The organism is Variovorax sp. CCNWLW225 (genome assembly GCF_037204045.1).
Lineage (GTDB): Bacteria > Pseudomonadota > Gammaproteobacteria > Burkholderiales > Burkholderiaceae_C > Variovorax.
In genome coordinates this window covers 1-56,086 of record NZ_JBBCBV010000021.1, presented here as the reverse complement: position 1 = coordinate 56,086, position 56,086 = coordinate 1, and the positions used below count along the sequence as shown (strand labels likewise).

At 65.1% G+C, this 56,086-nt stretch carries 52 protein-coding genes, 1 tRNA gene and 1 pseudogene (1 of these 54 cut by a window edge); 28 read left to right on the top strand and 26 right to left on the bottom strand.

What is annotated here, in order from left to right:
- Positions 1–709: the 3' portion of a hemolysin family protein gene (locus V9L20_RS23910; protein ID WP_337298493.1), read on the top strand. It extends 575 nt beyond the left edge of the window; the window shows 709 of its 1,284 coding nt (coding positions 576–1,284); its start codon lies off the left edge, out of view; it ends in the stop codon at positions 707–709.
- Between the two features lie 24 nt (positions 710–733).
- On the opposite strand, the gene V9L20_RS23905 is transcribed toward V9L20_RS23910, so the two are convergent.
- Together V9L20_RS23905 and V9L20_RS23900 are read right to left on the bottom strand one after the other, a co-directional pair.
- Positions 734–1,390, bottom strand: a complete 657-nt coding sequence (locus tag V9L20_RS23905) for a lytic transglycosylase domain-containing protein (RefSeq protein WP_337298492.1) — start codon at positions 1,388–1,390, stop codon at positions 734–736.
- The gene (locus V9L20_RS23900; protein WP_337298491.1) at positions 1,387–3,132 is read right to left on the bottom strand and encodes a proline--tRNA ligase; all 1,746 of its coding nucleotides are present in this window, start codon (positions 3,130–3,132) and stop codon (positions 1,387–1,389) included. The genes V9L20_RS23905 and V9L20_RS23900 overlap by 4 nt, the downstream gene beginning before the upstream one ends.
- A 143-nt stretch (positions 3,133–3,275) precedes the next feature.
- Between V9L20_RS23900 and V9L20_RS23895 the strand changes: the two genes are divergently transcribed.
- The gene (locus V9L20_RS23895; protein WP_126747149.1) at positions 3,276–3,944 is read left to right on the top strand and encodes an RNA pyrophosphohydrolase; all 669 of its coding nucleotides are present in this window, start codon (positions 3,276–3,278) and stop codon (positions 3,942–3,944) included.
- On the top strand, positions 3,892–4,485 hold the full coding sequence (locus V9L20_RS23890; RefSeq protein WP_258502148.1) for a CNP1-like family protein: 594 nt from the start codon (positions 3,892–3,894) through the stop codon (positions 4,483–4,485). The genes V9L20_RS23895 and V9L20_RS23890 overlap by 53 nt, the downstream gene beginning before the upstream one ends.
- Positions 4,486–4,519: 34 nt before the next feature.
- Here the strand turns inward: V9L20_RS23890 and proB are convergent, their stop codons facing one another.
- From proB to rplU, 4 genes are all read right to left on the bottom strand, one after another.
- The gene (gene proB, locus V9L20_RS23885) at positions 4,520–5,659 is read right to left on the bottom strand and encodes a glutamate 5-kinase (RefSeq protein WP_337298490.1); all 1,140 of its coding nucleotides are present in this window, start codon (positions 5,657–5,659) and stop codon (positions 4,520–4,522) included.
- Between the two features lie 109 nt (positions 5,660–5,768).
- Positions 5,769–6,845 (bottom strand): Obg family GTPase CgtA, encoded by a 1,077-nt coding sequence (gene cgtA, locus V9L20_RS23880; RefSeq protein ID WP_258502151.1) that lies wholly within the window; start codon positions 6,843–6,845, stop codon positions 5,769–5,771.
- Positions 6,846–6,915: 70 nt separating this feature from the next.
- On the bottom strand, positions 6,916–7,176 hold the full coding sequence (gene rpmA / locus V9L20_RS23875; protein ID WP_028259150.1) for a 50S ribosomal protein L27: 261 nt from the start codon (positions 7,174–7,176) through the stop codon (positions 6,916–6,918).
- A gap of 21 nt (positions 7,177–7,197) precedes the next feature.
- Positions 7,198–7,509: a 50S ribosomal protein L21 gene (rplU, locus tag V9L20_RS23870; RefSeq protein WP_337298489.1), complete on the bottom strand. Its 312-nt coding sequence runs from the start codon at positions 7,507–7,509 to the stop codon at positions 7,198–7,200.
- A gap of 191 nt (positions 7,510–7,700) precedes the next feature.
- Here rplU and V9L20_RS23865 point away from each other — a divergent pair, with 191 nt between their 5' ends.
- From V9L20_RS23865 to V9L20_RS23820, 10 genes are all read left to right on the top strand, one after another.
- The gene (locus V9L20_RS23865; RefSeq protein WP_258502152.1) at positions 7,701–8,693 is read left to right on the top strand and encodes a polyprenyl synthetase family protein; all 993 of its coding nucleotides are present in this window, start codon (positions 7,701–7,703) and stop codon (positions 8,691–8,693) included.
- A gap of 49 nt (positions 8,694–8,742) precedes the next feature.
- Positions 8,743–8,819, top strand: a tRNA-Pro gene (locus tag V9L20_RS23860).
- 115 nt (positions 8,820–8,934) lie between these two features.
- Positions 8,935–10,674, top strand: coding sequence for a type IV-A pilus assembly ATPase PilB (gene pilB / locus V9L20_RS23855; protein WP_258502153.1), 1,740 nt, complete (start codon positions 8,935–8,937; stop codon positions 10,672–10,674).
- Between the two features lie 29 nt (positions 10,675–10,703).
- On the top strand, positions 10,704–11,933 hold the full coding sequence (locus V9L20_RS23850) for a type II secretion system F family protein (RefSeq protein WP_157615544.1): 1,230 nt from the start codon (positions 10,704–10,706) through the stop codon (positions 11,931–11,933).
- Positions 11,933–12,898, top strand: coding sequence for a prepilin peptidase (locus V9L20_RS23845; protein ID WP_337298488.1), 966 nt, complete (start codon positions 11,933–11,935; stop codon positions 12,896–12,898). Before V9L20_RS23850 ends, V9L20_RS23845 begins: the two co-directional genes overlap by 1 nt.
- Before the next feature lie 11 nt (positions 12,899–12,909).
- Positions 12,910–13,512 carry a dephospho-CoA kinase gene (gene coaE, locus V9L20_RS23840; RefSeq protein WP_337298505.1) on the top strand — a complete coding sequence of 201 codons (603 nt, stop codon included), beginning with the start codon at positions 12,910–12,912 and terminating at the stop codon, positions 13,510–13,512.
- 74 nt (positions 13,513–13,586) lie between these two features.
- A complete protein-coding gene (locus V9L20_RS23835; RefSeq protein WP_337298487.1) occupies positions 13,587–15,080 on the top strand; it encodes an MBOAT family O-acyltransferase in 1,494 nt (497 codons plus the stop codon).
- A 1-nt stretch (position 15,081) separates the two neighbouring features.
- On the top strand, positions 15,082–16,122 hold the full coding sequence (locus tag V9L20_RS23830) for a hypothetical protein (RefSeq protein ID WP_337298486.1): 1,041 nt from the start codon (positions 15,082–15,084) through the stop codon (positions 16,120–16,122).
- A gap of 27 nt (positions 16,123–16,149) precedes the next feature.
- Positions 16,150–16,905: a cell division protein ZapD gene (zapD, locus tag V9L20_RS23825; RefSeq protein WP_337298485.1), complete on the top strand. Its 756-nt coding sequence runs from the start codon at positions 16,150–16,152 to the stop codon at positions 16,903–16,905.
- Between the two features lie 29 nt (positions 16,906–16,934).
- The gene (locus V9L20_RS23820) at positions 16,935–17,156 is read left to right on the top strand and encodes a DNA gyrase inhibitor YacG (RefSeq protein ID WP_258502157.1); all 222 of its coding nucleotides are present in this window, start codon (positions 16,935–16,937) and stop codon (positions 17,154–17,156) included.
- Between the two features lie 21 nt (positions 17,157–17,177).
- On the opposite strand, the gene V9L20_RS23815 is transcribed toward V9L20_RS23820, so the two are convergent.
- The 5 genes from V9L20_RS23815 to secA are packed head-to-tail and all read right to left on the bottom strand — an operon-like array spanning position 17,178 to position 24,565.
- Positions 17,178–19,145, bottom strand: coding sequence for an acyltransferase family protein (locus V9L20_RS23815; protein ID WP_337298484.1), 1,968 nt, complete (start codon positions 19,143–19,145; stop codon positions 17,178–17,180).
- A 52-nt stretch (positions 19,146–19,197) separates the two neighbouring features.
- The gene (locus tag V9L20_RS23810; RefSeq protein ID WP_337298483.1) at positions 19,198–19,647 is read right to left on the bottom strand and encodes a (deoxy)nucleoside triphosphate pyrophosphohydrolase; all 450 of its coding nucleotides are present in this window, start codon (positions 19,645–19,647) and stop codon (positions 19,198–19,200) included.
- Positions 19,644–20,519 carry an ATP-binding protein gene (locus V9L20_RS23805; protein WP_337298482.1) on the bottom strand — a complete coding sequence of 292 codons (876 nt, stop codon included), beginning with the start codon at positions 20,517–20,519 and terminating at the stop codon, positions 19,644–19,646. Before V9L20_RS23805 ends, V9L20_RS23810 begins: the two co-directional genes overlap by 4 nt.
- Complete coding sequence (gene argJ / locus V9L20_RS23800; RefSeq protein WP_258502160.1) at positions 20,516–21,745, bottom strand: bifunctional glutamate N-acetyltransferase/amino-acid acetyltransferase ArgJ; 1,230 nt, start codon at positions 21,743–21,745, stop codon at positions 20,516–20,518. Before argJ ends, V9L20_RS23805 begins: the two co-directional genes overlap by 4 nt.
- A 27-nt stretch (positions 21,746–21,772) precedes the next feature.
- Positions 21,773–24,565, bottom strand: coding sequence for a preprotein translocase subunit SecA (gene secA / locus V9L20_RS23795; RefSeq protein WP_337298481.1), 2,793 nt, complete (start codon positions 24,563–24,565; stop codon positions 21,773–21,775).
- Positions 24,566–24,756: 191 nt separating this feature from the next.
- Between secA and V9L20_RS23790 the strand changes: the two genes are divergently transcribed.
- Entirely contained in the window at positions 24,757–25,065 is a 309-nt protein-coding gene (locus tag V9L20_RS23790) for a hypothetical protein (protein WP_126746989.1), read from the top strand.
- Positions 25,066–25,119: 54 nt separating this feature from the next.
- On the opposite strand, the gene V9L20_RS23785 is transcribed toward V9L20_RS23790, so the two are convergent.
- Together V9L20_RS23785 and V9L20_RS23780 are read right to left on the bottom strand one after the other, a co-directional pair.
- Positions 25,120–26,103 carry a Bug family tripartite tricarboxylate transporter substrate binding protein gene (locus V9L20_RS23785; protein ID WP_337298480.1) on the bottom strand — a complete coding sequence of 328 codons (984 nt, stop codon included), beginning with the start codon at positions 26,101–26,103 and terminating at the stop codon, positions 25,120–25,122.
- Positions 26,104–26,133: 30 nt separating this feature from the next.
- A complete protein-coding gene (locus V9L20_RS23780) occupies positions 26,134–27,345 on the bottom strand; it encodes a pyridoxal-phosphate dependent enzyme (RefSeq protein ID WP_337298479.1) in 1,212 nt (403 codons plus the stop codon).
- A 98-nt stretch (positions 27,346–27,443) separates the two neighbouring features.
- Here V9L20_RS23780 and V9L20_RS23775 point away from each other — a divergent pair, with 98 nt between their 5' ends.
- On the top strand, positions 27,444–28,364 hold the full coding sequence (locus V9L20_RS23775) for a LysR substrate-binding domain-containing protein (protein WP_337298478.1): 921 nt from the start codon (positions 27,444–27,446) through the stop codon (positions 28,362–28,364).
- A gap of 14 nt (positions 28,365–28,378) precedes the next feature.
- Here V9L20_RS23775 and V9L20_RS23770 read toward each other — a convergent pair whose 3' ends face one another.
- From V9L20_RS23770 to V9L20_RS23760, 3 genes are all read right to left on the bottom strand, one after another.
- Complete coding sequence (locus V9L20_RS23770) at positions 28,379–29,092, bottom strand: hypothetical protein (protein ID WP_337298477.1); 714 nt, start codon at positions 29,090–29,092, stop codon at positions 28,379–28,381.
- A gap of 79 nt (positions 29,093–29,171) precedes the next feature.
- Entirely contained in the window at positions 29,172–30,194 is a 1,023-nt protein-coding gene (locus V9L20_RS23765) for a response regulator transcription factor (protein WP_337298476.1), read from the bottom strand.
- A gap of 24 nt (positions 30,195–30,218) precedes the next feature.
- Positions 30,219–33,860: an ATP-binding protein gene (locus V9L20_RS23760; protein WP_337298475.1), complete on the bottom strand. Its 3,642-nt coding sequence runs from the start codon at positions 33,858–33,860 to the stop codon at positions 30,219–30,221.
- A gap of 92 nt (positions 33,861–33,952) precedes the next feature.
- Between V9L20_RS23760 and V9L20_RS23755 the strand changes: the two genes are divergently transcribed.
- From V9L20_RS23755 to V9L20_RS23705, 11 genes are all read left to right on the top strand, one after another.
- Complete coding sequence (locus V9L20_RS23755; protein WP_015867014.1) at positions 33,953–34,255, top strand: urease subunit gamma; 303 nt, start codon at positions 33,953–33,955, stop codon at positions 34,253–34,255.
- Between the two features lie 28 nt (positions 34,256–34,283).
- Positions 34,284–34,883 carry a HupE/UreJ family protein gene (locus V9L20_RS23750; RefSeq protein WP_337298474.1) on the top strand — a complete coding sequence of 200 codons (600 nt, stop codon included), beginning with the start codon at positions 34,284–34,286 and terminating at the stop codon, positions 34,881–34,883.
- Between the two features lie 19 nt (positions 34,884–34,902).
- On the top strand, positions 34,903–35,208 hold the full coding sequence (locus V9L20_RS23745; protein ID WP_157615575.1) for an urease subunit beta: 306 nt from the start codon (positions 34,903–34,905) through the stop codon (positions 35,206–35,208).
- Between the two features lie 3 nt (positions 35,209–35,211).
- A complete protein-coding gene (gene ureC, locus V9L20_RS23740) occupies positions 35,212–36,954 on the top strand; it encodes an urease subunit alpha (protein ID WP_337298473.1) in 1,743 nt (580 codons plus the stop codon).
- 109 nt (positions 36,955–37,063) lie between these two features.
- Positions 37,064–37,630 (top strand): urease accessory protein UreE, encoded by a 567-nt coding sequence (gene ureE, locus V9L20_RS23735; RefSeq protein ID WP_337298472.1) that lies wholly within the window; start codon positions 37,064–37,066, stop codon positions 37,628–37,630.
- A 296-nt stretch (positions 37,631–37,926) separates the two neighbouring features.
- Positions 37,927–38,598, top strand: coding sequence for an urease accessory protein UreF (locus V9L20_RS23730; protein ID WP_337298471.1), 672 nt, complete (start codon positions 37,927–37,929; stop codon positions 38,596–38,598).
- 18 nt (positions 38,599–38,616) lie between these two features.
- Positions 38,617–39,267 carry an urease accessory protein UreG gene (ureG, locus tag V9L20_RS23725; protein ID WP_258502171.1) on the top strand — a complete coding sequence of 217 codons (651 nt, stop codon included), beginning with the start codon at positions 38,617–38,619 and terminating at the stop codon, positions 39,265–39,267.
- A gap of 175 nt (positions 39,268–39,442) precedes the next feature.
- Positions 39,443–39,943 (top strand): pyridoxamine 5'-phosphate oxidase family protein, encoded by a 501-nt coding sequence (locus V9L20_RS23720; RefSeq protein WP_258502172.1) that lies wholly within the window; start codon positions 39,443–39,445, stop codon positions 39,941–39,943.
- 138 nt (positions 39,944–40,081) lie between these two features.
- Positions 40,082–40,528 (top strand): universal stress protein, encoded by a 447-nt coding sequence (locus V9L20_RS23715; protein WP_337298470.1) that lies wholly within the window; start codon positions 40,082–40,084, stop codon positions 40,526–40,528.
- 129 nt (positions 40,529–40,657) lie between these two features.
- Entirely contained in the window at positions 40,658–40,903 is a 246-nt protein-coding gene (locus V9L20_RS23710; protein WP_126747001.1) for a GlsB/YeaQ/YmgE family stress response membrane protein, read from the top strand.
- Between the two features lie 21 nt (positions 40,904–40,924).
- Positions 40,925–42,919, top strand: a complete 1,995-nt coding sequence (locus V9L20_RS23705; RefSeq protein ID WP_443098625.1) for an AsmA family protein — start codon at positions 40,925–40,927, stop codon at positions 42,917–42,919.
- 33 nt (positions 42,920–42,952) lie between these two features.
- On the opposite strand, the gene V9L20_RS23700 is transcribed toward V9L20_RS23705, so the two are convergent.
- On the bottom strand, positions 42,953–43,210 hold the full coding sequence (locus tag V9L20_RS23700) for a general secretion pathway protein GspL (protein WP_258502175.1): 258 nt from the start codon (positions 43,208–43,210) through the stop codon (positions 42,953–42,955).
- 268 nt (positions 43,211–43,478) lie between these two features.
- Here V9L20_RS23700 and V9L20_RS23695 point away from each other — a divergent pair, with 268 nt between their 5' ends.
- A complete protein-coding gene (locus V9L20_RS23695; protein WP_126747002.1) occupies positions 43,479–43,760 on the top strand; it encodes an HU family DNA-binding protein in 282 nt (93 codons plus the stop codon).
- Positions 43,761–43,870: 110 nt separating this feature from the next.
- Here V9L20_RS23695 and V9L20_RS23690 read toward each other — a convergent pair whose 3' ends face one another.
- The 5 genes from V9L20_RS23690 to V9L20_RS23670 all read right to left on the bottom strand — a co-directional run bounded on the left by V9L20_RS23690 (position 43,871) and on the right by V9L20_RS23670 (position 51,101).
- On the bottom strand, positions 43,871–44,401 hold the full coding sequence (locus V9L20_RS23690) for a L,D-transpeptidase (protein ID WP_337298468.1): 531 nt from the start codon (positions 44,399–44,401) through the stop codon (positions 43,871–43,873).
- A 198-nt stretch (positions 44,402–44,599) separates the two neighbouring features.
- Positions 44,600–44,959, bottom strand: a complete 360-nt coding sequence (locus V9L20_RS23685; RefSeq protein WP_258502177.1) for a hypothetical protein — start codon at positions 44,957–44,959, stop codon at positions 44,600–44,602.
- A 171-nt stretch (positions 44,960–45,130) separates the two neighbouring features.
- Positions 45,131–48,529 (bottom strand): efflux transporter outer membrane subunit, encoded by a 3,399-nt coding sequence (locus tag V9L20_RS23680; protein ID WP_337298467.1) that lies wholly within the window; start codon positions 48,527–48,529, stop codon positions 45,131–45,133.
- Positions 48,517–49,836, bottom strand: coding sequence for a hypothetical protein (locus tag V9L20_RS23675; protein WP_337298466.1), 1,320 nt, complete (start codon positions 49,834–49,836; stop codon positions 48,517–48,519). The genes V9L20_RS23680 and V9L20_RS23675 overlap by 13 nt, the downstream gene beginning before the upstream one ends.
- A 41-nt stretch (positions 49,837–49,877) precedes the next feature.
- Positions 49,878–51,101: an HlyD family efflux transporter periplasmic adaptor subunit gene (locus V9L20_RS23670; protein ID WP_337298465.1), complete on the bottom strand. Its 1,224-nt coding sequence runs from the start codon at positions 51,099–51,101 to the stop codon at positions 49,878–49,880.
- An 876-nt stretch (positions 51,102–51,977) separates the two neighbouring features.
- Here V9L20_RS23670 and V9L20_RS23665 point away from each other — a divergent pair.
- A complete protein-coding gene (locus V9L20_RS23665) occupies positions 51,978–52,382 on the top strand; it encodes a hypothetical protein (RefSeq protein WP_337298464.1) in 405 nt (134 codons plus the stop codon).
- A 30-nt stretch (positions 52,383–52,412) separates the two neighbouring features.
- Here the strand turns inward: V9L20_RS23665 and V9L20_RS23660 are convergent, their stop codons facing one another.
- The 4 genes and pseudogenes from V9L20_RS23660 to V9L20_RS23645 form a co-directional block, all read right to left on the bottom strand.
- A complete protein-coding gene (locus V9L20_RS23660) occupies positions 52,413–53,174 on the bottom strand; it encodes an enoyl-CoA hydratase (RefSeq protein WP_337298463.1) in 762 nt (253 codons plus the stop codon).
- Positions 53,171–54,352 carry a CaiB/BaiF CoA transferase family protein gene (locus V9L20_RS23655; RefSeq protein WP_337298462.1) on the bottom strand — a complete coding sequence of 394 codons (1,182 nt, stop codon included), beginning with the start codon at positions 54,350–54,352 and terminating at the stop codon, positions 53,171–53,173. Before V9L20_RS23655 ends, V9L20_RS23660 begins: the two co-directional genes overlap by 4 nt.
- 4 nt (positions 54,353–54,356) lie before the next feature.
- The gene (locus tag V9L20_RS23650; protein WP_337298504.1) at positions 54,357–55,331 is read right to left on the bottom strand and encodes a Bug family tripartite tricarboxylate transporter substrate binding protein; all 975 of its coding nucleotides are present in this window, start codon (positions 55,329–55,331) and stop codon (positions 54,357–54,359) included.
- A 138-nt stretch (positions 55,332–55,469) separates the two neighbouring features.
- Positions 55,470–56,009: pseudogene (locus V9L20_RS23645) on the bottom strand (LysR substrate-binding domain-containing protein); the annotation flags it as partial.
- Positions 56,010–56,086 lie beyond the last annotated feature (77 nt).

Here is a 56,086-nt window from a genome sequence, read left to right as displayed (position 1 = left end):
GGGCGTGCTCGCGGTGCGCGAGCAACAGGTGATCGCCAATGTGTTCGAACTGGACACGCGCCTGGTGAGCAGCGTGATGACGGTGCGCGACAACATCGCCTGGTTTCTGCACGACGACCCGGAGTCGGTGCTGCGCGCGCGCATCGTGGCCGAGCCTTTCTCGGCCTACCCGGTATGCGACGGCGACATCGACCACGTGCTCGGGTATGTCGATGCGAAGGACATGTTCCAGCGCGTGCTGAGCGGGCAGCCGCTGGCCTTCGACAAGGGGCTGCCGCTGCACAAGGCGCTGGTCATCCCCGACCGGCTGTCACTCACCGAAGTGCTCGAGCAGTTCCAGCAGGCGCATGAAGACTTCGCGATCATCGTCAATGAATACAGCCTGGTGGTGGGCGTGATCACGCTCAACGACGTGATGAGCACGGTGATGGGCGACCTGGTGTCGCTGCCGGACGAAGAGCAGATCGTGAAGCGCGACGAGAATTCGTGGCTGATCGACGGCGTGACGCCGATCCAGGACGTGCAGCGTGCCTTGCACATCGACGAGCTGCCGCATTCGGACGAATACGAAACCCTGGCGGGCTTCCTGATGGTGATGCTGCGCCGCGTGCCCAAGCGCACCGACAGCGTGAGCTGGGGCGGCTACACCTTCGAGGTGATGGACGTCGACAGCTACCGCATTGACCAGGTGATGGTCACAAAGACTTAGCTCGCCCCCAGTCTGCGCGCAGGATCAGGCGGCCGCGCGGTCTCTCTCCACGAAGGTCCAGAGGCGCTGGTTGGCAAACACGGCGTTGGGGTACGGCGACTTGCCGCGACTGCCGTTGTAGCGGCCGAGAGTCATGTACAGGTCGCCCTTCTCGCGATCGAGGTAGTGGCGCAGGATGACGCAGCCGAAGCGCAGGTTGGTCTGCATGTGGAACAGCTTGGCGGGGTCGCTGTCGCCAATCACGCGGGTCCAGAACGGCATGACCTGCATGTAGCCCCGCGCACCGGCGCTGGACACCGCGAACTTGCGGAAGTTGCTCTCGACCTGGATGAGCCCCAGCACCAGGCTCACGTCGAGGCCGGAGCGCTTGGCTTCATACCAGACGGTCTGCAGGAACTCCTTGCGCGTGGGCCAGTCGGCAATCTTCTTCTTGAGGCGCTCGCTCATTTCGCCGAGCCAGCGCAGATAGTTCAAGCGGGCTTCGGTGCTCGAAAACTCGGGAACCGGCGGCGCCTTGTTGTGAATGGCCGAACTCAGCGCGGTGCGTACCGAGTCGATCAGCGGCTCTTCGATCTGCGCGCCGGCATGGGCGGCTTGCGGCAGCGACAGCGCCGCCAGGGCGCCCGCCGCCGCGGCGGCGCCCAGGCACTGGCGTCGCGAGAGTCCGCCCTCCACGCTCATTTCGCGAGCTTGCCGGTGATGAACTCGGCGATGCCGGCGGCCGGCACCTTGGTGGCCGCGGTGTCGCGTCGATGCTGGTATTCCAGCTGGCCTTCCTTGAGGCCGCGGTCGGAAATGACCACGCGGTGCGGCACGCCGATCAGCTCCCAGTCGGCGAACATCGCGCCCGGGCGTTCGCCCCGGTCGTCAAGCAGCACGTCGACACCGGCTGCGAGCAGTTGCTCGTAGAGCGCCTCGGCGGCCACCTTGACCTCGGGGCTGCGGTCCATGCCGATGGGGCAGACCACCACGGTGAACGGCGCCAGCGCGTCGGGCCAGATGATGCCGCGCTCGTCGTGGTTCTGTTCGATGGCGGCGGCGGGCAGGCGCGTGATGCCGATGCCGTAGCAGCCCATCTCGAGAAACTGCGGCTTGCCGGCTTCGTCAAGATAGGTGGCGCTCATGTCCTTGCTGTACTTGGTGCCGAGCACGAACACGTGGCCGACCTCGATGCCGCGCTCGATGGCGAGCACGCCCTTGCCGTCGGGTGAAGCGTCGCCCGCCACCACGTTGCGCAGGTCGGCCACGAGCTCGGGCTCGGGCAGGTCGCGGCCCCAGTTGACGCCGGTCATGTGAAAGTCGATCTCATTGGCGCCGGTGATCCAGTCGGCCATGACGGCAACTTCGCGGTCTGCCACGAGCTTGACGGCCTTTTTGAGGTTCAGCGGGCCCAGGTAGCCGGGCTTGCAGCCGAAGTGGTCTTCGATCTCGGCCAGGGTCGCGAAGCGGAAGCCCTTGTCCAGGCCCGGCACCTTGCTGACCTTGATCTCGTTCATGTCGTGGTCGCCGCGCAAGAGCAGCAGCCACACCTGCGAGCCCTTCAGGTTGCCGGTCTCATCGACGATGTCGGTTGCCAGCACCAGCGACTTGACCGTGGTCGAGAGCGGCACGCCGAGCAGCTCGGCCACATCGGCGCAGGTGCTCTTGCCGGGGGTGGACGTTTTCTCGAGCGCCTTGGCCGCGGCCGGGCGCGGGCCGGCCGGGGGCAGCGCCTCGGCCTTTTCCATGTTGGCGGCGTAATTGCTCTCGGGGCAATAGACGATGGCGTCTTCGCCGGTGGCGGCAATCACCTGGAACTCTTCGCTCAGGTCGCCGCCAATGGCGCCGCTGTCGGCCGCCACGGCACGGTAGCGCAGGCCGAAGCGGTCGAAGATGCGGCGGTACGCATCGGCCATGACCTGGTAGCTAGCCTTGGCGGCGTCCAGGTCGCGGTCGAAGCTGTAGGCGTCCTTCATGATGAACTCGCGGCCACGCATGAGGCCGAAGCGCGGACGGCGCTCATCACGGAACTTGGTCTGGATCTGATAGAAATTCTTCGGCAGCTGCTTGTAGCTGCGGATTTCCTGGCGCGCGATGTCGGTCACCACTTCTTCGCTGGTCGGCTGAATCACGAAGTCGCGGTCATGCCGGTCCTTGATGCGCAGCAGCTCGGGGCCCATCTTGTCGAAGCGGCCGGTCTCCTGCCAGAACTCGGCCGGCTGCACCACGGGCATCGTGAGCTCGACGGCGCCGGCGCGGTTCATTTCCTCGCGCACGATGGCCTCGACCTTGCGGATCACACGCAGGCCTATGGGCATGTACGTATAGATGCCGGTGCCGAGCTTCTTGATCATGCCGGCGCGCATCATGAGCCGATGGCTCGCGACTTCGGCGTCGGCCGGCGCTTCCTTGAGGGTGGAGACAAAAAATCGGGAAGCTTTCATCGGGATCGCGCTGGTGGATTCAAAGTCGTAGGGAAAACAGGCGCCGGGAGAGACCTCCGGGAACCCGTGAGCCTCGAACTGGCCGCTTGCCGAGCGCAACCCGGCATGCATAATCGACTCAGTTCAAAAATTGGGGTTTGATTATGCTCGACCGGGACGGCTTCAGGCCCAACGTCGGCATCATCCTGCTCAACCAGAGAAACCAGGTTTTCTGGGGCAAACGCATACGCACGCATTCCTGGCAGTTTCCGCAAGGCGGCATAGACCGCGGGGAAAGTCCCGAACAAGCCATGTTCCGGGAACTGCACGAGGAAGTCGGGCTCCATCCGGAGCACGTGCGCATCGTGGCCCGTACCCGTGACTGGTTGCGCTACGAGGTGCCGGATCGGTTCATTCGCCGTGACGCACGGGGCCACTACAAGGGCCAGAAGCAAATCTGGTATTTGCTGCAATTGATCGGTCACGACTGGGACTTGAACCTGCGTGCGACCGACCACCCCGAGTTCGACGCCTGGCGATGGCACGATTACTGGGTGCCGCTCGATGTGGTCGTCGAATTCAAACGCGGCGTCTACGAGATGGCACTGACCGAGCTCGCTCGCTACCTGCCGCGGCAGGATTTCCGCAACCGTTTTCTGCGCAGCAATGTTCGCGCCCGAGAGTTCGAGCGCCACACGCCAGACGGCGGCGCGCCCGCGGGCCTGGACCTGCCGCCCGGCGGCAGTTTCGATCCGCATCCCGACATTCCTTCAGTGAGCGATGAACCTTCTTCTCCCGACAACAAAGCGCCTTTCCTTCCGTCGCAACGCTGAACGCGCCCTGCTTCTCCTGTGCGTGGCCGTGCTTGCCGGATGCGCATCGGGCAAGCACGACACCGACAACCCCGACTGGGCGCAGTCCGGCATGCCGCCGCCGCCCAAGCGGACCGAGGCGGACACCGAGTGGGCGGAAACCACGGCGCCACCGCCGCCCGCATTCAGCGAGAGCCGTCTGCTACCGATCGAGATGCCTCCCTACATGACGCTGAAGTTCGGCGTCGATCCGAACACCATCGCCATCACGCCGGACGGCATCGTGCGCTACGTGGTGGTGGCGCAGAACCGCAACGGCGGGGGCGCCAACGCGTTCTACGAAGGCGTGCGCTGCTCGACCGCGGAGATGAAGAGCTATGCCCGCTACAACAACGGGACCTGGCAGGAAACCAAGACGCCCGAATGGAAGCGCATCGACGACCTGAACTCGCGCTACGCGAAGGCACTGTCGACCCAGGCGCTGTGCCGCGGCAATGCGCCGCGCAATTCGGTCGGGGACATGGTGCGAAACCTGCGCAATCCGGTTCGCGAAGTTCAGTGAAACAGTAACGGGGCCTTGGGCCCCGTTTTTTTCATCAGCTCGGCATCAACACCATGTTGTCGCGGTGCACCATCTCTGGCTCCGCAACATAGCCCAGCAAGCGTTCGAACTCCGATGAGGGCTTGCGGCACAGCAGGCGGGCTTCGACGCTCGAGTAGTTGGCAAGGCCGCGGGCCAGCTCGACGCCGTCGGTGTCGCGCACGGCAATCACATCGCCGCGCGAAAACTCACCCGAGACGCTCGTCATGCCGATGGGCAGCAGGCTCTTGCCTTCTGCGCGCACCTTGGCCGCGGCGCCGGCATCGACGGTCACGGAGCCGCGCAGCTGCAGGTGGTCGGCCATCCAGCGCTTGCGCGCCTGGTGCTTGGCCGTCTGGGCAACCAGGAGCGTGCCAATCGGCTCACCGCGTGCCAGGCGCAGCAGGGCGTCGGGCTCCCGGCCCCAGGCAATCACGGTGGAAGCGCCGGAGCCGGCGGCGCGCTTGGCCGCCAGGATCTTCGTGATCATGCCGCCGCGGCCGAGGCTGGAGCCCGCTCCGCCCGCCATGGCTTCGAGCGCGGGATCGCCCGCCGCCGCCTCGTGCACGAACTTGGCGTCCGGGTCCTTGCGCGGATCGGCGGTAAAGAGGCCCTTCTGGTCGGTGAGGATGACCAACGCATCTGCCTCGACCAGGTTGGCGACGAGTGCGCCGAGCGTGTCGTTGTCGCCGAACTTGATCTCGTCGTTGACGACGGTGTCGTTCTCGTTGATGACCGGCACCACGCCGAGCCTCAGCAGCGTGACGAGCGTGGAGCGTGCATTGAGATAGCGCTCGCGGTCGGCGAGGTCGGCATGGGTCAGCAGCACCTGCGCGCTGCCCATTTCGTTCTCGCGCAGCTTGGTCTCGTACATCTGGGCCAGGCCCATCTGCCCGACGGCCGCAGCCGCCTGGAGCTCGTGCACCTCGTGCGGCCGGGTGCGCCAGCCAAGACGCTTCATGCCTTCGGCAATGGCGCCGCTCGACACCATCACGACCTCCCGCCCATCGCGCACCAGCGCCGCAAGCTGGCGGCACCATTCGCCGATGGCGCCCTCGTCCAGACCCCGTCCTTCGTTGGTGACGAGGCTCGAGCCCACCTTGACGACGATTCGGCGGGCGTCCCGCAATGCAGTGGATCCGGAATTCGAGGTCATTTGAGGCTGTGGCGGTCGGTCTTGAAAGCTGCTTGTTCTGCTATGTGTGGAAAGCTTGTTGCATCGGCCCCGAAGCGGGCATCGGATGCCCGACGAGGCCGCGCGGCTCTCAGTTTGGATCGGGCGGCAATTCGGTGAAGCGCGGATCGACCTCGGCCGGAACCTGTTCAGCCACCTGCTGCGCCTTGATGTGCTGATACACCGCCTGCACCAGATGCTCGCAGCCCTCGCGCGTGAGCGCGGAGATTTCGAACACGGGCCCCTTGAAGCGCATGCGCTTCACGAAGTCCTTGATGCGCGCGGCGCGCTCGTCGCCGGGCACCATGTCGAGCTTGTTGAGCACGAGCCAGCGCGGCTTCTCGTAGAGCGCGGTGTCGTACTTCTTCAGCTCGCCGACGATGGCCTTGGCCTGCGCCACGGGGTCGACGGACTCGTCGAACGGCGCGAGATCGATGACGTGCAGCAGCAATCGGGTGCGCTGGAGGTGGCGCAGGAACAGGTGGCCCAGGCCGGCCCCTTCCGAAGCGCCTTCGATCAGGCCGGGAAGGTCCGCCACCACGAAACTCTGCTCCGGGCCCACGCGAACCACGCCGAGATTCGGATGCAGCGTGGTGAAGGGATAGTCCGCAATGCGCGGTCGCGCGTTCGAGATGGCGCTGATCAGCGTCGACTTGCCCGCATTGGGCATGCCGAGCAGGCCGACGTCGGCGAGCACCTTGAGTTCGAGCTTGAGGCTTTTCTTTTCGCCGGGCCAGCCAGGCGTTTTCTGGCGGGGAGCGCGGTTGATGGCGCTCTTGAAGCGCATGTTCCCGAAGCCGCCGTCGCCACCCTTGGCAATGGTGATGACTTCGCCTTCTTTCAGCAGCTCATACAGCACTTCGCCGGTTTCGGCATCGCTGATGATGGTGCCGACGGGCATCTTCAGGACGATGTCGTCGCCGGCCGCGCCGAACATGTCGGAGCCCATGCCGTGCTCGCCGCGCTTGGCCTCGTGGCGGCGCGAGTAGCGGAAGTCGACCAGGGTGTTGAGGTTGGAATCGGCCACCGCGTAGACGTGGCCGCCGCGACCACCGTCGCCGCCGTTGGGGCCGCCGAATTCCTTGTATTTTTCATGACGGAACGACACGCAGCCGTTGCCGCCATCGCCTGCGGCGATGTCGATGAAGGCTTCGTCGACGAACTTCATGGGGTATCCAGTGTACAAATGAAGAAGCCCCGGCAAAGCGGGGCTTCGAGCTGATCGAAGTGACCTGGGCTTATGCCGCGGGGGTCACGTTGACCATGTGCTTGTTCAGTGCGCCCTTGACGCCGAACGACACGTGGCCGTCGACCAGTGCGAACAGCGTGTGGTCCTTGCCCACGCCGACGTTCACGCCGGGGTGGAACTGGGTGCCGCGCTGGCGCACGATGATCGAGCCTGCGCTGATCAGTTCGCCGCCGAAGGCCTTCACACCGAGCATCTTGGGCTTGGAATCGCGCCCGTTTCGCGTTGAGCCGCCGCCTTTTTTCTGTGCCATGGAATCTGCTCCTATGCCGGGTTAAGCGGCGATCGCGCCGATTTGCAGTTCGGTGAACTGCTGGCGATGGCCTTGACGTTTCTGATAGTGCTTACGACGGCGCATCTTGAAGATGCGAACCTTGTCGTGCTTGCCGTGCGACAGTACCGTGACTGTCACCGTTGCGCCGGACACCAGGGGCGTACCGACCTTGATTTCGCTGCCGTTGCCGACTGCGAGAACCTGATCGATCACGATTTCCTGGCCTACATCCGCAGCAATCTGTTCTACTTTAATTTTTTCGCCGGAAGCAACGCGATACTGCTTGCCGCCGGTTTTTATGACCGCGTACATGTGAACCTCTTGGGAATATGAGCTCTACGGCGAATTCCGCAGAGCCCTAGATTCTAGCACGGTTTGCACGCGCTAACATGGTTTCGGCCCAGGCCGGCCCCGGACGGCCTCCAGCTCGTCCCTATAATCTGCGCCTTCCGGCCTTGTGCCGCCGCTACCTTCCGTACTCAGACGCGCCGCGCGCAAACGCCTTGCCAGTTCACGCCGCCGATACCTCCCCCACCGCCACCGTGCTGGATTTGATCGCCGGCGACATGGTCGAAGTCGACCGTGTGATTGCGCGGCGCCTCGATACGGGCGTGCCCCTGGTCAGCCAGGTTTCCAAATACATCATCTCCGCAGGGGGAAAGCGGCTGCGCCCGGCACTGCTGCTGCTCATGTCGGGAGCCCTTGGGTACACCGGCGAGCAGCGCTTCAACCTGGCGGCGGTGGTGGAGTTCATCCACACCGCCACGCTGCTGCACGACGACGTGGTCGATGAATCGACCCTGCGGCGCGGGCGCCCCACGGCCAACGAATCGTTCGGGAACCCGGCCAGCGTGCTGGTCGGCGACTTCCTGTACTCGCGCGCCTTCCAGATGATGTTGGATGCGAACAACATGCGCATCATGCAAATTCTGGCCGAAGCGACCAACGTGATCGCCGAAGGCGAAGTGTTGCAGTTGATGAACATGCATGACGCCTCGCTGGACGAAGCCGCCTATCTGCGCGTGATCCGCTCCAAGACCGCCAAGCTTTTCGAAGCCAGCACGCGGCTTGCCGCCGTTCTGGCCAGCGCCACGCCCGAAGTCGAGGAGGCCTGCGCCACCTACGGCCAAGCCCTGGGCACGGCGTTCCAGGTCATCGACGACGTGCTCGACTATGCCGGGGATGCGCATGAAACAGGCAAGAACGTGGGAGACGACCTTCGTGAAGGCAAGACCACGCTGCCACTGATCTTCGCCATGCGGCGCGGCAACGCCGAGCAGGCCGCACTGGTGCGCGCGGCAATCCAGGCAGGCGACACGGCCCAACTGGGCAAGATCGTGGAAATCGTCCACAGCACCGGGGCGCTGGAAGCATCGCGTGCCGCGGCCGCCGACGAAGCGAAACGTGCGATTCACGCACTGCGCGACTTTCCGTCCAATTTGCACGCCGACGGTTTGCTACAATTGGCGGCTCAGTTGCTTGAGCGACGTGCCTGAACACCTCACAAGAGTTGGCAAGGACGACTTTCTCTTTTTTGCAACCAATCGGGGTGTAGCTTAGCCTGGTAGAGCGCTACGTTCGGGACGTAGAGGCCGGAGGTTCGAATCCTCTCACCCCGACCAGTCTTTTAGGCTGGCACCAATAATGCCCGTGCCTGTTGCTGTGTAGCGATTTACAGGACGCGGGTGTTCAGCGATGATCGTGAAGCATTTTTTCACATCTTTTGCAATTCGCTGAATGGCTGCCGCCGAACTTCCTGTTAAAGAAAACACGCAAATCGCCCTTCCGGGCCTTGCGCGCGCATTGGTTTCGGCCGGCAAACTCCCTGCAAAGACAGCGGAAGACATCTATCAGAAGTCGCTGAGCAGCCGAACCAGCTTCATTGCCGAACTGACCGGCAGCGGCGCCGTCTCGGCCGCCGACCTGGCCCACACGCTTTCTTCCGCCTTCGGCGCCCCGTTGCTCGACCTGGACGCGATCGACCACCAGCGGCTGCCCAAGGACCTGCTCGACCCGAAGCTGTGCCTTGCATACCGCATCGTGGTGCTCAGCAAGCGCAACAACCGTCTCATCGTTGCAACAGCGGATCCCTCCGACCAGCAGGCGGTGGAAAAGATCAAGTTCGCGTCGCAAATGGGCGTGGACTGGGTCATTGCCGAATACGACAAGCTGTCGCGAATGATCGAGGCCGCCGCTGTCAGCGCGTCGGAAACCCTCAACAATATCGTCGGCGGCGGGGATTTCGAGTTCGACGATGTTACGGCCGATACCTCGGGCGATACGAACGAGCAGGCGGCCATCGCCGAAGTCGAGGATGCCCCGGTCGTCCGGTTCCTGCACAAGATGCTGCTCGACGGCGTCAGCATGCGCGCATCGGACATTCACTTCGAACCCTACGAGCACAACTACCGGGTGCGCTTTCGCATCGACGGCGAACTGCGAGAAATCGCCAGCCCGCCGACGCTCATCAAGGACAAGCTCGCCTCGCGGATCAAGGTCATCTCGCGGCTCGACATCTCCGAAAAGCGCATCCCCCAAGACGGGCGCATGAAGCTCAAGATCGGTCCGGACCGCGTGATCGATTTCCGCGTGAGCACCCTGCCCACGTTGTTCGGCGAGAAGATCGTGATCCGTATCCTGGATCCGAGCAGCGCGCGCCTGGGCATCGATGCGCTCGGTTACGACGCGGATGAAAAGGAGCGGCTGCTGAATGCAATCGGCCGTCCCTACGGCATGGTGCTGGTGACGGGCCCTACGGGTTCCGGAAAGACGGTGTCACTCTACACCTGCCTGAACCTGCTGAACCAGCCGGGCGTCAACATCGCCACGGCAGAAGACCCGTCTGAAATCAACCTGCCCGGGGTGAACCAGGTCAACGTCAACGAACGTGCCGGGCTCACGTTCGCCGCCGCGCTGCGCGCCTTTCTCCGGCAGGATCCCGACATCATCATGGTCGGTGAAATCCGGGACCTCGAAACGGCCGACATCTCGATCAAGGCCGCGCAAACGGGCCACTTGGTGCTTTCGACGCTGCACACGAATGACGCGCCGACCACGCTCACGCGCATGCGGAACATGGGCATCGCCCCGTTCAACATTGCTTCGAGCGTCATCCTGATCACTGCGCAGCGGCTGGCCCGTCGCCTGTGCCATCTCTGCCGTGCGCCGGCCGACGTGCCGCGCCAGGCCTTGCTCGACGCCGGCTTCAAGGAAGAAGAGCTCGATGGCTCCTGGAAGCCCTATCGCCCGGTTGGCTGCTCCGCGTGCAACGGCGGCTACAAGGGCCGGGTCGGCATCTACCAGGTGATGCCGATCTCCGAAGCCATCCAGGCCATCATCCTGCGCGACGGCAGCGCGCTGGACATTGCGCGCCAGTCCGAAGCGGAGGGCGTCCGCTCGCTGCGGCAGTCGGGGCTCAGAAAAGTCATGCAAGGGCTCACCTCACTCGAAGAAGTGGTGGCGGTCACCAACGAATAACGAACACACCGTAAGAAATCGGAGATCGAATGGCAACAGTGGCATCCAAGCGCACTTCAAACACACTCAAGGAATCTGTCTACGAGTGGGAAGGCAAGGACCGCAACGGCAAGCTGGTGCGCGGCGAACTCCGTGCCGCCGGCGAGAACCAGGTGCAGGCCGCATTGCGCCGCCAGGGCGTTCTTGCATCCAAGATCAAGAAGCGCCGCATGCGCTCGGGCAAGACGATCAAGCCCAAGGACATCGCGATCTTCACGCGCCAGCTCGCAACAATGATGAAGGCAGGCGTTCCGTTACTGCAGTCGTTCGACATCGTGGGCCGGGGCAACGCGAATCCCAGCGTTGCCAAGCTGCTGAACGACATCCGCAGCGACGTGGAGACCGGAACCTCGCTGTCGGCCGCCTTCCGCAAGTTTCCGAAGTATTTCGACAACCTCTATTGCAACCTGGTGGAGGCTGGCGAAGCCGCCGGTATCCTGGAAGACCTGCTGGACCGTCTTGCCACGTACATGGAGAAGACCGAGGCGATCAAGTCCAAGATCAAGTCGGCACTGATGTATCCCACTTCGGTGGTGGTGGTGGCGTTTGTTGTGGTGGCCATCATCATGATCTTCGTGATTCCGGCGTTCAAGCAGGTGTTCACGTCTTTCGGCGCCGACCTGCCCGCGCCGACGCTTTTCGTGATGGCCATGAGCGAGTTCTTCGTCTCGTACTGGTGGCTGATCTTCGGAGGAATTGGCGGCGGCATTTACTTCTTCCTGCAGGCCTGGAAGCGCAATGAAAAAGTGCAACGGGTGATGGACCGCGCATTGCTGCGCGTTCCGATCTTCGGAACTCTCATTGAAAAATCCTGCGTGGCCCGCTGGACCCGGACCCTGGCCACCATGTTTGCCGCCGGCGTTCCGCTCGTCGAAGCGCTCGATTCAGTGGGTGGCGCCTCGGGCAACACCGTTTACGGTGACGCCACGGCCAAGATCCAGCAAGAGGTCTCGACCGGCACCAGCCTCACCACGGCCATGACCAACGTCAACCTGTTCCCCTCGATGGTGATCCAGATGACGGCCATCGGCGAAGAATCCGGCTCCATCGACCACATGCTGGGCAAGGCCGCCGACTTCTACGAGTCCGAAGTGGACGACATGGTGGCCGGCCTCTCGAGCCTGATGGAGCCCATCATCATCGTGTTCCTCGGCACGATCATCGGCGGCATCGTGGTGTCGATGTACCTGCCTATCTTCAAGCTGGGCCAAGTGGTTTGATGCTGGTTTCGCGGGAGTTCGACGCCGCTTTCGCGGGCGTGCTGGGCCTGTTGGTCGGCAGCTTCCTCAACGTGGTGATCTACCGTACCCCGGTGATGATGTACCGCAGTTGGCTGGCGGACGCCGTGGCCAATCTCATGTCGTCCAAGGATGCGCCTTCGCTCTGGACGCTGGTGTTCGGGCCTAAATCAGCGCCTCCCGCAGGGCTCGAAGCAGCGGCCGACAAGGCCGCCTTGGCCATCGAGAACCTGCCGCCTTTCAACCTGGCCCAGCCGGCTTCGCGCTGCGGCGCTTGCGGGCACAAGATCCGGTGGTACCAGAACATTCCGGTGCTGAGCTACCTGGTGCTGCGGGGGCGTTGCGGCGCCTGCAAGACGTTCATCAGCCCGCGCTATCCCCTGGTCGAGCTGATCACGGGTGCGCTCTTTGCCCTTTGCGCCTATCGCTTCGGCTTGACGCCCACTGGCGCACTCTGGGCGGCGTTCGCGGCGCTGCTGGTGTGCCAGTTCCTGATCGATTTCGATACGCAGTTCCTGCCGGACACCCTCAACTACCCGCTGCTCTGGCTGGGACTCATCGGCGCGGCCATGGGCTGGACGGGCGTTGCGTTGAGTTCAGCGGTCTGGGGCGCCGTGTTCGGCTACCTGAGCCTCTGGCTTGTGTACCATGGCTATCGCCTGGCCACGGGCAAGGAAGGCATGGGATATGGCGACTTCAAACTGCTGGCTGCTTTGGGCGCATGGCTCGGGGCCGACTACCTCATCGCCATCGTCCTGGTTTCTTCGCTGGTGGGCGCGGTGATCGGCCTCACGCTGCGGCTTGTCGGCAAGCTGGCGCACAAGGACATTCCGATGGCGTTCGGCCCCTTTCTCGCCGGTGCGGGCCTGGTCTGCCTCGTCGCGGGCCCTGACGTCGTGCGGCAGTGGATTCCTTTCGCCTTCCCGCTCGACCCATTCATCCGTTGAAAAAGCGCGTGATGCGGCGCATCGGGTTGACGGGCGGAATCGGGAGCGGCAAGAGCACTGTCGCGGCGTTGCTGGTCGCCGAGGGCGCTGTGCTCGTCGACACCGACGCCATCGCGCGCCGCATTGCTGAACCAGGGGGGATTGCGATGCCGGCCATCGAAGCCGCCTTCGGCCACTCCGTGATTGCGCCGGATGGCGGCCTCGATCGCGCCGGCATGCGGCAGCTCGTGTTCGCCGACAGCGGCGCCAGGAAGCGCCTCGAGTCGATCCTCCACCCGCTGATCGGCGCCGAAACGGAACGCCTGGCCGCAGCCGCAGGGCAGGCTCCTGTAGTCTTCGACGTGCCGCTCCTGGTCGAATCCGGCCGTTGGCGCGCCAATGTCGACAGGGTGCTCGTGGTCGATGCGACCGAGGAAACGCAGCTGCGCCGCGTCATCGCGCGCTCGGGCTGGGCGCCGGACGCGGTACGCGCCGTGATCGCCCAACAGGCTCCGCGCAAGCTGCGCAGAGAGGCCGCGGATGCGGTCATTTTCAACGAGTCGCTCTCCCTGGAGGAACTCGGCCGAACGGTACGGAGTCTCTGGAAGCTGTGGGCTTCGCCCGGCACGCGATAATTCGAGACTTGCCGCAGCAGCGGCTGCACAACGATCAAGACAGAGAAGGCGCCACCGGGGTGCCATTCCCCGCGATGCTTTTCAACTCGTATCCCTTTATTTTTGTCTTCTTTCCGCTGGTCCTGATCGGTTTCTTCCTGATCGGCAAGCGCAATGCCCGGGCCGCCGCCGGATTTCTCGCCCTGGCATCGCTGTTCTTCTACGGCTGGTGGAGCGTCAAGGCCCTTCCGCTGCTGCTGGCGTCGATCTGCATCAACTATTGGTTCGGCCTGCGCCTGACGCCCGCCCCAGGGCGCGACGAGCGCAAGCGAAAGTCCCTGCTGATCATCGCGCTGGTGGTCAACCTCGGCGTGCTGGCAATCTTCAAGTACGCCAATTTCTTCGTTTCGAACGTGAACGACGGACTGGCCGCGGCGGGCCTCTCGCAGATCCCGCTGCTGCACATCGTGCTGCCGATCGGCATCTCGTTCTATACCTTTACCCAGATCGCCTTCCTGGTCGACTGCTGGCAGGGCAAGGTGCATGAGCGCAGCTTCATTCACTATGTGCTGTTCGTCACCTACTTTCCGCACCTGATCGCCGGCCCGGTGCTGCATCACGCGCAGATGATGCCGCAGTTCGGCAACCCGGCTACCTACCGGGTGAACGCGCGCAACATCGCGCTCGGCTTGGGCATCTTCACTTTCGGCCTGGCCAAGAAGATGCTGATCGCCGACCCGCTCGGGCAGTACGCGGACATGATGTTCAAGGGCGTTCACGAGGGTGTGTTGCCCTCGCTGTACACCGCATGGCTCGGTGTGCTTGCGTATACGCTGCAGATCTATTTCGACTTCTCGGGCTATTCGGACATGGCGGTCGGCCTGTCGCTGTGCATGGGCGTGCAACTGCCGCTCAACTTCCGCTCACCGTACAAGTCGACCAACATCATCGAGTTCTGGCGCCGCTGGCACATCTCGCTCTCGAATTTTCTGCGCGACTATCTCTACGTGCCGCTCGGCGGCAACCGGAAGGGCCCGGCCCGGCGCTACCTGAACCTGTTCCTCACCATGCTGCTGGGCGGCCTGTGGCATGGCGCCGCATGGACCTTCGTGATCTGGGGCGCGCTGCACGGCCTCTTCCTCATGGTCAACCATCTCTGGAACGCCACGGTCCGCCGCGGCAAGACAAGCTCGTCGCGCCTCGGCCGCGTGCTCGGGTGGTTCATCACCTTCCTGTGCGTGATGATTGCGTGGGTGGTGTTCCGCGCCGACAGCATGACGGCGGCCATCGAGATCTACAAGGGCATGCTGGGCATGCACGGTGTGATTCCCAGCGCTTTCGGCGAGTTCAAGGTGCCGTTCCGCAAGCCCGAGTTCTTCCAGACCATGCTGGCCGGCCTCGTCATCTGCCTGGCGCTGCCCCCGACCATCACGCTCGACCGCTGGATTCCATCCGTCGCCGCGCTGGCCGGGCGCCCCGCGCTCAACCGCATTGCAACAGCGCTGACGGCGTTGGGATGCGTTTTCCTCTTCGGCCTGTGCGTGTCGAAATTCGGCAACTACAGTCCCTTCCTCTATTTCCAGTTCTGACATGGAAGACACGAAACCGGCCCGCATGTGGCTCGCCATCTTCGCAGCAGGCTTTCTCGTCTGCTGCGTGCTGCTGGTCATCAGCCTGCTGTCCCCGATTCCCTATGGCGACCTGACTCGCATCGGGCGAATTTCCGAGCGCGAATTCGGGTGGCGCCATCCGCCCCCGCCCATTCCGGACGCCAACATCAAGGCTTTTCCGATCCAGGAAGCCGATGTGCTCGTGATCGGCGACAGCTTTTCTGTCCGCTATGCCTGGCAGTCGGGGCTGGTCGGCGCCGGCTACCGCGTTGCGACCACGCATTGGGACAAGACCGGGCCGATGTGCAGCGACTTCTCGGACTGGGTGCGCAAGTCCGGCTTCAAGGGCAGGGTTGTCATCATCGAAAGCATCGAGCGCCTGCTCCAGGGACGCATCGAGGAGTCCAAGGAATGCGCAAGCATGAAGCGCCCGTTCGTGCCTTCGCCTCCTCCGTTCGAAAACCCGTCCAAGCCTGCTCTTACCGGCTTTCGTCTGAATTGGGACGCGGAACTGCTGAGAGGCTGGCTGACCTATCGCAATACCCGCGCCATTGAACGTTCCGAAAGCTGGACCAACACACCCGACCGCTGGGGCCCGCTCATCGATGCCCGCACGGTACCCGACGGCTGCAAGCAATTCAGCCACGTCGCCTGCAACAAATTGCTCATGACCGCGGAAGACCGGTTGATGGACCCGCTCACCGCGGACTCCGCCACCTTCATGGCAAAGTTCACCGAAAAAATGGCGCCATCCCTGCGCGTCATCTGGATGGTCGTGCCCAACAAGAGCACGGTGTACCTCGACCAGAACCATGCCGCCGCGTTCCGCAGCACGTTCAACGACCTGAAGATCGGGCCGGATCTTTTTACACTGTCCGAGCAGAACCGCTTCAAAATCACGGACTTGTATCCTGCCAACGAAACGCACGTCTCCACCGCCGGGTATCTGCTCTTCGGTCAGCGTATGCTGGAGGCTGTGCGTGAAGTACAGCCCACCCCGGCGGCCGCGAAATCGCCTTGAACTCGTCCCTCACATGAACCCGAACGCGTGATCCTCTACGAGTACCCATTCAACGAGCGCATCCGGACCTATTTGAGGCTGGAGCACCTGTTCCGCCGCCTCGGCGAGTTGGTGCCCGCCGAATCCGCGCTCTCCCATCATTTCGCCCTGGTCACGATTTTCGAGATCATGGACGTTGCCGCGCGCGCCGACCTCAAGGCCGACGTGATGCGCGATCTCGAAAAGCACAAGAACGTCTTCAACAGCTACCGTGGCAACCCGGCGATCGCCGAGGCGGCGCTGGACCAGGTCGTCACCCAACTCGAGCGCAATTTTGCGGCGCTCAACAGCGTCTCCGGCAAGGCCGGCCAGGCGCTGACCGAAAACGAGTGGCTTATGAGCATTCGCAGCCGTGCCGGCATTCCAGGCGGCACTTGCGAGTTCGACCTGCCCGCGTACTACGCCTGGCAGCACCGCAGCGCGGCAAGCCGGCGCACGGACCTGGAGCGCTGGTCGGGCACGCTCGCGCCGCTCGCCGAATCGATCTACCTGCTCCTCAAGCTGCTGCGCGAGGCCGACGTGCCCTACAAGGTGATCGCCACCCACGGGCAGTTCCAGCAGAACCTGCCTCAGGGGCGCAGCTTCCAGCTGCTGCGCCTGCGGATCGACCCGGCACTCGGGCTGGTGCCCGAAATCAGCGGCAACCGGCTCATGGTTTCGGTGCGAATGATGCGCCACGAGGCCGACGACCGCCTGCACCAGAGCACGGAAGACGCCGCCTTCGAACTCACGCTCTGCGCCTGAGCGCAGCAGCGCGCCAAGACACACACGCCATGAGCAACGGCAGGACCCACAACGACATCGGCGAGCGGATCGTCCGCTGCCCGGCCTGCGGCGGCGACAGCATCTACGCCGCCAGCAATCCCTATCGGCCCTTTTGCAGCGCGCGTTGCAAAGGCATCGACCTCGGCGCATGGGCCAACGAAGAATTCAGGATGCCCGCCGAAGAGCCGCCGGACGACGAACCCTTCGGCGATCCAAAGCTGAAGCAGTAGCTGGCTGCGGCGGCCGCCGCGCTATTTCTTCAGCGCTGCGCTGCCGTCGCTCAGCAACGCGCGGTCCATGTAAGTCGCGAAGGAGCGCGTGTACTTGGGCCGCAGATGGCCGGCGTCCTTGTATGCGGGAGCGCCATCGGGCATGGTACGCAGGCACTGGCCATCGGCCGTGCACAGGTTGGCGACCGCATCAATCACCTCCACGCCGCTCGCAATGCCTATCTGCCGCAGCTTGTCGTTCAGTTCGCGCTGGTCCTGCAGTATCGGCAGCGTCGGCATCGAGCTCGTCACCTTCATGGATGCGAGCCGGCTGCCTTCCAGCAGACGCTTCGGCTCGAAATCGGGGCTCACCGGAATGTCGAGCAGCAAATAGACCTTCTTGCCCTTGCTCGACAGTTCGCGCAGCAGCTGGCCGAGCGAGTCGAATGCCAGCGCCATGCCGTCGCCGCCGCGGAACTGATGCGCCGCGCCGCTCGCATCACGGAAGTAATAGCCCGGCGCGCCGCCGGCGATGAAGTAGCAGTTCCAGCACCCGCCGATCACCACCGTGTCGATCTCGGGGCTGTGGGCAAATTCCAGCACCGCGGTGCGCCGCTCGGCGCAGCCTATGTTCGCGTCGGCATAAACACCGGGAATCGGCGGGCAAGACCCCTGCGTCGCGAAGTAGATGGTGTTGGCCTTGTCGGGCACCGTGCGCGCGAGCTCCTCAGCGCGAGGACCATATTGCTGCACATGGCTGTCGCCGATCAGCAGGCTCTTGCGTGGACCCTTGCCCACCCGGTAGAGCAGATGCCGCCCGATTTCGTAGTTCTTGAAATCGTCGTAGTAGCCCACGTCCGCGGCTGCCTCCGATATCTGCTGCAGACGAATGTCGTGATGGCGCGGCTGCAGCACGCCAGAGAACACCACCAGGCCCAAGACCACGAGCGCAATGCCCAAGCCAGCAAGCCAGCGCAGCAGACCGGGGCTGGTGCGCGTACGCGTGTAGCGCTCGACGAACCGATAGGTCAACCAGGCCAGCACCACGCTCGCGACGACCGCCCCCGCGCGTACTGGCATCGACGGCATTCCATCGCTCAGGATGCGCGCATAAGCGAGCAGCGGCCAATGCCACAGATAAAGCGGATAGCTGATGAGCCCGATCCACACCATCACGCGGTTCGAGAGCAGGTACTTGTTCAGGAAGCCCGTGGGGCCGGCCGCAATGCAACTCACCGCCCCCAGCGTGGGCAGCAACGCCCACCAGCCGGGAAAGGCCTTGTCGCCGCGGATCATCACAAGCCCCAGTCCGAGCAGGCCCACACCGACGAAGGACTGCACATGGCTGCGCAAGCGGCTAGGCGCTGCGGGCTTCAGACGCATGCACGCGAGAATGCCGCCCACCATCAGCTCCCAGAAGCGCGAAGCCGGCGAATAGAAAGCCGCGGTGCGAAACGGATGGATCGTGAGCACATTGACGAGAAATGACACCACCGCAATCGCGAGGATCACGCGGATCATTGGCCAGCGGCGGCGCCAGGCCACGCCCAGCAACACCGGCCAGAAAATGTAGAACTGCTCCTCGATGCCGAGCGACCACAGATGCAGCAGCGGCTTGGTTTCCGCGGCGGTATCGAAATAGCCGGCATCCGCCCAGAACACGAAATTGGCAAAGAAGGCCGCACCACCCGTGACCTGCTTGCCCAGCTGCGCAAACTCGTCGGACAGCAGCATGTACCAGCCGAAGCACAAGGTGGCCAGAAGCACCAGGATGAGCGCCGGAAAAATGCGCCGGATGCGCCGGGCGTAGAAGTCGCGATAGCTGAAGTCGCCCGCCACCTGGCTCTGCAGGAGGATGGTCGAGATCAGGAAGCCCGAGATCACGAAGAAGATGTCGACACCGATGAAGCCGCCGGGCAGCACGCCCGGAAACGCGTGATAGATCACCACGGAGGCCACGGCAATGGCACGCAGGCCGTCTATGTCCGGTCGGTACTTGGGATGCAGCATCTATTGGAGTCGTTGAACGCGCTGTGGCGGTTCTGATTGTTTTTGCGCAAGCCTACGCGGCCGACCCGGCGGCATGAGGAAGTCCACGCTCCTCGGCCAGCCATTCAAGCACCGGCATCGCGCCGGGCAGCACGGGCGTCACGTCCAGCGGCAGCTGCTGCCAGCGCATTGCCTGCCCTTCGCGCATTTCAAATTCACCGCTCCAGGCCGTGACCTTGCACCAGTGCAGCCGCACCAGCGCATGAGGATAGTCGTGCTCGGTGACTTTCCAGACCTCGGCGCCCCCGATGGTGATGCCGAGTTCTTCCTGCAGCTCGCGCCGCAGCGCCTGCTCGACCGTTTCGCCCGCCTCGATCTTGCCGCCCGGAAACTCCCAGAAGCCGGCGTATGCCTTGCCCTCGGGACGAGTCGACAGCAGCAGCGCGTCGTCGGCCAGGCGGATCAGCACGCCGACGGCCACCTCGGTGTGCTTGCGGCCCCCGGGTTGCGGCTTCGCGCTCATGCGCCGGCCCGCCCAGCGTAGTCGCGCGCGAACTGGTAGGCCACGCGGCCGCTGCGCGAGCCTCGCTCGAGTGCCCAGACCAGCGCCTCGGGCCGAGCCGCCTCGATGGCAGCCTGTTCGACGCCGAAGGAGGACAGCCACTGCGCAACGATGGCCAGGTATTCGTTCTGGCTGAACGGGTAGAAGCTGACCCACAGGCCGAAGCGCTCCGACAGCGAGATCTTCTCTTCGATCACCTCGCCGGGATGCACTTCGCCGTCCTCGGTGTGGGTGTACGAAAGGTTGTCCTTCATGTATTCGGGCAGCAGGTGGCGCCGGTTGCTGGTCGCGTAGATCAGCACGTTGGGCGTGGCCGCCGCGATCGAGCCGTCGAGAATCGACTTCAGCGCCTTGTAGCCCGGCTCGCCTTCGTCAAAGCTCAGGTCGTCGCTGAACACGATGAATTTCTCGGGCCGCTGCGACACCACCTCGACGATGTCCGGCAGGTCGGTCAGTTCGGCCTTGTCGACTTCGATCAGGCGCAGCCCCTGCGGTGCATAGGCCTGGAGGCATGCGCGAATGAGGGACGACTTGCCCGTGCCGCGCGCGCCGGTCAGCAGCACGTTGTTGGCCGGCTTGCCTTCGACGAACTGGCGCGTGTTGCGCTCGATCTTTTCCTTCTGCACGTCGATTTCCTTCAGTGAATCGAGCGCCATTGCGGCCACGTGCTTCACCGGCTCGAGCACGCCATGGCCCGAGCTGCGGCGCCGATAGCGCCAAGCGATCGACGCGTTCCAGTCGGCAGGTGCAGCCAGCGGCTGCGGCAAAATCGATTCGATGCGGCCGATCAGCTGCTCGGCGCGCTCGATCAGCTTCTGGAACTGCTCATTCATGACCTGTAGTCGGCGTTGATGGTCACGTAGTCGTGGCTCAGGTCGCAGGTCCACACCGTTTCGCTCGCGTTGCCGCGGCCCAGGCCGATGCGCACCGTGATCTCGCTCTGCTTCATCACGCGCTGGCCGTCTTCTTCGCGGTACGACGGGTTGCGCCCGCCTTTCACCGCGACGTGCACGTCGTCCAGGAACAGGTCGATGCCGGTCTGATCGAGATCGGCAATGCCGGCATAGCCCACGGCCGCCAGGATGCGACCCAGGTTCGGGTCGCTCGCAAAGAAAGCGGTCTTCACCAGCGGCGAATGCGCCACGGCATAAGCCACTTGCCTGCACTCTTCCGGATTGCGGCCGCCCTCGACCTGGATGGTGATGAACTTGGTGGCGCCTTCGCCGTCGCGCACGATGGCCTGAGCCAATTGGCGCGCCACGTTCTGCATGGCAGCCACGAGTGCCTGGCCCTCTGCCGATTCCAGCGAGGTGATGGTTGCGTGCGCAGCCTTCTGCGTCGCGATGACCACGAACGAGTCGTTGGTCGATGTGTCGCCGTCGATGGTCACGCGGTTGAACGAAGCGTCGGCCAGGCGCTTGGCCAGCGGCTGGATCAGCGACGGGTCGATCTTTGCGTCGGTGGCCATGAAGCCCAGCATGGTCGCCATGTTCGGGCGGATCATGCCGGCGCCCTTGCTGATGCCGGTGATGGTGACCGTGGCACCGCCGACCTGGACCTGCTGGCTGAACGCCTTCGGAATCGTGTCGGTGGTCATGATGCCTTCGGCCGCACGCGCCCAGTGGTTCTCCGAAGCGTCAGCCAGCGCGGCGGGCAGGCCGGCTTCGATGCGATCCACCGGCAGGGGCTCCATGATCACGCCGGTCGAGAACGGCAGGATCTGCTCGGGCGCGATTTCGAGGTGGCGCGCCAGTGCGATGCAGGTGGAGCGCGTGCGCATCAGGCCGTCTTCGCCCGTGCCGGCGTTCGCGTTGCCGGTGTTGATGACCATGGCGCGAATGCCGTAGTTGGCCGCCAGGTGGTCGCGGCAGACCTGCACCGGCGCTGCGCAGAAACGGTTCTGGGTGAACACGCCTCCAACCGCCGAGCCTTCGTCGATCAGCACGACGGTAAGGTCCTTGCGGTTGGCCTTGCGCACACCCGCTTCGGCCACGCCGATGCGGACGCCGGGCACCGCGAACAAGGCGGCAGGATCAGGAGCGGACAGGTTCACGGGCATGGGAGGTTCTCTTCCGGAGTTTCTGGGTCAGCTGAGCTTGCCGTGGCACTGCTTGTACTTCTTGCCACTGCCGCAAGGGCACGGGTCGTTGCGGCCGACGCGCGCAAAGGCAGCCGCCTCGGCGCTGAGCGTGCCCAGCCCCAAGCCCGCGGCCGCGATGCGGCGCTGGTTTTCTTCGTCGAGGCGAACCTCGACTTCGCCGGTTTCGGTCGGCGCGCTGTAGGTGATATTCGAAACGTTTTCGCCACGGCTCTCGAGCGCATCCGCCGCCTGCTCGAGCTGCTCGCCCGACTGCACGCGCACCGTCATCAGCTGGCGCGTGACTTCGTTCTTGACCGAATCGAGCAGCTGGCCAAAGAGCTCGAAGGCTTCGCGCTTGTATTCCTGCTTGGGCTGCTTTTGCGCATAGCCGCGCAGGTGGATGCCCTGGCGCAGGTAGTCGAGCGAAGCCAGGTGCTCGCGCCAGTGCGTGTCGATGCTCTGCAGCAGCACCATGCGCTCGAACTGGGTGAAGTTTTCCTGGCCGATCAGCGCCACCTTGGCGTCGAAGGTGTCGTTGGCGGCCTTCACCACCTTTTCGACGATGTCTTCGTCGCTCACGGCCTCGGCGGCCTCGACTTCGCTCTTCAAGGGCATGTCGATGCCCCACTCGTTGAAGAGCGTCTTCTCCAGGCCCGCCAGGTCCCATTGCTCCTCGACCGATTCGGCCGGCACGTATTGGCGCACCAGGTCGACAAAGCAGCCCTCGCGCAGCGCCGCGATCTGCGCCGTCAGGTCGGCTGCGTCGAGGATGTCGTTGCGCTGCTGGTAGATCACCTTGCGCTGGTCGTTCGACACGTCGTCGTATTCGAGCAGCTGCTTGCGGATGTCGAAGTTGCGCGCCTCGACCTTGCGCTGCGCGCTTTCGATGCTGCGCGTGACAATGCCGGCTTCGATGGCTTCGCCGTCGGGCATCTTGAGGCGATCCATGATCGCCTTCACGCGGTCGCCCGCAAAGATGCGCATCAGCGGATCGTCCAGGCTCAGGTAGAAGCGCGAAGAACCCGGATCGCCCTGGCGGCCCGAACGGCCGCGCAGCTGGTTGTCGATGCGGCGCGACTCATGGCGCTCTGTCGCGATGATGCGCAGGCCGCCGAGCGACTTGACGAATTCATGGTCCTTGGTCCACTCGGCGCGGATGCGTGCCACTTCGGCCTGCTTGGCAGCTTCGTCGAGCGACTCGTCGTTCTCGACCGCCTCGATCATCTTCTCGATGTTGCCGCCCAGCACGATGTCGGTACCGCGGCCCGCCATGTTGGTCGCGATGGTGATCATCTTCGTGCGGCCGGCCTGCGCCACGATGTCGGCTTCGCGCGCATGCTGCTTGGCGTTGAGCACCTGGTGCGGGAGCCCCGCCTTGGTGAGCAGGCCGTCGATGATTTCGGAGTTCTCGATCGACGAGGTGCCCACCAGCACCGGCTGGCCGCGCTCATAGCATTCGCGGATGTCCTGGATGGCCGCTTCGTACTTTTCGCGCGTGGTCTTGTAGACGCGATCGAGCTGGTCTTCGCGCTTGCTGATGCGGTTCGGCGGAATGATGACGGTCTCGAGACCGTAGATTTCCTGGAACTCGTAAGCCTCGGTGTCGGCCGTACCGGTCATGCCGGCCAACTTGTTGTACAGGCGGAAGTAATTCTGGAAGGTGATCGAGGCGAGCGTCTGGTTCTCGGCCTGGATCTGCACGCCTTCCTTGGCTTCCACGGCCTGGTGCAGGCCGTCGCTCCAGCGGCGGCCCGTCATCAGGCGGCCGGTGAATTCGTCGACGATGACCACTTCGCCCTGCTGCACCACGTAATGCTGGTCGCGGTGATACAGGTGCCGTGCGCGCAGTGCGGCGTTCAGGTGGTGCATCAGCGTGATGTTCGCCGGATCGTAGAGCGAGGCGCCTTCGGGCAGCAGCTTGAATTCGCTCAAGAGCTGCTCGGCCTTCTCGTGGCCGTCTTCGGTCAGGAACACCTGGTGGGTCTTCTCGTCGACCGTGAAGTCGCCCGGCACCGTGACGCCTTCGCCCGTGCGCGGATCGGCTTCGCCTTCCTGCTTGGTCAGCAGGGGCACCACCTTGTTGATGGCCAGGTAGAGCTCGGTATGGTCTTCGGCCTGGCCGCTGATGATCAGCGGCGTGCGCGCCTCGTCGATCAGGATGGAGTCCACCTCGTCGACGATGGCGTAGTTCAGCGCGCGCTGAACCCGGTCGCCCGGCTCGTACACCATGTTGTCGCGCAGATAGTCGAAGCCGTATTCGTTGTTGGTGCCGTACGTGATGTCGCTCGCGTAGGCCTGCTGCTTTTCCTCGCGCGGCATCTGCGGCAGGTTGATGCCCACCGTAAGACCCAGGAAGTTGTACAGGCGGCCCATCCACTGGGCGTCGCGGTTGGCGAGGTAGTCGTTCACCGTGACCACGTGCACGCCGTTGCCCGACAGGGCATTCAGGTACACGGGCAGCGTGGCGGTCAGCGTCTTGCCTTCGCCGGTGCGCATTTCGGCGATCTTGCCGTTGTGAAGCGCCATGCCGCCAAGCAGCTGCACGTCGAAATGGCGCATCTTCATGACGCGCTTGGAGCCTTCGCGCACCGTGGCAAAAGCTTCGGGCAGCAGGGCATCGAGGGTTTCGCCCTTGGCGATGCGGTCCTTGAATTCCTGAGTCTTGGCGCGCAGCCCGTCGTCGGTGAGCTTCTCGAATTCGGGTTCCAGCGCATTGATGCGCTCCACCGTCTTGCGATACTGCTTGAGGAGCCGGTCGTTGCGACTGCCGAAAATCTGGGTCAGGAAGTTGGTTGCCATTGGCGTGGAGATGGGCGTGCACCTGACACAACAGGCACTGCGACCGGATTCCCTAAGATATGGTGAAAGCAGTTGGGCGCGCCTTCTTCGAATGCAAGCCTCGAAAGCAAGCGGCTCAGACCGGATCTGCCGGCGCAAGCGTCGGCAAACCGGGCATTTTAGCTGCCCTTGTTCCACCCTCCGGATTACCCATGAATCGCCGCTCCGTCCCGCCCGTCACGCTGCACCAGGCCGCCGAAGGTTCGCCGACCCTGGCGAGCCTGATTGCGCGCGCGCGCGACTCTGGCGACCGGCTGCGGGCCGTGGAGGGATTGATCCCGCCGGCCATGCGCCCGGCCGTGCAGGCCGGCCCGGCCGAGGGGGATGTGTGGTGCTTGCTGGTCAACGGCAGCGCCGCGGCCGCCAAGTTGCGCCAGCTGTCGCCCATGCTGGTCACCCGGCTGCGAAACCGGGGCTGGGACGTAAACACGATCCGGATCAAGGTGCAATCCGGGCGCTGAAAGAAAAAGGCGGCCGACCGGGCCTCCGGCCCCGGCCGCCGATCCGGCCAGTCTCTATTGCGGTTGAAGCCCGATGTCGTGCGCCACCTTCTGCCAGCGCTCGGCCTCCGCACGCATGAAAGCACGCAACTCGCCCGTGGTGGAACCCTTCAGTTGCACGCCGAGGGACGTCATGCGCTCCCTCACCGACGGATGGTCCAGCGCAGCGATGGCTTCGCGCCGCAGCCGCTCGATCACTTCCAGCGGCGTGGTGGCGGGCGCCACCAGCGCCCACCATTGGTCGATCTCCATCCCCTTGAGTCCGCTTTCCGCCAGCGCGGGCACCTCCTTGAGCCCCGGAAGGCTCACCCGTTGCGCGCTCGTCACCAAAAGCGGGCGGATCCGGTTGGCACCCATTAAGCTGGAGCCGCTGGCCAGCGTTGCGAAGTGCCCGCCCACCGTACCCGCCGCCACGTCGGTAAGCGCCGGCGCCGATCCGCGGTACGGAACCATGTTGAACTTGATCTTGGTGCGGCTCGCCAGCAGCTCGGCCGCCAGATGGCTCACCGTGCCGGCTCCGCTGTGCGCAATGGCCGGCGGCATCTGCCGGGCAGCAGCCGTCTTGATGAAGGTCTTGAAGTCGCGGCTGTCGTCGTCCATGCCCGCAAAGAACACGAGCGGGGAGGTGCCGATCATCGTTACCGGCGTGAAGTCGCGCAGTAGGTCGTAGGGCAACCGCGCGGTCACTGCCGGCGCAATGGCGTGCGGCAACTCGACAATGGCCAGCGTGTAGCCGTCGGGCGCGGCCTTGGCCGCCGCCTCGGTGCCGATCTGGCCGGCCGCACCGGGCCGGTTGTCGACGATCACCGTGCTGCCGAGCGTCTGGCTCATGCGCTGCGCCATGGCGCGCGCAATGGCGTCGGTGCTCCCGCCCGCCGCCCACGGCACGATCAGCTTGATGGGCTTGTTGGGAAAGGCCGCCCAGGCGCGCTGCGTCGTGGCGCCGAAGAGAGCGGCCGAACCGGCAGCCAGGAAAGCGCGGCGTTGCATTGCTTGCATGGTTTCGATTCCTTTGGATAACTAGGGAGCTCAGGCGGTCTCGTCCGGCCAGCTCGGATCGCGCGACGCGTTGGCGGTCAGCATCAGCACCACGTGGGCATCGCCCGCGATGGCGCCGCCTTCGCGCAACTGGCGCACGGCGTCCAGCCCGCCCGCGGCGCAGAGCTCGGCACTCACGCCGGCCGCCGTGAGCTTCTGCCGCGCAGCGCGGGCCTGGTCGTCGCTGACCACCACCGCGCCTCCCCCGGAGGCGACGGCCGCCTGCCACTGCAAAAAGGTCACGGTGGAGCCGGCGGTGGAAAACTGCGCGGTGTGGCCGGGATACGCGCCATTGAGTGCGCCGCCGGCCAGCACGCGCGAGAGGCGCGCAAACGGCTCCACCAGCCAGAGTCGCGGCAGGCGCGCAATGCGCCCGGCGGCCAGCAGGTCGCGAAAGCCCGCGTAGATACCCCACGCCAGGTCGCCGCGCGCCGTCGGAATCACGATGTGATCGGGCAGGCCGCCCTCGTTCAGGCACTCCAGGGCGATGGGCTTGTAGCCTTCGATTGCCAGCGGCGCGCTGCCCAATGCGGGCAGGCGGTAGTTCGTCAGCGCGAAATAGCCCGCATGTTGTGAGCGCTCACGCACAAACGCCCACCGGCCGGCGTTGTCTGCAAAGGTGTAGCGCCGGGCACCGAGGGCGTCGAGCTGCCGTGCATAGGCGGCCGGCAGGCCTTCATAGGTTGCCACTTCGCAGCCCAGGCCCGCGGCCCACGCATAGTGCGCCGCGGAGATCGCGGCGTTGCCCGACGAGGCCAGCACCAGCGTGTGGGCACCGAAGTCCAGCGCCTGGGCCACACCTACGGCCGTCATGCGGTCCTTGTGCGAGCCGGTGGGGTTGGACGATTCGTCCTTGAGCGCAAGGCGTGCCACGCCGAACTCGCGCGCCAGCTCCGGCATCTCCAGCAGCGGCGTGCCGCCCTCGCCCAGCGTGAAGCCCGGCGTGTAAGGCATGGGCAGCGGGCCGCCGCTCTCGGGCCGGTAGCTGGCACGCAAGCCGGCATGAACGCCCGTGGCACGGCAGGCCGGGCAGCCGTCGTTCGCCAGGGTGAGCGGATAAGGAGCCTCGCAGCGCAGGCAACGAAAGCCCTGCAAGCCAGGGTTTCTCACCGGCTGCGGCGGGCGCGCCCGCGCGGTGCCCGGCGAATCGGTGGGCGGCTCGGAAGGCGAGGCGAACTTGAAGTGCATTACGGGCGCGGGCATGTGTCAGGCGGTCTTGGGTAGAAGTCGTGCCTAAATCTTAGGCATCTGCAAATAAAATCATCTAGCTTGGAATACTCAAGCGATAAGAAAACTTATCGATGCGCTTCACCGAAATAGAGACCTTCCGCGCCCTGATGCGCGCCGGCTCCACCCGCAAGGCCGCGGCGCTGCTGCATGTGACGCAGCCCGCCATCAGCCAGTCGCTCAAGCGGCTCGAGGCGCAGGCCGGCATGGTCCTGTTCCAGCGCACCGGGGGCCGGCTGGTGCCCACGCCCGAGGCACGCGTGCTGTGGACGGAGGTGGAGCGGGTCTTCATCGGCATGGAAGCCATCGAGCACCGCATGCGCAGCCTGCGCGACTTCGGCACCAACCAGCTCGAGCTCAGCTGCTATCCGGCCTTCGGCCTGGGCTTCATGCCGCGTGCGCTGGAGCGCCTGAAGGCGCAGCGCGGCGACAGCCCGTGGCCGCAGGTGTCGTTGCAGGTGCTCAGCTCCAAGGACGTGCGCGACCGCGTGGCCAAGGGCATTTCAGACTTCGGCCTGATGGCCGACGAACTGTCGCTCGAAGGCATCGACCATTCGACCTTCGCGCGCTTTCCCGGTGTGGTCGTGATGCCGCAGGGCCATGCACTGGCGCGCTTCAAGCGCATCGAGCCGGAGCAGCTCGCGCAAGTGCCTTTCCTGGCGCTGAACCCCGAAGACCCTTCGCACCGCGGCCTCGAAGCCGCGCTTGCAGAACGCGGCGTCGCGCTCCGGGTGATGGTGCAAACGCCCTACGCGGCCAGCGTGTGCGAGATGGCTTTGCGCGGCTTGGGCGTGGGGCTCGTCAACCCGATCACCGCGCTCGACTACGCCGAACGCGGCCTCGTGGTGCGCCGGCTCTCGGTCGACGTGTTCTTTTCATGCGTGCTGGCCATGCCCGCGGGCAAGGCGCTCTCCACCACCGCCCGCGACTTTCTTTCGCTCATGCGGCGGCAACTGGCGGAAGACGAAAAACGCATCCAGCGCTACCTGCGCTGATCCCCGCGGGCTGCTTACTTCCAGCCGAACTCGTGGTTAAGCCCCACGACGAAGCCGTTCACGCCGCGGGAGCCTGCCCCGGTGCGCGAAGCACTCACGTCCAGGCTGATCTGCGGCGTGAGGCCGAAGCGCCAGCCTATGCGCGAAGTCCACGCGCCCGATGCGCGGCTGCGCTCTGCAATCAGCGAGACCTTGTCATCGAGCGCCCATTCCGCCGCCACCCCGCCGCGCGGCGTGCGCGCGCCGGTGCCCGTGGCCCAGTCGGCGCCGATGTTGGCGTGGAACTGCAGGCGATCCAGCGGGCGCCAGGTGACCGGCAGCACCAGTTGCCCGCCGGCCCGGCCGCCGCGCGTCACGTCGAACACGGCGCCGAGCGCAATTGCCGCGCTCAGCGGCGCACCGGCCGCCGGCCCGAAGAAGTTCCATTTGAGCTGCGGCCCCACGGTGACCGAATGCATGCCCTCTACCGAGAGCCGCTCGATGTTCAGCCCCAACTCGACGGGCCCGACACGGCAGGACGGGCCAGCGTGCAGCACCGTCACCGGCTCTGGGCCGGTACGGCCCCACCAGGCTTCGTACTGGCAGCGGCCCGCGTCGAGCGTGCCAGCATCGTCGACGTCGAAATGGCCTGCGGCCTGGGCACCCGCGCTCGCCAGGGCGCAGGCGGCCAGGGGCAACCATGCGAGCCGGGGCCGTCGAATCGTTGTTGTGAGTCTGTTCTTCTTCATCGCCTGCATCCCGGGGATCGGGCATTCTAGGGACGGCGAAAGTCGCCGCGGTGACGCGGCAGCGCCCCGGCCGATTGCCTCAGATCTCGAACTGCGGCTGCAGCTCGCGGATGCGTTTGATGGCCACGCCGGCAGCGGCCGTGCGGGTTTCGACGCCGAGCTTCACGTACACCCGCTCCAGGTGCTTCTTGGCCGTGGCAGGGCTGCTGCCGAGAATTTCGCCGATGTCCTTGTTGGTCTTGCCCTTCACCACCCAGTAAAGCACCTCGGCCTCGCGTGCCGTGAGCTTCAGGCTCAGGCTCATGGCCTCGATCACGCCCGTGTCCGAAATCTCGCGCATGACGATCATCCATTCGTCGCCATCGTCGTCCTGTCCGGTCTGCCGATGCAGGCGAAGGCTGAGACTGCTTGCGCTTGAGGTGGCCCCGGCGCTCTTCACGATGGAAAGCGCCGGCGGCTCGATGCCCCGCTCCCTCGCGTCGGGCGCATGGCGGCGTAGCCACTCGAGCACCTCGGGCGGTGTTTCGGGCGCGCGGGTGTCGCAATAGCGCTGCAGCAAGTCGCGCGCGAGCGCCGTCTGCCAGATCAGCCGGCCCTCGGGCAGCCGCACGGTAATGCTGGCATAGCCGAACGCATCGAGCGCATTGCGCGCCTGCCCGGCCTGGCGCGCGTCCTGCCGGGCGCGGCGGGCGCCCTGCAGATGCACGTTCATGCGCGCCAGCACTTCCTTGGGCTTGATCGGCTTGGTGACGTAGTCGACCCCGCCCGCTTCGAGCGCGGCCACCAGGTGCTCTGTTTCGGTGAGCCCGGTCATGAACACGATGGGAATGTGGGCCGTCGCAGCATCGGCCTTGAGCCGGCGCGCCACCTCGAAACCGTCGATGCCCGGCATCATCGCGTCGAGCAGCACGATGTCGGGGCGGGCCTGCGCGGCGCGCTGCAGCGCCTGTTCGCCGTTGGTGGCAATGAGCACCGTGTAGCCAGATTCGTCCAGCGCGTCGTGCAGCACCGCGAGGTTGTCGGGCACGTCGTCGACGATCAGCACCAGGTCGCTGTTGGCGCCCTGTTCGCGCAACGTTTTCGCAAGCGGTGTGGTTTCCATGGGGTCGATGTTCGCCGCAAATTTTCAGGCCGCACTCACGGCCGCGGCAAGCGCGCGGCCCATGGCCTCGAACTGGAACTGGCGGGCCAGCACGCGCTGCGCCTCGGTCCATGCCCTGCATTCGGGCTCTTCGGCATCGATCTCGTCGAGCTGGTTCATGATGCCGCGAAAGTAGCCCAGGCTCACGGCTTCGTCGAGTGCGCGCAGCCTCGAAAGCGAAGGCGCCTGCACGGCGCGGGGTACGGCGGCGGGCAACGGCTTCGCAGCCGTGTCCGTCCACTGCAGGCCGAGCCGCCGCTCGAGCCAGTCGAGCAGCTCCGTGTGCCGCACCGGCTTGACGAAGAAATCCTCGGGCGCGATGCCCACGTCGTTCTCCAGCCCCTTGTCGAAGGCATTGGCCGAAACGATGGCCACCGGCGCATCGACCAGGCCCAGCTTGCGCGCACGGCGGATCGTCTCCCAGCCGTCGATGCCCGGCATGGCCAGGTCGACGAACATCGCGTCCGGCCGGTAGCCGGCTGCGATGAGGTCGAGCGCGTCGTGCCCGCTCGCGGCGGTGCGCAGGCCAAAGCCGAGCGGCGCCAGCACATGGCCGAGCAGGTCGCGGTCGGCCTCTTCGTTGTCGACCACCAGCAGTTGCCGCCGGCGCCCTTCGTAGCCGCGCCGCGCGCGTTGCGCCGGCGCAGCGCGGCCCAAGGCGCCTGCGGTCTCGTGCACGCGCGGCAGGAAGAGCCGCACGCAGAACAGCGAGCCCTCCCCGGGCGTGCTGCTCACCTTCATCTCGCCGCCCATCAGGTCGGTCAGCATCTTCGCGATGGTGAGGCCCAGCCCCGCACCGGGCGTTGCGGCCGCGGCCGCATCGCCGCGCGTGAAGGGCTCGAAGATGCGTTCGATATCTTCGGCCGTCATGCCCGGGCCGGTGTCTTCTATTTCGACCGAGGCGAACTCGCGTGCGTATGAAAGCCGCAGGGTCACCTCGCCCGCGGTGGTGAACTTGATCGCGTTGCCCAGCAGGTTGATGAGAATCTGGCACACCCGCTTTTCGTCGGCGCGTACCACCTCGGGCAAGGTTCCCGTCGTCTCGAAGCGGAAGCGCAGGCCCTTCTCGGCCGCCTGCAGTTCGAACATGTCGGCCAGCTCGCGCAGGGTGTCGGCAAAGCGCATCGGCCTGGCATGCAGCGTGAGCTTGCCGGCCTCGATGTGCGCAATGGCCAGCGTGCCTTCGATGAGCGACAGCAGATGCTCGCCGCCGCGCTTGATCACCGCCACCGCCTGCTGCCGGTGCGGCGGCACCGATGCGTCTTCGCCCATGAGCTGCGCATAGCCAAGAATGCTGTTGAGCGGCGTGCGCAGCTCGTGGCTGATGGCGCTGATGTAGCGGCTCTTGGCCTGGTTGGCCTGGTCGGCGGCGCGGCGGGCCTCTTCGGCCGCGAGCTTGGCCTGCTCCGCGACTTCGCGCGCCTCTTCCGCAGTCTGCTTGGCCGACTGCAGCGCGCGGTCGGTGGCGCGGTGCAGCTCGATCTCGCGCATCAGCAAGTGCGTTTGGCGGTTCGATTCTTCCTGCGCTACCTTGCGGCTCTGGTGCGCCAATACCAGCCACCAGGCCACGACGCCGGCGATCACCAGCAGCGCCATGTACGCCTTGAGAAAGCCCGAGCGCAGCGACGACTGCTGCACACCTGCCAGCGCCTCGGCGAGCTCCGACTGCGATGCGAGCTGCAGTGCGCTTTCGCCCAGCGCGCGCAGCTCCTGCTGGTAGAGCACGCCGAACACCACCGCCAGCACCGGCACGATGATCAGCATCAGCAGCAGGAAATGCCCGAGCCCCGTGTCGAGATAACGCCAGCTGAGGCGCGGCAGCAGCCAGCGCAGCGCCGACGACCACTGCGCCGAAAGGCTCGCGTGCGGCTTGCACAAATCGCCGCAGCGCGCATCGAGCGTGCAGCACAGCGAGCAGATCGCCCCTTGGTAGGCGGGGCAATGGGCCATGTCCGGCCCCTCGTATTCGCGCTCGCAGATCACGCAGTGCTGCACCTTGAGACGCTGGTAGCTGCCATCGGCGCCGCGCTCGTCCACATCGTTCTCGACGCGCGCCCAGCGAACCGCGCGCGGGCCCTCGGCCGGGGCAAAGGCGACCGCGCCATTGCCAATCGAACCCCGCGCCAGGTAGTACTTGCCGCCGGTCGCCCAGGCGATCAGCGGCGAAACAACGAGCGCCGTGCCAAGCGCAATGAGCGCCGAGAAAGCCTGCGCCAGCGGCCCGAAGACGCCGAGGTGCGCGGTGATGGAAAGCAGCGAAGCCAGCGCCATCGCACCCACGCCCACGGGGTTGATGTCCCACAGGTGCGCCCGCTTGAACTCGATGCCCGGCGGCGACAGGCCCAGCGGCTTGTTGATGACCAGGTCGGCCACCACGGCCATCATCCAGGCGATGGCGATATTGGCGAACAGCCCGAGCACATCGCCCAGCGCCTCGAACACGTTCATCTCCATCAGCATGAAGGCGATGAGCGCGTTGAACACCACCCAGACCACCCGCCCCGGGTGGCTGTGCGCCACGCGCGAGAAGAAGTTGCTCCACGCCAGCGAGCCCGCGTAGGCGTTGGTCACGTTGATCTTGAGCTGAGAAATCACCACGAACAGCGCGGTCGCGGCCACGGCCCAGCCGTAGTTGGGAAACACGTACTCGTAGGCCGCCAGGTACATCTGGTTCGGATCGACCGCGCGCTCGACCGGCACCATGTGCGTGATGGCCAGGTAGGCCAACAGCGCGCCGCCCAGCATCTTGAGCACCCCCAGCACCACCCAGCCCGGCCCGCCGGCCAGCACCCCCGCCCACCAGCGCCGGGCGCTCACGGCCGTGCGCGCGGGCATGAAGCGCAGGTAATCGGCCTGCTCCCCCATTTGGGTGATCAAGGCAATGCCGACCGTCAGCGCAGCGCCAAACAGGTGCAGATCGAATCCCTTCGCCCCCGTCTTGACACCGTTGTAGTGCACGATGCCCGCGAATGCACCAGGATCGCGCACCAGCACGAAGATGAACGGCACCACCAACATCACCAGCCACAGCGGCTGGGTCCAGAGTTGCAGCCGGCTGATGGCCGATACCCCGTGGGTCACCAGCGGAATCACCACCAGCGCGCACACCAGGTAGCCCCAGACCGGGGGCACGCCGAGGGCGAGTTCCAGCGCGTAGGCCATCACCGCCGCCTCGAGCGCAAAGAAGATGAAGGTGAACGACGCGTAGATGAGCGAAGTGAGTGTGGAGCCGATGTAGCCGAAGCCCGCGCCGCGCGTGAGCAGGTCCATGTCGACGCCGTAGCGGGCCGCATACACGCTGATCGGCACGCCTGCCAGAAAAATGATGAGGCCCGTGGCCACGATGGCCCAGAACGCATTCGCGAAGCCGTATTGCACCAGCAGCGTGGCGCCCACCGCCTCCAATATGAGGAACGACGCCGCGCCAAACGCCGTGTTGGCCACCCGCCATTCAGACCATTTTCGAAAGCGCTGCGGCGTGTAGCGCAGCGCGTAGTCTTCGAGCGTTTCGCTCGCCACCCAGCTGTTGTAGTCGCGCCGCACCTTGACGATGCGCTGCGGCGCGTCGTCGGGGCTGGTGGAAGTCTCGGCGGGGTTCACACCGTTTCGGTGCAGCTTTCGTGCCATCCATACGTCTTTTGGCGAACAGCGGCACGACTGTTGCAAAGCCGAAGCCTGCCCAATAATGGCCGACCTCCACGCACCCGACGCCGCCCCTCATGGAACTGACCCCGCGCGAAAAAGACAAGCTGCTGATCTTCACCGCAGCATTGCTGGCCGAACGCCGCAAGGCGCGGGGCCTGAAGCTCAACTACCCGGAAGCCGTCGCGCTGATTTCTGCCGCAGTGATGGAAGGCGCGCGCGACGGAAAGAGCGTTGCGGCGCTCATGAGCGAGGGCCGCACCGTGCTCACCCGCGCCGACGTGATGGACGGCATCGCCGAGATGATTCCGGACATCCAGGTGGAGGCCACCTTCCCGGACGGCACCAAGCTGGTCACCGTCCACCAACCCATCGTCTGACTCTTTTCCAGAACAAGAAAGCCCTGTCATGCGCCACAACGCTTCCAAGACTCTTGCCCTCATTGCCATGCTGCTGCCGCTCGCGGCCAGCGCCCATACCGGCGCCGACGGCGGCGTGCACCACGGCTTCACCACCGGCTTTCTGCACCCCCTGACCGGCGCCGATCACCTGGCGGCCATGGTGGCAGTCGGCCTTTGGAGCGCGTTGGCGGCGCGCCGCGCCTGGCCCGATCTGCTGTGGGCACCGCTGGCTTTCGCGGGCATGCTGCTGGCCGGCGCGCTGATGGGGCTGGCGGGCGTGCAGTTGCCGGCGGTCGAACCGATGATCGCGGCCTCGCTGCTGGTGCTGGGCCTGCTGGTTGCAACGCGCACCCACCTGCCGGCCGCGGCAGCCGCGGCGGTGGTGGGCGTGTTCGCCATCTTCCACGGCGTGGCGCACGGCCAGGAACTCGCGAGCGAACAGGGCGCGGCATTGACGCTGGCCGGCATGGTGGGCGCGACCGTGCTGCTGCACCTCGCAGGCATCGGGCTCGGCTGGGCGCTGCGCCATGCCAATGTCTGGCTGCCGCGGGTCGCAGGCGCCGCGGTGGTGGCGCTGGGCGCGACGCTGCTCTCGCAGGCGGTCTGATCACAGGCGCCGCGACACCATGATTCCCGGAGAATTCATCACCGACGAGGGCGAGCACACGCTCAACCCCGGTCGCCGCACGCTCACGCTGGTGGTGCAGAACACCGCCGACCGGCCGATCCAGGTCGGCTCGCACTATCACTTTGCCGAGACCAACGGCGCGCTCGGCTTCGACCGCGAGGCCGCGCGCGGCATGCGGCTGAACATCGCCTCGGGCGCGGCGGTGCGATTCGAGCCGGGCCAGCAGCGCACGGTCGAACTGGTCGATTTTTCGGGCGACCGCGTCGTCTACGGCTTTCGCGGCCTCGTTCAAGGAAAGCTCTAAGCCATGGCAACGATTGGAAGGCGTGCGTACGCCGAGATATTCGGCCCGACCGTGGGCGACCGGGTACGTCTTGCGGACACCGACCTGCTGATCGAGGTGGAAGCCGACTACACGCTGCGCGCCGGCGGCTACGGCGAAGAAGTCAAGTTCGGCGGCGGCAAGACCATTCGCGACGGCATGGCGCAGTCGCAGCGCACGCGCGACGGCAAAGGCAGCGGACCAACCGCCGGCGGCGCCGTCGACACCGTGCTAACCAATGCGCTGATCCTCGACCACTGGGGCATCGTTAAAGCCGACATCGGCCTGAAGGGCGGCCGCATTGCTGCCATCGGCAAGGCCGGCAACCCCGACGTGCAACCGGGCGTGGACATCGTCATCGGCCCGGGCACCGAGATCATCAGCTGCGAAGGCAACATCGTCACTGCGGGGGGCATCGACAGCCACATTCACTTCATCTGCCCGCAGCAGATCGAGGAAGCGCTGGCTTCCGGCGTCACCACCATGCTGGGCGGCGGCACCGGCCCGGCCACCGGCACTTTCGCGACCACCGCCACCCCCGGTCCCTGGCACATCGAGCGCATGCTGCAGGCGGCCGATGCGTTTCCGATGAACCTGGGCTTCCTGGGCAAGGGCAACGCCAGCCTGCCCGATGCACTGCACGAGCAGATCGACGCCGGCGTCATAGGCCTGAAGCTCCACGAAGACTGGGGCACCACGCCCTCGGCCATCAGCAACTGCCTGGACGTGGCCGACGCCACCGACACGCAGGTGGCGATCCACAGCGACACGCTCAACGAATCGGGCTTTGTCGAGAACACCATTGCCGCCGTGGGCGGCCGTTCGATCTGCGCCTTTCACACCGAAGGCGCGGGCGGCGGGCATGCGCCGGACATCCTGCGCGTGGTGGGCGAAGAGAACTTCCTCCCCTCTTCCACCAACCCCACCATGCCCTACACCGTGAACACGCTCGACGAACACGTCGACATGCTCATGGTGTGCCACCACCTGGACGCCGGCATTGCCGAGGACCTGGCCTTTGCCGAGTCGCGCATCCGCAAGGAAACCATTGCGGCCGAAGACGTGCTGCACGACCTGGGCGCCATCAGCATGTTCAGTTCCGACAGCCAGGCCATGGGCCGCGTCGGCGAGGTGGTGCTGCGCTGCTGGCAGACGGCGCACAAGATGAAGCTGCAGCGCGGCAAGCTGCCGGAAGACAACGAGCGCAACGACAACTTCCGCGCCAAGCGCTACGTGGCCAAGTACACGATCAACCCCGCCATTGCGCACGGCATCGCGCACGAGGTGGGCTCGCTCGAAGTGGGCAAGTGGGCCGACATCGTCATCTGGAAGCCCGCTTTCTTCGGCGTGAAGCCCTTCACGCTCATCAAGGGCGGCACCATCGCCATGGCCGCCATGGGCGACCCCAACGCGTCCATTCCCACGCCGCAGCCGGTGCACTACCGCCCGATGTTCGGCAGCTACGGCGGCTCGCTCGCCAAAAGCTCGCTGACCTTCGTCTCGCAGGCCGGCTTGGCCGCGGGTATCAAGGAGCGCTACGGCCTGGCCAAGCATCTCAGCGCGGTAAAAAACATCCGCAACGTGCGCAAGAAGGACCTGATCCACAACAGCTACGCGCCGAAGATGGAAATCGACGCGCAGACCTATGCGGTGCGCGCCGACGGGCACCTGCTGACCTGCGACCCGGCGGTGCAACTGCCTCTGACGCAGCGCTATTTCCTGTTCTGAGCGGAGCGCTCAGGGTCTTGCACAAGAGGCCCGGCGCCCGCTTGACAGGCTGCGTATCCTCAAGGGTATCCATCCTGTCGTTTCACGCCTTTGGCGTTCCATTCGCACCATGCTCACCGCCAACAAACTCATGCCCCAGGGCCGCGGCCTTGCGCCCGTGCTGCTGAAGCGCGCCGCCACCATCGAACTCGACTGGGACGTGCGCCAGAAAAGCCGCTTCGACGCCACCGATTCGCAGGGCCGGCAGATCGGCGTGTTCCTGCCGCGCGGCACCGCAGTGCGCGGCGGCGACGTGCTGGTGGCCGAGGACGGCTCGCTGGTCCGCGTGATCGCCGCGCCGCAGCCGGTGCTGCGCATCACGCATTGCACGGCTCACGGCACGCCGTTCGACCTGACGCGCGCGGCCTATCACCTGGGCAACCGGCATGTGCCGATCGAGCTCAAGCCCGACCACCTGAAGATCGAGCCCGACCATGTGCTCGCCGACATGCTGCGATCGATGCACCTCATCGTCGTTGCGGTCGAGGAAGCGTTCGAACCGGAGGGCGGCGCCTATGGGTCGCATGAGCATTCGCATGGTGGTGCCCATGACCATTCGCATGATCATGGTCATTCGCATTCCAAGGGTCCGAAGCCGCTGGTGCTTGCACCTGAGCTGCTCGATGACCATGGCTGATTCGGGGCGCGCACCCGCCGACGGGGTACCTTTCTCCGCGAATGTCCCCCGGCCTACGGCCTCCTCCTTTATTTCGCTGCGCAAGGCACCCCATCGACGTGTGCGTGATGAACGGCGGTCGTTGATCGGCTGTTCACCAGCAGCGCGTCCATGTGCACAGGGCATCGGGTGCTCCGCGCAGCGAAATAAAGGAGGAGCCGAAGGCGGGGGACATTCGCGGAGGGGAGTACCCGGTGGCCTGTGCGCCCGCCCTGAACAGCGGCGCGCCACCAAGCAGCGCCAAACGAACAGCTGACATGCCCGACGCACAAAGCCTCCTGCAGCTCATCTGGCTAGCATCCCCGGCCCTCCCCGTGGGCGGCTTCTCCTATTCCGAGGGTGTCGAAGCAGCCGTCGAATGGGCTGGCATCGATTCGGAAGTCAAAGCCATCGAGTGGCTCTCCGACCAGCTTTACCTGAGCTTCGCTCGCGGCGACCTTGCACTGGTAGCGCAAGCCATACCCGCCTGGCGCGAAGGCGATGCAGCACGCATCCGTCAACTGAACGAGTGGGTCATGACCACCCGCGAATCAGCCGAGTTCTTCTTGCAGACCGAACAGATGGGCCGCTCCTTCGTCGAATGGCTCAAGCTGCACCACGACGACACCGCCGCCGTTTTTGCCGACCTGCCCGCGAGCTACCCCGTCGCGTTTGCTTTTGCCGCAAGCCGGACCGGGGCTTCGGTGCACGACGGCTGCCTTGCCTTCGCCTTCGGCTGGGCCGAGAACATGGTCGCAGCGGCAGTCAAGGCCGTGCCGCTCGGCCAGAGCGCGGGCCAGCGCATCCTTGCCCGCCTTTCGAACGAAATTCCCGCCGCCGTCGAACGTGCCATGCAGCTCGGCGACCACGAACGCCAAGCCTTTGCCCCCCTTTTGGCCGTGTTGTCGGCACGCCATGAAACACAATACTCGCGCCTCTTCAGAAGCTGACCGAACCGGACCTTTGCCATGACCTCCGCCCTGCACCACATTCCCCATCGCACCAAGAAACTGCCGCCGCTGCGCGTGGGCATTGGCGGCCCGGTCGGCTCGGGCAAGACCACGCTGCTCGAAATGCTCTGCAAGGCGATGCGCGACAAGTACGACCTGGTCGCCATCACCAACGACATCTACACCAAGGAAGACCAGCGCCTGCTCACCGTGTCCGGCGCCTTGCCCGCCGAGCGCATCATGGGCGTGGAGACCGGCGGCTGCCCGCACACCGCCATCCGCGAAGACGCGTCGATCAACCTCGAGGCCATCGACCGCATGCTCGAGGACTTTCCCGATGCCGACGTGGTGTTCGTCGAATCGGGCGGCGACAACCTCGCGGCCACCTTCAGCCCCGAGTTGTCCGACCTGACGATCTACGTGATCGACGTGGCGGCTGGCGAGAAGATTCCGCGCAAGGGCGGCCCCGGCATCACCAAGAGCGACCTGTTCGTCATCAACAAGACCGACCTGGCGCCGTACGTGGGCGCGAACCTCGACGTGATGGAGCAGGACACGCAGCGCATGCGCCGCCAGCGGCCCTACGTGATGACCAACCTCAAGACGCATACCGGCGTGGCCGAAGTGGTCGCCTTCATCGAGAAGCGCGGCATGCTCACAGCCGCCTGAGCCCCTTCGGCATTCGCGCATCTGTGCCATTCCGGGCCGCGCCTTGCGTCGGCATCGGATGACACGCGCATGCGCCCAACTTCCTCATGGCGCCGGCTTTCGGCCGCCTACGGTGGTGCTTTCTATTTTCGAACCACGCGAACCCCGCGAACGAACAACGGAGAGCAACCAAGCCATGACCACCACCGACGAACACGCCAAGCTCTGGGACCTGATCAAGGACACCCGCTACGGCATGCTGACCCATCGCCACGCCGACGGCCAGCTGCACAGCCATCCGCTCACCACGCAGAGCAAGAACATCGAAGAAGGCTCGACGCTCTACTTCTTCGTGCCCAAGAATGGCGACATTGCGCGCCATGTGGCAAGCGACCCCAGCGTGAACATCGCCTACGCCAACACCGACGCCGACAGCTATGTGTCCGTGACCGGCCGCGCCACGCTGCGGGAAGACCAGGCCAAGAAGGAAGCTCTTTTCAACCCCGCAGCCAAGGCCTGGTTTCCCGGCGGTGCGACCGATCCGAACCTGGCATTGCTTGCAGTCGAAATCATCGGCGCCGAATACTGGGACGTGAAGGAAAGCAAGATGGTGCAGTTGCTGAAGATGGCCAAGGCGGCCATCACCGGCGATCAGCCGCCGTCGCTGGGCGAACACAAGAAGCTGGATATCGGCTGAGAACGGGCGAAGGAGCATCGCTGTTCCGTCGCTTGCGATTAGAGGCTGCCGCCCAGCTCCCTGGCTTGCAGGCCCGCTTGCCGGGTACTAGACTGGACTGTGAAGGCACCCGCAGTGCCGGGGGCCAAGGAGCAGGCCATGTACAAGCGCATCCTCGTCGCAACCGATGGCTCTTCACTCTCCGACAAAGCGGTCGATGCCGCCATCGACCTGGCCTTGCTGGCGCGGGCCGAACTGGTGAGCGTGACCGTTACGCACCTGCTGCCCTATGGCTACTTCGAAGGCTCGATGGTGATGAACCAGCGCGAAATCGAAGCCTCGCAGGAACAGGTGGACAACGACGCCCAGCGCCTCGTCGATACGGTGCGGACCACCGCGGCGGCCAAGGGCGTTCGCAGCGCGCAAGCCATTGTGACCAAGTCCAACCAGGTGGCCGAGGCCATCATCTCGACGGCCAAGAACCAGCAATGCGACCTGATCGTGATGGCCTCGCACGGCCGGCGCAGCCTTGCGCGCCTGCTGATGGGCAGCGAAACTCTGCATGTGCTGACGCATTCGCACATTCCGGTGCTTGTGCTGCGATAGAGGCGATTGCGATTTTTCGGCAACAAAGCACAAGTTCACAGTTCGACTTGATCGTTTCCGGGCCATTGCCTGCACCGCTGCTACCCTTGCCGCTCCAAGGCCAATCCTGGCCGATCAAGGGAGTAGGTAATGAGTCTTTTGTGGTTTCTGGTTGTGGGCCTGGTCGCCGGCTGGCTGGCCGGCATTCTGGTCAAGGGTGGCGGCTTCGGCTTGGTGGGCGATCTCATCGTGGGTGTGATCGGTGCTTTTCTTGGAGGCTTTTTGTTCAGCACGTTCGGCGTGTCGATGGGTGGCGGCCTTGTCGGCAGCCTGATCGTTGCCACCGTCGGTGCCGTGGTGCTCCTGTTCATCGTTCGCCTGATCAAGCGCGCATAGCGTTTTCTATTGAAATCAAAAATCCCACGCGTTGCCGCCTGGACCCTGCTTCTCCTTCTGGGCCTGGCGGCCACTGGCATCGCACTTGTCCTGAGCCTTGACTGGAATCGTGCGCGGCCATGGATCAACCAACGCGTGAGCGAAGCGACCGGGCGCCCGTTTGCCATACGCGGCGACCTGGTCTTGCAGTGGAACAACCCCGAGACTGAAACAGGCTGGCGCCGCTGGGTGCCCTGGCCGAGGCTGAGCGCGCACGACATCACCCTGGGCAATGCAGACTGGAGCAAGACCGGCCCGCACCTGGCAGAAATCAAGCAGCTGACTTTCTCGCTGAACCCGCTCTCGCTGCTGGATCACACGATCCGCATCCCCACGCTGGAACTCGCGGGCCCCGTTCTTTCGCTGGAACGCACCGCAGACGGCAAGAACAACTGGACGCTGGCCTCCGACAACACGGCGCCGTCGGCCTGGAAGCTCGACCTGCAGCGGCTGGTGCTGAACCACGGCACCGTGAAGCTTGCCGATGCGCAGGCAAAGCTCAATCTCAAGATCGATGTCGAAAGCCTGCCGCGCGAAACCGCGGAGGGCTATGGCATCGGCTGGAAACTCGGCGGCACGTTTCGCCAGACTCCGCTGCACGGCAGCGGCCGGGCTGGCGCGGTGCTTTCGCTGCAGCAGGACAAGAAGCCCTACCCGCTGCAGGCAGGCGTGCAGATCGGCACCACGCGCATCGACATCGCAGGCACTTTGACCAAGCCCGATGCGCTCGCGGCGCTGGACCTGCGGCTGAAGCTTTCGGGCGCGAGCATGGCGCACCTGTACCCGATCACCGGCATCACCCTGCCCAACACGCCGCCCTTCAGCACCGAAGGCCACCTCGTCGGCAAACTCGACAAGGCCGGTGGACGATGGCTGTACGAACATTTCAAGGGCAGCGTGGGTGAAAGCGACATTGGCGGCACGCTCGAATACATCTCACAGCAGCCGCGGCCTTTGCTGCGCGGGCAGGTGCAATCCAACCAGTTGCGGCTCGAAGACCTGGCACCGCTGATCGGCGCGGACTCCAACGCCAGCAAAGCCAAGCGGGGTGCCGCCGCCGTCCAGCCGACGGACAAGGTGCTGCCGGTGGAAAAGTTCGACACGGCAAGCTGGGGCAGCATCGACGCAGACGTGAAATTTGCCGGCCGCAAGATCATCCACGCCAAGGACCTGCCCATCGACAGCCTGGTGGCGGATTTGCATCTGAAAGACAGCGTGCTGTCGCTCACGCCGCTGAGTTTTGGCGTGGCGGGCGGCACCCTGGCCGCCACCGTGAAGCTCGACGGCAGGCAAAACCCGATTCGCGCGGATGTGCGGTTTTCGGCGCGCCGCCTGAAGATCAAGGAGCTTTTTCCAACGCTGAACACCATGCAGGCCAGCCTCGGTGAAGTCGGCGGCGATGCGGCATTGTCCGCGGTCGGCAACTCGATTGCGAGCTTGCTGGGCACGTCGAACGGAGAAGTGAAGGCGCTGGTCAGCAAGGGCACCATGAGCAAGTTTCTGCTCGAAGCCATGGGGCTGAACATCGGCAACGTGGTGGCAACCCAGATCTTCGGCGACAAGCAGGTTCAGCTGAACTGCCTGGCAAGCGACTTCAAGGTCACGCAGGGCGTGATGCAAACGCGCTCGTTTGTGCTGGACACCGATGAATCGATCATCAACGTGACAGGGCAAATCAACTTGTCCAGCGAGCAGCTGGCACTGGAGATCCAGCCGCGGAACAAGGCGCTGCGCGTGCTCTCGCTGCGCTCGCCCCTTTATGTGAAAGGCACGTTCAAGAACCCCGATGTCGGCGTCGACAAGGGCGCGGTTGCGCTCAAGCTGGGTGCCGCAATTGCGCTGGGTGCCGTGGCCCCCGCCGCTGCATTGCTGCCGCTGCTGAACGTGGGGGCCGAGGAGTTTGCAGGCTGTGCGCCGCTGGAGGCCGCTGCAACGAAGAAGCCGCAGGCACCCGTTGCAAAGGCCCCGTCGCGCTGACAGCGCGAGAACGCGTTGGCAGCTCGTGGCCCGTTATTTCTGCGTATTGGCGCGTGCTGCGTGCGCCGCCCGGCACGCCTCTGTTGCGCGATACGAAGCCAATGCAAAGCAGCGCGCCTCGGCCTCGCGCGCAAGCGCCTCCAGCGAGCGGCGCTCTTCGGCCGCATCCACCTGAAATTCGACGAGCCACTTCATGATCATTGCCATGACGATGAGCAGGCCGATGAGGGCGGCCATCAATGTGCCACGCCAGTTGCGGATGCGCAGGACCGAAGATTCCGAGTTATTCATTGCTGTGGGTGTGCAAGCCGGCAATATCAAAAGTTGCCCTGTTTGGCTTGGCCACGAAGATACGTGGTGCGCCCGAATTCCCACAGGAAATGTTTCACGTTCGGGATTGGTTACGTGTAACACCGCAACTAGGGTACAACTCTGTCCAGTACGCCACACACCCTTCGGCGAAGTTCTCGCCGCGCGGGAATTCGGCGTTCGCATTCAGTCAAACTCGGGTGCTGTACCTATCTTTTTTCCAACCGTTCTATTGAAAGGAACTCCTGTTTTGAATAAGACCGACCTCATTGCCGCAATCGCAGAAGACACCAACCTCAGCAAGGCCGACGCAGGCCGCGCATTCGACTCGGCGCTCGAGCATCTGTCGCGCGCCCTGGTGCGTGGAGAAACCGTTCAGCTGATCGGCTTCGGCACCTTTACCGTGGCGAGCCGCGCCGAGCGCCAGGGCCGCAACCCATCGACCGGCGAAGCGATCACCATCAAGGCCAGCAAGAGTCCCAAGTTCGCCGCCGGCAAGGCGTTGAAGGACGCGATCAACCAGGTGGGCTGATCGATCGGGGCACCAGCCCCGATCCAAAGTTGGCGATTCGCCGGCTCGAATGCGTTTTCGGGCCAGCGCGCCAACCTGCAGCGCACCGCTGTACAAAGCCCGGCGCCGGGTCAACCGTCGCCTTCGGGCAAGAACCTGAAATACGCGCGTGCAGGCTGCTTCTCGGGCAAGACGTAGACCACGCCGCGCGCACTGCCGAACACCGGCTTCACATAGGCGTCGTAAAACGCCGCGGGCACATTGATGCAGCCATAGGAGATGCGGTGATCTTCCGCATTTGCCGACGCCAGCCGCTCCAGCCGCCGCTCTGACTTGTTGTTCGTTCGAACGCGATGCATGGACACGGCCGCGCCATAGTCCACCCAGACAATATCTTCGCCTTGCAGGTTGACGCCAGGCTCTGAGACAAAGCGCCCGGCGGGCGTGGTGCGTTCATCAGGGCGTATGTCGGAAAGCTTTCGCTCGCCGATGCCTGGCACCGACTCGTCTCCTTGCGCGAGCCCCAGCAGCACGGGCGATGCGCCTTGCAGGGTACCGTCAGCGCCAAAGATGAAAACGTGCGCTTTCTTCTTGTCGACGATTACGAAAGGAAGGCCTTGGTTGTCTTGCGCGCTGGTGGCTGCTTGCGCCAGCTGCCGCACTTCGACCGATGCTTGGGCGATTGCGGAATTCTCGGCAGCACTGGTTGCCGCGTGAATGAAGGCTGCCCCGCATGCAAACGCAAAAGACAGGAGCAGGGAGTTTTTCATAAGCGGCAAAACATGGCGCGAGAACCCGGCTCGGAGCGTGGCCGCAACTCAAAGTTGGCGGCCACGCCAAGGCGCCGGAGGCGCAGTCGATCAGCCGCGGTCAGCGCGGGCGCGGCGCACCGGCGGTGCGGGCGCCGGCTCAGGTGCGGGCATTGGCGCAGCAACGGGTGCCGGTGCCGGCGCCGCCACCATGCGCACCGGCTCGGGCGCCGGTGCCGGGGCAACCACGCGCACAGGTGCGGCGGGCATGGCGGCTTGCAGCGTGGTGCCGGTTTCGCCCATGGGGCCGCCGGTCTGGTTTTGTTGTCCGGCCGGCATGTACACGTTGCCCGAGATGGCTGGCATGTCGGTCTTTGCCGCTTGTGCAACGCCTTGCGCCATTGCCGGTGCGATTGCGAAGGCCATGGCCGAGGTCACCAGAACGTGAGCCACCGAGTGCTTGATTTTCATTTGTAATTTCCCTGAAGTCTTGATTGCGACTGGCAACCCGGGGGCGGATGCCCAGCGCGAGCGCAGTCTGCAATCAAGAACGCAGGGAGCGGCGCGAAGACGACAGCGCGCACTCCACGATCCGCACAAGTCGTGAAATTTGACGCGCTTGCATGCGCTGATGCGATGCCATTACGCGCCGCGCCAGCCGCCGCCGAGCGCCTTGTAAAGGTTGACCATGTTCACAGCCTGCTTCAGTTGCATCTCGATGAGCTGCTGTTGCTCCGAATAGAGCTCGCGCTGCGCGTCCTGGCTCGAAAAATAATCTTCCAGGCCGCCGCGGAACCGCGTGCGCGAAATGCTCGCCACCTTTTCGAGCGCCTGCACGCGGGCGTGCTGTGCCTCGAGTTGCGGGCGCATGTGGTCGTCGGCAATCAGTGCATTGGCGGTCTCGCGGAATGCGACTTGCGCGGCGTACTCATACGATGCCATGGCAGCAGCCAGCCGCTCTTCGTTGCCGGTGATATTGGCCGAGCGGCGGCCCCAATCGAAGATGGGCAGCGACACACCCAGCACGCCGGCCCAGCTCCTGTTGCCGCTGCTCAGCAGCGTCGACAAATCTCCGCTGATGCCGCCCGCCAGCGCCGTGAGCGAAATGGTGGGCAGCATGGCTGCCTTGGCCGCTCCCACGCCGGCGTTGGCGGCCTCCACCCGCGAATACGCCGCCAGAAGGTCCGGACGCCGCTGAAGCAGGCTGGACGGCAGACCCGCTGCCACCGATGCCGTCGAGCGCTCCGGCCAGGGCCGTGCGCTGCCCGTGTCGGGCGGCACCGGTTGGCCGACCAGTACGTTCAGCCATTGCAGGTCTTGCGCAACGCGCATGCGGAATTCTTCTTGCCGCACCCGTGCGTTCTGCAGCAGCGACTGCGCGCGGTACACGTCGAGCTGCGCAGCGCCGCCGGCCGCTTTGGCGCGGCCGATCATGTCGGCGTTGGAGGCCAGGCCGCTTTCGTTGGCATTTGCGAGCGCAAGCAATGCACGGTCGGCGCGCAGCGTCAGATAGGCGTTCGACACTTCGCCCACCAGGTTCATGCGGGCCGCGGCAAAGTCCTTGTCGCCCGCCTCGGCCAACGCGCCGGCTTGCTGCGCCGTGCTCTGCTGGCGCCCGAAGAAGTCGAGCTCATACGACGTGACGCCGGCCTGGATGTCGAAGCTGTTCGACACACGCCCGTCGGACGGCACATTGCCCACTGGGCTGAGCGAGCCTTGAGGCGTGGTTTGCGCGCGCTGCGCATGGCCCGACAGCCCGATTTGCGGGAACAGCGAGGCACGGCTTCCCGCATACACGGCGCGCGCTTCGCGGGCCTTCGCGGCATAGGCGCGCAGGTCGCGGTTCTGGGTGAGCGCGGTGGCTATGAGCCCGCGCAGTTCATCGTCCTGAACAAAGTTGCGCCATTCGACCGGCTCGGCATTGGGCGCCGCGGTGCCCGCAGGGAATTGCGAAGGCAACGCCAGGTCGGGCTGCTTCATGGGTGGCGTCATGTTGCAGCCACTCACCACCAGCACCACGCACACCGCCAGCACCATCAGGATGAGCCGCAGAGAAAAGCGCACGAACCCTGCTTCGGGCGCGCCGAAGCCCGCGCTGGCGAGCAAGGCCGACGCGGCACGCCATGGCCGTACCTGAACCGCGACGTGGCTCGGGGGCACGTTGAACACATGGCTTACCAAACGTTCGCGCTGCGCCTCGGTGCCGGCAAATCGCAGTTCGGCCCCAGCCGAGCTTTTGCCGGCAAGCTTTGCAGGCAACCAGCCGACCGGCTCGACGTACACCTCCAGCGGCTGCCCCACGCGCATGCGCTTGAGAGCGCGCGATTCGAGCAGCGCGCCATCCGCAGCAATGTTGACGAAGCGCGAGTCGACTTCGCCGGTGGCCGTTCGCAGCCGGGTGCGCGCGCGCCAAGGAAAGCGCTCTTCCTGATCGGGCCGTGGCAGATCGACGCAGGCGATGAGCGCCGCCAGGCAAAGAACAAGCGCAATGCCGGTCCACACCAGATTCAGCTCGTCGCCGGGCGTGAGCTCCTCGCCGCTCAAGGCCACCGACGCGCCACCCAGTTGCAGCGCCACCAGCAGCCCGCCGAACACCGCCACCAGCTTCCAGTGCACCACCGTCTTGGAGCGGTCGAGTCCCTTGTTCGTTACCTTGAAGGGGCGCCCGAAGGGCCGCAGCATTGCGCTGGCCAGCGTGCCCGTTACCGCCATGGCGGCCACAAGCTGGCTTACCTCGCTGAACACCGGCAGGCAGCGCCGCTGGCTGATCCAGTAGCTGTAGGCCCAGAACATCATGAGCGGTGGCAACCCGAATGACGCAAAAGCTTGCGGCGTGGCGTGGAACACCGACACGCCTGCGTACCAGTACAGCGCAGGCGCCAGCATGATCATTGCCATGAAGGGCTTGCCCAGCCAATGCAGCAACCCGTGCAGGAAGTGCAGACGCGCCGAGAAGCTGTAGCCCTTGCCGCGCAGCGGACCGTTGGGCAGCAGCGCGAGCTGCACCGTGCCCAGGCACCAGCGGCTGCGCTGGTTGATGTAGTCGATGATGCTCTCGGCCGACAAGCCGTTCGACAGGCGCTCGCCCAGCCAGCGCGTGATGTGGCCCTTGCGCAGCAGCAGGTAGGTGGTGTGGATGTCTTCGCACACGCTGCCCACCGGAAAGCCGCCCGCGGCGGTGATCAGGTCGCGCCGCACGATGAACGAGGTGCCCACGCAAAAGGCCGAGTCCGCCGCGTCCTTCGCGGGTTGCAGCACGTCGAAGAACACGCGCTGCTCGTCGACCCAGCTGTCGGTGGCGCGCAGGTTGTGCTGGATGGGGTCGGCGTTGTAATAGAACTGCGGCGTTTGCACCAGCCCGACCTTGCGGTCCGCGAAGAGGCCGAGCATGCGGTAGATGATTTGCCGCTGCGGCGCAAAGTCGGCGTCGAGCACCAGGATGTACGGCGCGTTGGTTACGCCCGCAGAAATTTTCAGCCCGTTGTTCATGTTGCCCGCCTTGGCGTGGCTGTTGTCGGGCCGGCGCGCGTAGTGCACGCCCTTGCGCTCGCAGTAGTCGCGCAGCCAGTCGCGCCGGGTGTCGTCCAGCACCCAGACGTTCACTCGCGGATAGTCGATGGCCTGCGCGGCGATGATGGTTTTTTCGAGCACCGCCAGTTCTTCGTTGTAGGTGCAGATGAACACATCCACCGCCGGCACCTTGTCGCCGCGCCGGCGCAGCTCGGCCTCGCCGAGATCGGCCAGCTTCGTGTTGTCGCGGCGGCCCACCAGCATGTGGATGGACATCAGCGTGTAGACGATGGCCGTGAGCTCGAAGGCCAGGAACACCCACGCAAACAGCGTTTCAAAGCCCAGGTCCGAAGGCGGCATGGTGGCCACCACGCGCCACACGGCATAGCGCATCAGCAGCAGCGCGGTAAGCGCGCCAAACACCATGCGATGGCTGGTGCGATCGACCCGCGCCAGTGACATGAGGAGAAGCGCGAGGCCCGCAACAAGGGCGTTGAGCTGGAACTCCGGCGTAGCGATCAGGTTGGACATGATGGGATAGCTCCTGCGGCAATGGTCTTGCCGGTGAAGGGGTTGAAGCCGGTTGCGGCAAGCGCAATCCAGGCGGTAGCGCCCAAGTGGGGCCAGCGGTAGTAGTAGAAGTCGGCGCCCGTCGAGTCCGGTCCTATGGCCAGGCCGGTGGAAATGCGGGCGCTCGGGGTTGCGTAATACAGGCCGTTGTCGGCACGTTGCGATGCAAGCAGCTGCCACAGCGCCTCGGGTGCCGTGCCCTTGCGCGCCACCAGCGTGGCGGCGGCCTGCGCGCTGCCCTCGGTCCAGATGCCGTCGGGGTTGCGCGAGAAGCCGTAGCCTTCGGCAAAGCGATGGTTCTTGTCCACCCAGTCGAGCGCCCGGGTCCACGCGCACGAACCTTCAGGCGCCGCCAGCACGGGCCACAGCTGTGCATCGAGGCCCGAGGCTTCGGTGGAAATGGTGGCGCCGTCCTCCTTGGTGCCGATATTGAAGCGCTGCTCCTGCGCATTCCACATGCGATTGACGAACTCGAGCGCGGTGCGGGCCTGCTGGCGCTCGGCTTCGGCGGGCCCGCCTGCGCGCGCGGCCCAGGCTGCAGCCATGGCAATGTCGATGTTGTGCTCGGTGGACTTCCACGTCTGCGCGCGCTGCGCGTTGTCCCAGCCATACCAGCCGCCGTTGTAGCCGTCGGGCGCATTCTTGGCGCGGGTGCGCTGCTCGATCCAGCCCAGCAGCTTGCGCGCGCTGTCCAGGTAGGCCGCCGACCGATCCGCCTCTGAAAGGTTCAGCAGCAGCAACGCGGCCCAAGCCACGTTGCCGGTGGCGGTGCTCACCTGGTAGGCATCGGCAATCCATTGCTTCTTGCCCGCATCCCAGCGGCCCGGCAGCGCGGCCTTGTCTTCGGTCATGGGACCTGCGCGATAGGCGTTGCGCACGCGGCCGTCGGGCATGCCCGGGTCGCGCTCCATCGCTCGCACCACGGCATCACCGATGCGCTTGGCCGAAGCCGTGTCGCCGCAGGCCAGCAGCGCAATGCCGGCCAGTGCGTTGTCATAAGTAAAGGCTGCGCCGGCCAGCGCGGGCTCCAACGGCGGGCCCTGCTTGTTGTCCGCAAGCCGGTAGCTGGCCAGGAACAGCGGCCCCGAGGCTGCGCCCTTCTGGTCTTCAGCCACCGCGCGGCGCAGCCCCTCGCAGCTTTGGCGCGCGAGCTGCTGCTGCGTGGCGCCAGGCTTTTGCGCATGGGCCGCGGGCATCAGCAACATCGACACCATCGATGCGACAGCGCAATGCGCCAAGGTGCGCGGAATGGAGGAGAGAACCTGCATGGGCTTGTTCCGGCTGCTGGGCGTTGCATTTCTGCCTGCGCTCAAGATCTTTGAAGGGTGGCCGTCACCACCTTGCCGGGGGCGCACATGTTGCTGCCTCCATCCGCCGGAGCCGCTGGCGCCTCTTTGCTTTCGATGCGCGCCACGGCGTAGAGGGAGCCCTGTTCCGCGTAAGGGAACGGCACGCTGTAGGTGCTTTGCAGTTCTTCTGAAGCCACGGGCAGCAATTGCTCGACCCGTGCCGGCATCGACTTGGAGTTTTCGCCGATCTTCACGTCGAGCATGGAGCCGATGCCCAGGCGCTTGGCCACGCGCGCCGGAAACACCGCCACCACACCAAGCCGGCTGCAGTCGGTTACACGCACCAGCGAGGCACCGGCCGTGACGTAGGCGCCCTCAGGCGCGAGCACCGAATGAACCTGCCCCGCCTGCGTGGCCTTGATCTCGTAGGAAGACAGCTTTTCGACCCGGCGGCGCTCTTCATCTTCGAGCTGAATGACTTGCTTGAGCTGCTGGAGAATGGCCGCGCCGTCTTGCTGGGCGCGGCCCACGCTGTTGCGCAGCGCCTCGCGGCGGCTTGCCAGCGTCTGGAAAAGGCTGTTGCCGCTGGTGCCCACAAAGGCGCCCTGCCCCGCGCTTGCCACCGTCTGGGCCTGGCCGGCAAACGCCTGCTCCGCCACAGCCGCAGTGGCTCGGGCTGTGTTCAGCTGCGCCACCGATGCGTTCATGACCTGCTCGCTGATGGCGCCTTCGGCCAGCAAGGCCTGGTTGGTCTTGACCTTGTTTTCTTGCTCTTCGACCATGCTGTGCGCCGCGTCGCGCTGCCGGCGAGCAACCTGCCAGGCCTCCCAGGCTTGTGCCACAGAGGCCTGGCGGTGAACGTTGGCCTCCTGGCCGACGGACCTCATCTCCTGGTTGTCGGCCTTGAACTGGTTGCCCAGCTGCGCCAACTGGCTTTGCAGCGCCAGGTGCTGCGAACGCAGCGTGGTCAGGATTTCCTGGTTGACGGTCGGGTTGCGCACCGTGGCCACGGTGGTGCCTGGCTCTACCGTGTCGCGGGCGTGCACCACCATTTGCGTGACCACGCCGTTGATGGGCGACGTGATCAACGCCACCGGCGCCTGCAGCACCGCCCGGGTGGCCTGCGACGACAAGAGCGGCTGCACCAGCGTTGAGACCATCAGCCACAGCACAAAAGCCAGCAGCACATAGCCCGCCAGCTTGGGAACAAAGGCGCCCGATTGCCGGCGCTGGACGCTGGACAAGAAAACCAATGAAGGCAGTTTCGACACACGCATACCCCACCTCTTTGATGCGAAGGCGTGCGCCGAAGACCGGCGCAACATCCATTGAATGAAAGGAATTGCCCACAGCACAACGGAGCCGGCCGACGTGATGGCCAGCGTGTCCGCAATGCTGCAGTGCAATAAGAAGGTACGGCGAAAGGCGATTTACCACTGCTTCGGTCCGCAACAAGATGTGCGAACTTCACATTGCCGCCGCTCGTCCGCTCGCGCAAAGGTCCTACACGGCTCGCGGCTTTGACCGGGTTGACAACAAAAGACCTCATGCGGCAAGCAGCCGCCGCGCCCCTTCAGGCCGCCCAGCGAGCGGGCAGGAAAAGGGTCGGAAGTGCGAGGCGCGAAGGTTCAACCGCTCCACATCGCGAAACCGGTGCGCGAGGGCGGCTGAACATATCCGGTAACCAACCTGATCGAAGCTGACGGTTTTCGACAACGCCTGCAACGATTGGCCGTGGCAAAGCCCCTACGCAGCCGCATTTACATCAGCGATACCTGCGACACAAGGCAATACATGCGGGATTGCGGTTGGCGCCATAGTGCTTTTCCGCGATTTGCAGCCCCCCAGTGCCGGGCCGCCGCAAATTGCCACCCCCACGCTCTTCGGCCGTTTACCGAGGCGCTACCGGAGCACAGGTCGTGTCATTGCTGCCCACGAGCGCCGCCTTCGCCGAGCCGCCCTGTGGAAAAAGCACGCCTTCTTTGCGCGCGCGCACCGCGCGCGAGGCCCTGACGAGTAGCGCTTTATGGTTAATGCGCTGTAACGCCATTGAATGCTATTTGCTTCATCAAGACGCCAAGAACGAATGACGTTTCCGGCAACGTCAGGAAGGGCATGCCATGTCCATCGCGCGCTTCGCCATTCGCACGCTTGTTTGCGTTGCAGCCGTTCCCGCCATTTCAGACGAGCCCCCTGGACCGCACGACCGCGTGTACCTGAGCAAGGCCGAGATCGAGAGCACCTTGATCGGCAAACCCATCGTCTCGAGCAATCTTGCGAGCGGCATGATCTCGCGCTGGCAGTTTTATGCCGACGGCCGCGTCGACTTCGTCAACCGAAGCGGCCCCGGCCGCGCCTCGGGCAAATGGTTTTTGAACCCGGATGGCGCCATGTGCGTGACCATGGTTGCCCGAACCGGCTGCCGCTACTGGTTCAAGACCGAGAAAGACGGCGCCCTTGCGAATGCCAACACCAGGGAGCCCAACGCGCCCACGGTGGCCGAGATTCGATTCGAGCAGCCGTGAAACCATCAGGGCACGACTGCCCTGCACTACTCAGGCACGGCCGATGAAAGCGGCCACCCCATCGCGGAATGCCTGGCTGCCGTACACCTCCTCGATCAGGTCATCGTCGTCCAGCCGCTGCTCGACGACGATGCGGCGGATGCTCTCCTTCACGGCCTTGTGCGTGACCGGCGACAGTGCCATGAGCCGCCCTGCCAGCGCAAGGGCCGCGGCGTCCAGTTCACCCGGCGTGCAGGCCGCATGCACATAGCCGCAGGCCAGCGCTTCCTGCGCCGTCAGGTGGTCGGCGAGCAGCAGCATGCGCTTGACGCGCGGCACGCCCAGGGCGGCCTGCAGCCGCGCGATGTTGCGCGACGACAAGGTGTTGGACAGCGTCCTGGCAATCGGTGCGCCGAAGCGCGATGCGTCGCTGCAGACCCGGAAGTCACAGGCCGTGGCCAGGGCCAACCCGCCGCCCACGGCCCAGCCGTCGACCACCGCCACGGTGGGTACGGCAATGCGCTCGACCGCATCGATGACGCGCTCCACGAATGCCTCGTAGGCGATGCCTTCACGGCCGCCCTGGAAATCCTTGAAATGGCCAATGTCCGTGCCCGAGATGAATGACTTGCCGCCCGCCCCCTTGAACAGCACGCTGCGCACCGCCGGGTTGCGCACGCACGCGCCAATGTGCTCCAGCAGCGCCTCGTACATCTGCAGCGTCATCGCGTTGTGGCGTTCGGGGCGATTAATCACGATCTCGGCCACGCCCGATGCATGGACTGCCAGCCGCACGCATTCAGCTGAACTCACAAGGCCTCCGCTGCGCCGGCGGGCGCGTTGATCTCGGCCAGGATTTCCTCGTTGTGTTCGCCCAGCAATGGCGGGTGCCGGCGCACCTGCTGCGGCGTGCCCAGCAGCTTGACGGGAAAGCCGATGTTCTTGACCTTGCCTTCGATCGGATGGTCGATCTCCATGCACATGCGGCGATGCGTGCCGTGCTCACCCTCAAAGGCCTCCGGATACGACAGGATGGGCCCGGCGGGGATGCCGGCGGCCAGCATGGCGTCGATCCAGTCGGCGCTGTTTCGCTGGCCGAACTCCCGTTCGAGCGCCTCGATCAGCGCCTCGCGGTTCTTCAAGCGCAGCGACACACTGGCGTAGTCCGCGTGCTCGACGAGGTCTGGCCGCTCCAGCAGTTCGCACAGCCGGGTCCAGAGCTTCTGGTTGGTCGCGCCCATCACAAAGTAGCCGTCGCGCGCCTTGACCGCCTGGTAGGGCGCGCTCATCTTGTTGCTGGTGCCCAGCGGTGTCGGCTGCTTGCCCGTGCCCCAGTACTCGGACATGTCCCAGATCGAGAAGGCCATGGCCGCGTCGAACAGCGAGGCGTCGATGTGCTGGCCCACGCCCGACTTCTGCGCGCCGATGTACGCCGCGAGCAGCGCGTAGGTGGCAAACAGCGCGCAGCCGATGTCGGCCACCGGCACGCCGGCCTTGACCGGCTTCTCGCCGGGGTAGCCGGTCACGCTCATCACGCCGGACATGGCCTGCGCCATCAGGTCGAAGCCCGGCCGCTCGGCCCATGGGCCGCTCTGGCCGAAGCCGGAGATGCTGACGTACACGATCTTCGGGTGGATCTTCTTGATGGACTCGTAGTCGATGCCCAAGCGCTGCACCGCGCCGGGGCGGTAGTTTTCGACGATCACGTCGGCGGTCTGGGCCAGCTTGTAGAACGATGCGCGATCGTCCTCGTTCTTGAGGTCCAGCGTCAGCGAGCGCTTGTTGCGGTTCATGTTCAAGAAGCCCATGCTGTCCGGCCCCTTCATCTTGAAGCCCATGGCGCCGCGGGTCTGGTCGCCGCTCGGCGGCTCGACCTTGATCACATCGGCCCCCAGGTCGGCCAGCAGCATGCAGGCGAACGGCCCGGCCATGACCTGGCTCACGTCAAGCACCCGGATGCCCTGCAGCGGCAGTTGTCGCGCGTGGTTCATTTTTTCAGCTCTCCTCGGTGACCTTGGCGGTGCGCACCACATCGCCCCATTTCTTGAACTCGGCGGCCATGAAAGCCGCGAACTTGTCGACGGAACCGCCGCCGTCCTCCACGCCGTAGCCGTCGAAGCGCGCAACCACATCTGGCAGCGCCAGCACCTTGTTGATGTCGGCGTTGATCTGCAGGGCCAGGTCCCTGGACATGTCCTTGGGGCCGACCACGCCATACCAGCTGGAGACGTCGAAGCCCTTGAAGCCCTGCTCGTCCATGGTCGGCATCTCCGGAAAGCCCTTTGCCCGCTGCAACCGCGTCTGGACGATGCCCGTCATGCGCTTGGCCTTGACCTGGGCCGTGGCCGCCGTCATGGTGTCGAAGCTGTAGTCGATCTGCCCGCCGATCAGGTCCGTCTGCATCGGACCCGACCCCTTGTAGGGCACGTGGATGCTCTTGACGTCGGCGGCCATGTTGAACATTGCGGCCGCCAGGTGCTGCACCGATCCCGTGCCGGATGAGCCGAAGCTGATCTTCCCCGGGCTCTTTTTGCACTGCTCGACCACCTCCTTCACCGAGCCGGTGGAATTCTTCGCGCTGGTCACCAGGATGTGCGGCGTGGCGCCGACCATGGCAATGGGCGCGAAGTCTTTCAGCGGGTCGTAGGTGATGCTCTTGAAGATGTGCGGCGAGATGGCGTGCGTGTTGACATGGGCCATCAGCAGGTTCACGCCTTCGGTGAAGCGGGTTCGCGCAAAAAAGTCCGCGGCCAGCGCGCCGGTGGCGCCGGGCTTGTTCTCGACCACCACCGAGCGGCCCCACAGCTCCGAGAGCTTTTGCCCCACGATGCGGGCGAACACATCGGTGCCGCCGCCGGGCGCCCAGCCCACGTAGATCTTGACGATGCCCTTGGGCAACTCTGTGGCCGCGAGGGCCCAGGGTGCGGCCAGCGCGACGGCGCTGGCCGCAATGAAGTCTCGGCGTTTCATCATCTCGTGCGTCCTTTGTCTCTGTCGTAGTAGTAGTGCCGCTACTCTCCCGTAGCGCAGAGGACGTCGCAAGAATGTGAAAGGCATGCCTGGCTTCGCAATCCGCGAAGCCGCCGCCACAAAAGGGCCGCTTTCTTCCTAGGCCTTGTCGCCTATCAACTGGGCCACCACGTTGCGCAGCGTCTGCTCCTGCGCATGGCCTTCCACGCAAGACAGCACATAGGCGCGGTGGTGCCAGTCGCTCAGGATTTCGGCCGAGCCCAGGTCGTCTTCGGGGTGAAAGCTGCGCAGCACCTCGGGTGGCATCAGGCCCACGCCCAAGCCATGGCGCACCAGCGCCAGCATGGTGTCGAAACCGCTGGTCGAGAAGTTGTTGGGAAACGACCGGCCGCGGCTGCGGTAGGCGCCCTGCAAGGCAGACAAAATCGCCGAGCCCTTGCCGAGGCTCACGATCGGCAGGTCCAGAAAGTCGTCGATGCCCACCGGCCCTTCCGCCGCAAACTGGAAATGCCGGCGGCTGTACACCAGCACCAGCCTGTCTTGCCGGTAGTCGAATTTCGGCAGGTCGAGGAACCCGCTCTTCTTTTCATAGATGCCGACGTCGATCACCTTGTCGCGCAGCAACTGCTGCACGATCTTGCTGTTCTCTTCCATGATCTTCAGCGTGATCTGCGGGTAGGTGTTGATTGCCACCGAAAAATGACCCGGCTAACGCGCTAATTTCCGTCTAAGACTGACCCACGTAAAACTCTACC

Bases quoted from the DNA above. Each gene is read 5' to 3' on its own strand.
- V9L20_RS23905 (WP_337298492.1), bottom strand. From the start codon at position 1,390: ATGAGCGTGGAGGGCGGACTCTCGCGACGCCAGTGCCTGGGCGCCGCC.
- V9L20_RS23900 (WP_337298491.1), bottom strand. From the start codon at position 3,132: ATGAAAGCTTCCCGATTTTTTGTCTCCACCCTCAAGGAAGCGCCGGCC.
- V9L20_RS23895 (WP_126747149.1), top strand. From the start codon at position 3,276: ATGCTCGACCGGGACGGCTTCAGGCCCAACGTCGGCATCATCCTGCTC.
- V9L20_RS23890 (WP_258502148.1), top strand. From the start codon at position 3,892: ATGAACCTTCTTCTCCCGACAACAAAGCGCCTTTCCTTCCGTCGCAAC.
- proB (WP_337298490.1), bottom strand. From the start codon at position 5,659: ATGACCTCGAATTCCGGATCCACTGCATTGCGGGACGCCCGCCGAATC.
- cgtA (WP_258502151.1), bottom strand. From the start codon at position 6,845: ATGAAGTTCGTCGACGAAGCCTTCATCGACATCGCCGCAGGCGATGGC.
- rpmA (WP_028259150.1), bottom strand. From the start codon at position 7,176: ATGGCACAGAAAAAAGGCGGCGGCTCAACGCGAAACGGGCGCGATTCC.
- rplU (WP_337298489.1), bottom strand. From the start codon at position 7,509: ATGTACGCGGTCATAAAAACCGGCGGCAAGCAGTATCGCGTTGCTTCC.
- pilB (WP_258502153.1), top strand. From the start codon at position 8,935: ATGGCTGCCGCCGAACTTCCTGTTAAAGAAAACACGCAAATCGCCCTT.
- V9L20_RS23850 (WP_157615544.1), top strand. From the start codon at position 10,704: ATGGCAACAGTGGCATCCAAGCGCACTTCAAACACACTCAAGGAATCT.
- V9L20_RS23845 (WP_337298488.1), top strand. From the start codon at position 11,933: ATGCTGGTTTCGCGGGAGTTCGACGCCGCTTTCGCGGGCGTGCTGGGC.
- coaE (WP_337298505.1), top strand. From the start codon at position 12,910: ATGCGGCGCATCGGGTTGACGGGCGGAATCGGGAGCGGCAAGAGCACT.
- V9L20_RS23835 (WP_337298487.1), top strand. From the start codon at position 13,587: ATGCTTTTCAACTCGTATCCCTTTATTTTTGTCTTCTTTCCGCTGGTC.
- V9L20_RS23830 (WP_337298486.1), top strand. From the start codon at position 15,082: ATGGAAGACACGAAACCGGCCCGCATGTGGCTCGCCATCTTCGCAGCA.
- V9L20_RS23820 (WP_258502157.1), top strand. From the start codon at position 16,935: ATGAGCAACGGCAGGACCCACAACGACATCGGCGAGCGGATCGTCCGC.
- V9L20_RS23815 (WP_337298484.1), bottom strand. From the start codon at position 19,145: ATGCTGCATCCCAAGTACCGACCGGACATAGACGGCCTGCGTGCCATT.
- V9L20_RS23810 (WP_337298483.1), bottom strand. From the start codon at position 19,647: ATGAGCGCGAAGCCGCAACCCGGGGGCCGCAAGCACACCGAGGTGGCC.
- V9L20_RS23805 (WP_337298482.1), bottom strand. From the start codon at position 20,519: ATGAATGAGCAGTTCCAGAAGCTGATCGAGCGCGCCGAGCAGCTGATC.
- argJ (WP_258502160.1), bottom strand. From the start codon at position 21,745: ATGCCCGTGAACCTGTCCGCTCCTGATCCTGCCGCCTTGTTCGCGGTG.
- secA (WP_337298481.1), bottom strand. From the start codon at position 24,565: ATGGCAACCAACTTCCTGACCCAGATTTTCGGCAGTCGCAACGACCGG.
- V9L20_RS23790 (WP_126746989.1), top strand. From the start codon at position 24,757: ATGAATCGCCGCTCCGTCCCGCCCGTCACGCTGCACCAGGCCGCCGAA.
- V9L20_RS23785 (WP_337298480.1), bottom strand. From the start codon at position 26,103: ATGCAAGCAATGCAACGCCGCGCTTTCCTGGCTGCCGGTTCGGCCGCT.
- V9L20_RS23780 (WP_337298479.1), bottom strand. From the start codon at position 27,345: ATGCCCGCGCCCGTAATGCACTTCAAGTTCGCCTCGCCTTCCGAGCCG.
- V9L20_RS23775 (WP_337298478.1), top strand. From the start codon at position 27,444: ATGCGCTTCACCGAAATAGAGACCTTCCGCGCCCTGATGCGCGCCGGC.
- V9L20_RS23770 (WP_337298477.1), bottom strand. From the start codon at position 29,092: ATGAAGAAGAACAGACTCACAACAACGATTCGACGGCCCCGGCTCGCA.
- V9L20_RS23765 (WP_337298476.1), bottom strand. From the start codon at position 30,194: ATGGAAACCACACCGCTTGCGAAAACGTTGCGCGAACAGGGCGCCAAC.
- V9L20_RS23760 (WP_337298475.1), bottom strand. From the start codon at position 33,860: ATGGCACGAAAGCTGCACCGAAACGGTGTGAACCCCGCCGAGACTTCC.
- V9L20_RS23755 (WP_015867014.1), top strand. From the start codon at position 33,953: ATGGAACTGACCCCGCGCGAAAAAGACAAGCTGCTGATCTTCACCGCA.
- V9L20_RS23750 (WP_337298474.1), top strand. From the start codon at position 34,284: ATGCGCCACAACGCTTCCAAGACTCTTGCCCTCATTGCCATGCTGCTG.
- V9L20_RS23745 (WP_157615575.1), top strand. From the start codon at position 34,903: ATGATTCCCGGAGAATTCATCACCGACGAGGGCGAGCACACGCTCAAC.
- ureC (WP_337298473.1), top strand. From the start codon at position 35,212: ATGGCAACGATTGGAAGGCGTGCGTACGCCGAGATATTCGGCCCGACC.
- ureE (WP_337298472.1), top strand. From the start codon at position 37,064: ATGCTCACCGCCAACAAACTCATGCCCCAGGGCCGCGGCCTTGCGCCC.
- V9L20_RS23730 (WP_337298471.1), top strand. From the start codon at position 37,927: ATGCCCGACGCACAAAGCCTCCTGCAGCTCATCTGGCTAGCATCCCCG.
- ureG (WP_258502171.1), top strand. From the start codon at position 38,617: ATGACCTCCGCCCTGCACCACATTCCCCATCGCACCAAGAAACTGCCG.
- V9L20_RS23720 (WP_258502172.1), top strand. From the start codon at position 39,443: ATGACCACCACCGACGAACACGCCAAGCTCTGGGACCTGATCAAGGAC.
- V9L20_RS23715 (WP_337298470.1), top strand. From the start codon at position 40,082: ATGTACAAGCGCATCCTCGTCGCAACCGATGGCTCTTCACTCTCCGAC.
- V9L20_RS23710 (WP_126747001.1), top strand. From the start codon at position 40,658: ATGAGTCTTTTGTGGTTTCTGGTTGTGGGCCTGGTCGCCGGCTGGCTG.
- V9L20_RS23700 (WP_258502175.1), bottom strand. From the start codon at position 43,210: ATGAATAACTCGGAATCTTCGGTCCTGCGCATCCGCAACTGGCGTGGC.
- V9L20_RS23685 (WP_258502177.1), bottom strand. From the start codon at position 44,959: ATGAAAATCAAGCACTCGGTGGCTCACGTTCTGGTGACCTCGGCCATG.
- V9L20_RS23680 (WP_337298467.1), bottom strand. From the start codon at position 48,529: ATGTCCAACCTGATCGCTACGCCGGAGTTCCAGCTCAACGCCCTTGTT.
- V9L20_RS23675 (WP_337298466.1), bottom strand. From the start codon at position 49,836: ATGCAGGTTCTCTCCTCCATTCCGCGCACCTTGGCGCATTGCGCTGTC.
- V9L20_RS23665 (WP_337298464.1), top strand. From the start codon at position 51,978: ATGTCCATCGCGCGCTTCGCCATTCGCACGCTTGTTTGCGTTGCAGCC.
- V9L20_RS23655 (WP_337298462.1), bottom strand. From the start codon at position 54,352: ATGAACCACGCGCGACAACTGCCGCTGCAGGGCATCCGGGTGCTTGAC.
- V9L20_RS23650 (WP_337298504.1), bottom strand. From the start codon at position 55,331: ATGAAACGCCGAGACTTCATTGCGGCCAGCGCCGTCGCGCTGGCCGCA.